The sequence below is a fragment of the Candidatus Acidiferrales bacterium genome, assembly GCA_035515795.1.
In the GTDB taxonomy this organism is placed as follows: Bacteria; Bacteroidota; Ignavibacteria; order Kryptoniales; family JAKASW01; genus JAKASW01.
On sequence record DATJAY010000033.1, the window covers coordinates 57672 to 102752 of the forward strand.

Sequence of the window (45081 nt, forward strand, 5' to 3'; positions counted from 1 at the left end):
ATGCACATATCAAACAGGCGATGCTGAAGAAAGAATCGATGCGTCTCGGCACGCTTCGAATGGTAAAAGCAAAATTGCTCGAGAAAGAAGTCGAGAAACGGCCGTCCGGCGGGATGACTCCGGCGGACGAGTTGCAGGTACTTACGAGCGCGGCAAAAATGAGGAAGGAATCGATTGAAGAGTTCGAAAAAGCGGGACGCAAGGATCTGGCAGACAAGGAACGTTCCGAGCTTGAGATCATTCAGGAGTATCTTCCGAAGCAACTGGGGAGGGAAGAAGTTGTGAAAATAGTAAGCGACCTCGCGGCGCAATTAGGTGCAACGACACAGGGTGATTTTGGGAAACTTATGGGTGCAGCGATGAAGGACCTGCGCGGGAAGGTTGACGGTAAAATTGTCCAAGAAGTAGTGAAGGAGAAATTGGGTTGATCAGCGGCATCGACATAATTCTGCTTGTCTCTCTCATAGCTTTCACTGTCCATGGTTTCTCAAAGGGATTGGTCAGCAAGCTTTTGTCCCTCGCGGCAATCTTGGGAGGGATTATCATCGCGGCGAAATATTCGAAGAAAATTGCTCTGTGGGTGCAAGGTATCATCGGCGGTTCCGAGATGGTATGCGGTATCATCGGAATTGTTTTGTTGTTTGCAATTCTTCTTCTTGTGTCTTCAATACTGACGAAGATGTTCAGGAAGGTTTCGATCTTTCGGGTGTGGGATAAATTCGGCGGCGCGATTTTTGGGCTCTTGGAAGGCGCTCTGATGATTAGCCTCCTCCTCCTTTTTCTGTCAATTTTCGACATCCCCGCCGCCGGTTCGTCGCGCGATAAATCGTGTATATACATGCCCTTAAGAAATTTTGCGGTCGTTGTTTACACTACATTTGTTGCCAAGGAATCAACAGAGAAAACCATAGACGATTTTTTCTCAAAGGGGTCCGTTGAACAGCCTCCAACAAAGTGATTCTATAAACGAAGATTCCATCGGGGTACACGATACTGAACTACTTCGTTCCTTTGAAAAAGTCGAATTCCTCAAGCTGATTTCATATTTAAAAAATCTCTGTCAAACGGAACTTGGTGCGAAATATTTCAATGATGTTCCGCTGTATTACGAGAAATATTCACTTGAGAGAGAATATCTTCTAGTAGATCAATCCCATTCTCTCCTGGTGAGAAATATTTTCCCGGAGCTGACAGGTGCAAAGGATGTACGTTTCTCCCTGGCCCGTGCCTCCAAAGAAGGGAGCTATCTTCAGGGCATGGAACTTCGTGACATTGCATCTCTTTTGCATGCCGTGGAGTCCACGCGGAAGAGTTTACTCAGACAAAAAAATGAATTCCGCGAGATTTCCGAGATCGGATTCCGTCTATACCAGGATTTAATCCTGGAATTCAATATCAACCGGGCGATTGATGAAGACGGAAATCTCAGTGACGATGCGAGCAAAGAACTCCACAGGATAAGAACGAATTTGAATCGAACCCGGGGCAATCTTCGTAAGAAAATTATTTCCATAGCCCGGTCTTTTTCGGAAATGGAGTATTCGGAGGACGACATTTTTACGCAGAGGGATGGCCGTTTGGTTTTGCCTTTGAAAGCCGAATTCAAAAAACAAATTCCAGGCCTGATTCACGGGGCCAGTGCGACGGGGCAGACCGTTTTCATCGAGCCGTCCGCTGCGGTTGATTTGAACAACGAAGTTATTTCGCTGCAATTTGAGGAACAGAGAGAGATTGAGAAAATACTCCGTGAGCTTACGGACAAAGTCCGTGAAGTTGTTCCGCAGCTTCTCCAGGATGTTGACGTAATTGCATACGTGGACAGCCTATACGCGAGAGCGGAATACGCCGTTCGATTCAATGCGATCATCCCTGCGGTGGAAGCTGTGGACGTTCCTCGACTGGTGAAGGCGCGCCACCCGCTGCTCGTCATAAAATTAGGACGCGAAAAGGTAACGCCGATCGATATGTTTTTGGAGGATAGTACCCGTGTCGTGGTCATAAGCGGTCCAAATTCCGGCGGCAAGACTGTGACTTTGAAAACCGTCGGCCTATTTGCTCTCTGCAATCTTGCGGCAATTCCTCTTACAGCCGATCCCGGTACAGAGCTCCCGATTTACAGAAATATCTTCACGGAGATCGGAGACGAGCAGTCGATTGAAAATGATCTCAGCACGTTCACTTCTCGCATAAAACATTTTGTTTCGATAATCGATAAAGCAGGCGCAAAATCCTTGGTGCTCGTAGACGAATTCGGGGAGGAGACCGAGCCGGCGGAAGGAGCGGCACTTGCGTCCGCGATGCTGGAAGAATTGCGCGACAAGAATTCCATGTCATTCGTTACCACGCATAATTCCGGATTGAAAGTTTTTGCAAGCGATGCAGCCGCCATGATCAATGCCGCCATGGAATTCGACCAGAACACGTTGGTGCCGACATATAAACTTATCATAGGCAGACCCGGCTCAAGCTACGCGTTTGAGATCGCGCAAAGAACGGGGATTGACAAGGACATCGTGGAACGGGCGAGGAAGTATATCGGCGAAGGAAGAAACAAGCTCGAAAATTTGCTTCTAAGAGTTGAGCAGCTCGAAAACGAGCTCCGTGACAGAGTGATGGAAATAAAGAAGGAGCAGGAGCTTGCCGAAACAATGAGACAGGAATACGAAAAGAAAGTCTTTTCCGCGAAGAAGGAAGCCTCCGAGATCAGAAGCAAGGCAGTTGAAGAATCGGAAAAAATTATCGCTGAACTGAACAAGAAAATTGAAAATATGGTACGCGAAATCCGCGAGTCGGGCGCGGACAGGGAGGCGCTGAAAAGGTCGCACGCATCGGTTGATGAGATGAAACAGCAGGTTGCAAAAATGCGGGATTCTCAGGGAGCCGAACAGCGACGGAGTTTCAGCGTCGGAGACATCGTCTCCATAAGCGGAACACTTCTTGCGGGGGAAGTGATAGAGAAGTCGAATGAAAAAGGCGAGCTTCTCGTTGAAGTAAGCGGATTGAAGATGCGCGTCCATGAAAGCGAGTTACGACAGACGACCAAAGGCAAGTTGAAAAAGAACGAGGCATTTGTTGCAGTCCACTCCGGCGTCTTGACTAGAGTTGATATTCGCGGAATGCGTCCTTACGAAATTCAAAGCACCGTCGAGAAATTCTTAGATGAAGCATACCTCGGCGGCTTGAAACAAGTGGAAATAATCCATGGCACTGGAACAGGCTCACTGAAACGTGCGGTTGAACAATTGCTCAAGATCCATCCGTTCGTGGTTTCATCTAGATCCGGTGATCTCGGCGAGGGGGGGCAGGGAGTCACGATAGTGGAATTGAAACCGGAATAACCTTTTTCAGAATGATGGGTCGTAGTTGAAAGACTTTGCACGTTTGATTCTGGATTGGAAGGACAGAGGATCCGCCGAAAACAATCCTATTCCGGCCGGTCTGCGCCATCTCCTTTGAAGCATCATGTCATGGCTCTTGTGCGGGGGCTAAATGTTGAAGCGAGAGAACTTTTTTTGGCGGAAGCAGGTTTTTGAGGAACTTTTTTCTGAATCTGGTATTGTATGTATCGTGATTCCCAATTATATTTTTTCTCGAGATTTTTAGAGAGGATGATAGTCCCGCTTACGTGATGCCCCTTCACCCGAATGGACCACAGAGAGTGAGCGGCGTTGCACAAATCGAAACTATCACAGCAATTTCCTGAAAAAGTAAAAAATATTTCTTTTGTTTAAACATTTGTGCCGTGGCAATGATATTTTCCTCCACGGCATAATATCATAATGAATAGTCCTATTTTTCGACATCTAGGAGCAATGCTGAAAATCCCGTACCACCTTGGCTCTTACTTTCTTTCAATCATATTTAACAAAGATCACTCTCCTAAGCTTTCAAGATTGGGAATTGCGATTCTAAGGACCATTTCAGTGAGTAAATCCCGATGAACAGAACCCTCCTGGAATACACACTGCGCGTTCGCGTTCCGATTCTTATTTTTGTCGCCTTAGCATCGATTACGGTTACTTATTTCGTGTCACGGCCAACGAGAGAGGGAATTGGTTACGCTCCGACGCAGCCGATCCCCTTTTCTCACAAACTTCATGCTGGCACAATGAAAATCGATTGCGCTTACTGTCACATCGGTGTTTACCGGTCCAGATTTGCCGTGGTTCCACCCGCCAGTACCTGCATGAACTGTCACACTATCGCACGAAAAACTCAGCCTGAAATTGTCAAACTGACAAAATATTACGATGAAGATAAGCCAATCCCGTGGAAGCGGGTTCACAAGCTTCCTGATTACGTTTACTTCAGTCATAGTTTTCATGTCAATACCGGAATACGTTGCCAGGATTGCCATGGCAACGTCCAGGATATGGACGTGATAAAACAAGTCTCGTCATTTACGATGTCGGCTTGCCTGGACTGTCACAGAAATGCTCCTACTCGGCTTTCTTACATTCAGAATATCAGGCAGGGACCGACCGAATGTTTCGCATGTCATAGATAAAATAATGGAATAGTGAAACAATGGAGTTGCGTATGAATGAACAATCGAGTTCCAAGACAAAGGTCGGTCAGCAGAGGAGAAAGATCCTAGGCTGGCTCGGACTTGGTGCTATTGGTACGATGATTTTCAGGATTGTGCCAATGAAGAAAGCAGTATCAAGAAGGCTCTTGCGAAAGAATGAGGAAAAGATATCAATAGCAATTAATAAATACTCGGTGAAAAGAAATAAAAAAGTGATGAAAAATGTCTGATCCGCAAGAGAAGAGTCAAAAAATCAAAAATAATCTTCCGGAGAAGGGACAATTCTATTGGAAAAGTCTGAAAGAGTTTTACAACGATCCGGCTTCGGTCGACGCAAAAGCGAATGAATTCATGGCCGGGGTGACGGATGATTTCAAATTATCAAGCCTGCCGGAAATGTCACGAAGGAAGTTCCTTGCACTTCTGACCGCATCGGCTTCGTTTGCCGCCGCGAGCTGCAGCAGCTATGAGGACAAAGGAAATGTAATTCCATACAACAAAGAACCTGTAGGCGTCATTCCAGGAGTCGCGAACTATTATGCCTCTACTTGCACCGGCTGCAAACATGCCTGCGGCATATTAGTCAAGACGAGAGAGGGGCGGCCGATAAAAATAAACGGAAATGATGAACATCCAGTAAATCGCGGAAAAATTTGCGCAAGAGGGCAAGCATCAATTTTAAATCTTTACGATCCTGAAAGATTCCGTCAACCGCAGAAGAGAAATGGCGGCAGCTTCTCGGATGTTTCGTGGAGTTCCGCAAACAGTGAAATCGTAAATGCATTGAGTGCCGCAGCGTCGAACGGGAAAGAAGTTGCCGTGGTCATGGGTACACTTCTCTCACCGACCACGAAAGCGGTGTTTGATGATTTTGCGACTAAATATCCGACGGTAAAGCTTTATTCATATGAACTTTTCACCGACACAAATAGAAATTCAGCCTGGCAAAAATCATATGGCGCCGGACAATTTCCACTGATAAACTGGGACAAAGCGAAGCTCATCCTGACGCTCGAAGCGGATATTCTCGGAGATGAAGGTAATACAATTGAACAAATGAGACTCTTCGCGTCGACACGAAACAATAAAGATCTTGATAATTTCAGCCGACTTGTAGTTGCGGAGTCCGGCATGACAATCTCGGGAATGAATGCCGATCTGCGGCTGAAGATCAGGCCGGAGCGGCAATATGATTTTGTAATGTCTCTACTGAATGAGTTGGTGGTTGCTCGCCAGATCTCGCGATTCGCGCTTGACAAGAACGTGGTCAATTCATTACAGGCGTATCCCTTGCAGAAGTTCGTTTTGCAGAATGGATTAGATCCAGAATCGGTCGAAAGCTTTGTCTCTTGCATGATTAAGTATAAAAATGCCTCGATTGTTTACGCCGGCGACAGGCTTCCCGAATCCGTGCATATTGCCGTAAACCTGCTCAATGAAGTCCTTGGCAGCACGGCGTTGTACAGAAACGATCAGTCGAGCGTATCTCTGCTTCCTTATTCCTCTACCCAGGATTGGGAAAATCTTGTCGCCGGAATGAATTCCGGAAAAGTAGGCGCTGTGATTCATTATGATGCCAATCCTGTGTTCCACCTGCCAGCAGATTATGGATATGCCGATGCACTCAAGAAAGTTGAAAATGTTGTCACGCTGTCGCAGTCCGAGAGCGAGACAGCTGCGGCGAGCAATTGGATACTTCCTTCCACGCACGACCTGGAATCATGGAACGATTTTAAGACACGAACAGGAATCTTGAGTCTTCAGCAGCCGGTTATCTATCCCTTGTATCAATCAAGACAGAAAGAAGCCGTTGTTCTCACCTGGATTGCTGGAAATGACGGCGTGTACCATGATACCCTGTACCATGATTATTTAATGAATCGGTGGCAGAAAGAAATATACCCGACGATGAAGACCGCGGTTGGTTTCAAGACTTTCTGGTTCAGTGCCCTCCATGATGGCGTTATTAAGTTTGAGGAAAAGCCGGGAGCGATTCAATCGTTTAAAATAGATGCCTTCACTTCTATCGTTTCGAAGCCAGCCTCGACCGGTTATTCCGTAATCCTGTCTGAAAGTTATGTTCTCGGCGACGGTCGGTTTGCGAACAATGGATGGCTTCAGGAGCTCCCTCATCCGGTGACCAAGATAACATGGGACAATTATGCAGCCATATCACCGGATACAGCAAAGGCGCTCAACGTGGATTACAACGATGTAGTAGAAGTTGATGCCGGCGGCAGGAAGCAAAAACTGCCGGCCTTTGTGCAGCCGGGAATGGCGGACGGTGTCGTGGCGGTCGAACTAGGTTATGGCAGATCAAATGCGGGGACGGTCGGGTCGTTGGTGGGAACAAATGCGAATGTACTCCTCGCCAAGGGAGGAGGACTGACCGAATGGATTTATTCTGGAGCGGCGGTAAACAAGGTTGATGGGAAATATGAGCTTGCTTCCCCTGTTGAACACAACTTTGTGAACGAGCCCATGACGAGGGAAATGCAATTCGCGAGAGGGATCATCCGCGAGGGGACTCTCGAAGAATATGAATCGCATCCTGATTTTGTCCGGAAGGAAAGGGAAGAATCGAAGCCTACAACGATATATAAAAATTTTGCATACAATGGTGTCAAGTGGGGAATGGCAATCGATCTTAACAAGTGCACCGGTTGCAGTGCCTGCGTAATCTCCTGCAATGTCGAGAACAACATTCCCGTTGTAGGAAAAGACCAGGTCGCTGTTGGCCGTGAAATGCAGTGGTTGAGGATCGACAGATACTACTCGGGCACACCCGTAGATGTCAAGATAAGTCTCCAGCCGATGTTGTGTCAGCAATGCGACGATGCACCTTGCGAGAACGTCTGTCCTGTTGCGGCAACGACGCACAGTCCAGATGGACTCAACATGATGGTTTACAACCGCTGCATCGGCACGAGATACTGTTCGAATAACTGTCCATACAAAGTCAGGCATTTCAACTTCTTCAATTTCAGAAAGCGCTACGAAGGTGGATACTATGAGCTTCAACCGGCTCCGATGGTGAGTAATCCTGAAGTCACCGTTCGCGACCGCGGAGTGATGGAGAAGTGCACTTTCTGCATTCAGCGGATCATCGAAGGACAGCAGGAGGCGACCCAGAATGGAACTGAATTTACAGGAAGAGGCGTAGTCACCGCCTGCCAGGAAGCATGTCCCGCAAACGCCATCGTTTTCGGAAATTTGAACGATCCAAAATCCGAAATAGCAGAACTGCGAGAACATCCGCTTGGATACTATTCGCTGGAACAACTCGATACCAAGCCGAATGTTACTTACCTGGCTAAACTAAGGAATATCTAATAGGAGAAAATAATTGTCGGCCAGTTCTATTGATGAAGTGATTGATTATACGAAAGCTCCTCCACTTGTGGAAGGGAATCCGACTCTCACACATTTGGATGATGACATCGCCAAGCCGATGGAGCACCGGCCGTCCGCGAAGTATTTCATCGCTCTGGCAATCACTCTGGCAATGCTCACATTCGGAATCATCGCAGTTGGTTACACATTTTATTATGGAATCGGGATGTGGGGAAACAATATTCCTGTTGGCTGGGCATTTGCAATTACGAACTTCGTGTTCTGGATCGGAATTGGACACGCTGGCACACTTATCTCGGCAATCCTCTTCCTCTTCCGCCAACGCTGGCGCACCGCGATAGCGAGAACCGCAGAGGCGATGACGATATTTGCCGTCATGTGCGCCGGGCTTTTTCCCGTTTTGCACCTAGGAAGACCGTGGTTCATGGCATTTATAATCCCTATTCCAAACCAGCATGGCCTCTGGATTAACTTCAACTCGCCGCTGGTGTGGGATGTCTTTGCCGTCTCGACATATTTTACAGTGTCGCTGATGTTCTGGTATATCGGATTGATCCCCGATCTTGCGACGATGCGAGACAGAACAACCAACAAAATCAAGAAGACAATCTACTCGATCCTCAGTCTCGGATGGAGATTCTCGAACAGGCACTGGCAGCATTACGAAAAAGTTTATGTGATATTAGCAGGTCTCGCGACCCCTTTAGTTTTTTCTGTTCACAGTATAGTCAGCTTCGACTTTGCAGTCTCGATCCTTCCGGGCTGGCACACGACAATATTCCCACCATACTTTGTTGCCGGAGCCATATTCTCCGGTTTCGGAATGGTGCTGACTGTTCTCATTATTGTAAGAAAAGTTTTCAATCTCGAATACATTATAACAAAAGATCATCTCGACAGGATGGCGAAGGTGACTTTGCTCGTCAGCATGATGGTCGCATATGCTTATTTGCTGGAGCCGTTCATCGCATGGTACAGTGGAGATCCGGTAGATTGGTACCTCGTCATCCAACGCGCCACGGGACACTACGCTCTTGGATTCTGGATAATGACGACGTGTAACGTATTCGTTCCGCAGCTGTTGTGGTTCAAGAAAATTAGAAGATGTGTACCCGTTCTTTTTGTGATCTCACTTCTGATAAATGTTGGAATGTGGCTGGAACGTTACATAATTATAGTCACTTCATTGGTCAGAGATTTCACACCGGCAGCATGGCACTTATATTCACCAACCTGGGTCGACTTCGGAATACTGACCGGCAGTTTCGGTCTCTTCTTCACTCTCGTTCTCCTTTTCTCGAGAACTCTTCCGGTTATATCAATGTCCGAAGTCAAGGGCGTCACAGAAAGTGCGCACCCCGCTCATCAGGCAGGAGTTAGCCATGAGTGAACGACTTTACGGAATAACTGCTTTGTTTGATTCGCCTGAGAAGGTTCTCGCCGCCGCAAAAGCCGCGACAAAGGAAGGGTATAAGGACTTCGACTCATACACGCCATATCCGATTCACGGACTCGACAATGCAATGAAGTTGAAGCGAACGTACATTGGGATCGTTACATTAATTATTGGAATGACAGGAGTGATCTCGCTTGTCACGTTCACATGGTGGGCTAACTCAGTTGATTTTCCGATGGTGACCGGTGGCAAACCGTTTTTTGCGTGGCCTTCATATGTGCCGCTGATGTTTGAAATGGGAGTTTTGTTCGGTGCCGTGTCAACTGTAATTGCTCTCCTTGCAATCTGGCTCGGTTTGCCTAGAAACAGTCATCCGCTTCATGACAGCGAGTTCATAAAAAAAATATCCGATGACAGGTTTGGAATTTGTATCGAGGCGAAGGATCCGAAGTTCGACCAAAAGCGAACCGAATCTTTCCTGAGGACTCTCGGAGCAGAGAAGGTGGAACCCGCTTATTACGAAGTCCAGAGCTTTACTCTGAAACAATTGGTGCTAGATCCCAAATTTATTATTTCTATCATTGTGGTCGCCGCCGTTTCTTCAGGAACGGTCTACTGGGGATTGAACAAAATGCTTCTTATTCGTCCGTGGAGCTCACTTAACGATCAGGAAAAAGTTCTCCCCGAAACACGAAGCGAATTTTATCCGGATGGATTCGCGATGCGGCCGCCCGTGGAAGGAACTGTCGCAAGAAGCCAGATGCCTTATGAGTTTACTGAAAACGATTTGGTATCAGCAGAAAAATATTTGAAAAATCCCCTGTTGCCAACGCCTCACGTCATGCAGCTTGGTCAAAGAGATTTCAATACCTATTGCAGTCCTTGTCACGGATATTTTGCAGATGGCGACAGCAGACTGCAGGGACAGTTCCCGAATCCGCCGAGCCTTCACACCGACAGCTTGCTTATCGCGCCCGACGGTTTGTACTACGGTGTCATCACGAACGGTTTCCAGGGAATAATGCCATCATACGCTAGACAGATCCCACGCGATGAACGGTGGGCGATTGTCTGGTACCTACGTGCGCTCCAAAAATCTGAACATCCGGAGGCATCAGTCGCAAAATGAACGTTTCAGAAATGATCGATACGCAAAAGTTAAAAAGCATTCCGGCCTCGTACTCGAGGCTCGGCTGGACTCTATTGATTCTTGGAGTGCTGCTTACAGTGATTTCTTTCGTCATCAATCCGAAGCACGCGTCGTTTGGACTCATAATGACACTGACGTTTGTTGCGACGGTCGGCATCGGCGCGCTGTTCTGGGTTGGGATCGAATATGTTAGTTCGGCCGTATGGAGCACCCCGATGAGGAGGCCGTTTGAATTTATCTCCGGGGTTATACCGTTCCTGATCATTCTTGCGGTTCCTCTTCTTTTCAACATGACGACCATCTTCGAATGGACACACAGAGCGCTTTTCAAAGACGATCCTGCATTGCTTGTGAAGGCTCCATATCTGAACATCCCATTCTTCATAGTTCGAACGATCGTTGTCTTTCTGGTGTGGTGGCTTTTTTATTATCTGATCATTCGCAATTCCAGGACGCAGGATTCAACCCGTGATCAGGGACTGACAACAAAGAACATAAAGCTATCCGCAGGATTCATACCGGTTTTCGGAATTACACTGACAATTTTCTCAATTGACTGGTTGATGAGCCTAACCCCGGACTGGTACTCGACGATATTTGGCGTTTACTTGTTTACGGGAGCTGCGGTTGCTTCAATGGCATTTGCTACCATAGTGATTGTGAAGCTTAATGAAAAGAATCTCTTCCCGGTGAAAATTACTCCCGATCATTATTACAACCTCGGGACTTTCCTTTTCGCGTTCTCAAATTTTTGGGCGTACATAGGTTTCAGCCAGTTCATGCTGCAGTGGTACGGGAACCTGAGGGACGAAACGGTGTGGTATATTCCGAGGATTCACGGAAGCTGGGCAGTGGTTTCCATCACTCTTGTCTTCATGCAGTTCGTGATTCCTTTCTTTTTTCTTATAACGAAACCGGCGAAGATGGACCCGCGTAGACTTGTTTTCATCTCGATCTGGCTCCTTGCCGCCCATGCTCTCGATATTTATTGGATGGTCATGCCGGTATATAATCCCGACCATGCAGTATTCGCGTTGAGCGAAGTGGCATTCATGATCCTGTCGGTTGGGATTCTGTTGTCGGTTTTTTCCTTCAAGGCCAAAGGGAACAACATGGTACCAATTGGAGATCCCAAACTGCAGCGCGGCCTGGAGTTTCATATTTAACCGGGATGGTTGTAAAAGAGTAGAGTAGACCAAAAAGTATTATGGAACAAAAAGATCAAACCGCGAATCAGCAAAAAGAATCCGTGCTCGTTAGAAAAGTGTGGTTGTCTCCCCTCTTCTATATCTATTTCCTGAGCGTGCTGACCGGACTGGGAATGCTGTATATCCACAGGGAGAATATGGTGAACAGGAATTCGATATCTCCTGATCTCGCGATCGATTCTACATTCTGGAATCCGGTCGGCGATGTTCCTCCCGGTCCGGCAAACACCGGTGAGAAGATCGATGTTGCAATGTTGCTGCAGCCGACGAAGGCGCAGATCGCCAGAGGTGAGCAGCTTTTCAAAGTCAATTGCTCCTCCTGTCATGGCACAGACGGAAAAGGCGATGGTCCCGCATCGGCAAACCTAAACCCGAAACCCCGCGATTTTCATTCGACCGCAGGCTGGAAGAACGGAAGGCTTCTTTCACAAATGTTCAAAACGGTGGCTGAAGGTATCCCCGGGAGTGCCATGGTATCATTCTCCGCGACGTTTCCTGCGAGCGACCGGCTTGCCATCATCGATTACATAAGAACATCGTTCGGAGATTTTCCCAAAGACACACCCGAACAGTTGGAGACGATGGGCAAGACTTATCATCTCGGGGAAGTTCAGACTGCTCCTACTCGAATTTCAGTCAGTGAGGCTATGAGTCGTATCGAGGAAGGTGCGATCCCGCTCGTCAGAACAACCGCCGCAATCTCGGCATATATTTCTCAGCATCCAACGGACGAGGGAAGTCGGATATTCGATAATGTTGTGATAGATCGCCAGCGGGCTCTAACCATGCTGGCCAGCTCAAATTTCTGGAGCAAAAACGAGTCGGATTTTGTTATGATAGTAACAGCAAATGCGGTGCAGAACGGTTTCGATCCGAAAGTTGCGCGACTCAGCACTCAGGATTGGGAAACCCTCTTTAATTATTTGAAAGGTTTGTTTTCTTCGAAGGACTTAGCTTCAAACAATGGTTGAACAACGCAAGACATATTTGTTGAAATTTCTGGGGCGAACGATGTCAGAAGCGGCGGCGTTGTTCGTTCTCGGCTTTATGACGTTGAGTGTCGCAATTCTCCCGCAAGCGGCGAATGGGGAGGAGGCGGCTTCCGGTCAGGTGAAAGTTGGCATCGAAGAAAAGCTCGGACAAAATATTCCTCTGGATTTGAAGTTCAGAGATGAAAACGGGAATGAGATTACTCTTCGTCAAATATCGGCGGGCAAGCCTCTCATTATCGATATGGCATACTATACTTGTCCGGGAATCTGCGATGAAGTTCTTGCGAGTTTGACAAGCACGCTCGATGAAGTAAGCGAAACGCCAGGAGAAGATTTCAATGTGGCAACTGTGAGTTTTGATCCTGCGGATAATTCAGCAATCGCATTGAAGAAGAAGGAACAATATTGGGGATTGTTGAGAAGACCTTTCCCAGCCGAAGATTGGAGATTCCTAACTGGAGACAGTACAGACATTTCCAGCCTTGTGCACTCCATCGGTTTCTATTACATGAGAGATAAGTACCAGAAGTTTACTCATCCGACTGCGCTGGTGATTGTCGACAAGAATGGGGAAATCATAAGATATATCAAAGGAAGTACTTTCACGCCGGTGGATTTGAAAATGGCGATCATGCAGGCAAAAGCAGGAACTCCGGAACAGATAATCAGTTCCGTGATTGCGGTATGTTTCAGCAGGGATCCTTCTGGACAGCATCTGGTTTTCAACATAATGCAGGTAATGGGAGTTGGAACGCTCGTGTTCATCGCAGGTTTCATAGTTTTTTTGAGATCTACAAAAAGAGGTAAGTGGTTCGCGAAGGAGAATTCTGCCTCGCGAAAGGAGATAAGTTAATGGCGGATGTAGCAATTTCTCCGCACGAAATAGCGGTACATAATTATTTAGAAAATACGGGAAAGAGAAAAGGAATCTTGGCTTGGATTCTCTCGACGGATCACAAGCGAATCGGAATACTCTATATGATTTCGATTTTTGTTTTTTTCAGCGTCGGCGTCGTCCTTGGCTTCCTGATGAGACTCGAAATGCTGGTGCCGGGTCCGGCAGGCAAGATATTCAATGCGCAGGAATACAATGCTTTGTTCACACTGCATGGCGTGATTATGGTTTTCCTCTTCGTCATCCCGGGAATACCAGCGACTCTCGGCAATTTTTTCCTCCCGATACAAATCGGCGCGAAAGACGTGGCTTTCCCGAGGTTGAACTTGTTGTCTTGGTATCTATACGTTACAGGCGGTATCGTGGTTCTGTTGTCGCTCTTCCAGAACGGGCTTCCCGATACGGGCTGGACGTTCTACGTTCCTTACAGCGTTCGCAGCGGAACGGATGTCACGATGGCGGTCTTCGGAGTCTTCATACTCGGATTCTCTTCGATTCTTACCGGCCTCAATTTCATTACAACAATCCACCGCATGAGGGCGCCGGGAATGGATTTCTTCAAGATGCCGTTGTTCGTCTGGGCATTATACGCGACGGCATGGGTTCAGGTGATCGCCACGCCTGTCCTTGCAATCACGCTTCTTCTCATCATCATCGAACGACTTTTCAGCGTCGGGATCTTCGATCCATCTAAAGGCGGTGACCCCGTCCTGTACCAGCATATGTTCTGGGTTTACTCTCACCCGGCGGTGTATATCATGATCCTGCCGCCGATGGGTGTCGTCTCAGAAATTGTGACGACATTTTCCCACCGGACTGTATTCGGTTACAAGATGGTGGCTATGTCGAGCCTTGCTATTGCATTCATCGGTTACCTTGTCTGGGGCCACCACATGTTCGTTGCCGGAGAAACGCAGCCTGCACAATTTGCATTTTCACTTCTGACTTTTTTGGTCGCCATCCCAAGCGGCATAAAAGTTTTCAACTGGGTAGCCACGATGTACAAAGGCTCGATAGATCCACAGCCTCCATTTCTTTATTTGATGGCGTTCATCATACTTTTCTCGATTGGCGGGTTGACCGGATTGGTCCTCGGCTCTCTGGCGACCGATGTCCATTTGACCGGAACGTATTTCGTCGTCGGACATTTTCATTACATAATTTTTGGCGGAGGCGTGTTCATTTTCTTCGGGGCGCTTCACTACTGGCTTCCGAAAATGTTCGGAAGAATGTACAACAAGAAGGTTGCCAACTGGGCGCTTGGAATTCTTTTCGTCGGATTTAATCTCCTCTATTTCCCGATGCTGCTTCTCGGGTACGAGGGAATGCCAAGAAGATATTTTTCTTACCTGCCGCAGTATGAAACTTTGCAGCATATCTCAATGGTCGGATCGTGGATACTTGTCATTGGTCTGATCATGATGCTATGGAACCTCTTGCACGGGATATTCAAAGGTGAAAAGTGCGGCGATAATCCGTGGGGAGGCACGACACTCGAGTGGAGGATTTCTTCACCGCCGCCTCCAGAGAATTTCGAGGAAATACCTATCGTGACACACGAACCGTATTATCATCCGGAGGCAGTCAATTGAGCGACATCGCAGGAACAATGGAAAAAACCGAAAGCCACGCGGAGCATCTTCATCGCGATGAAAAAAGCGCGAAGATGGGGATGTGGCTTTTCCTTCTGACTGAGTTGTTGCTGTTCACCGGGCTTTTCCTGATGTACTCGGTGTACCGCTATCTCAATACCGCCGACTTTCACAGGGCCGGTCTGGAGACGCATACTCTTTTCGGTACCGTGAACACAATGGTCCTTCTGACAAGCAGCCTGACAATGGTGCTGTCGATAGCGGCTATTCAGAGGGGAAGGAAATGGCTCTCTGTCGGATTCCTGAGTTCGACGATACTTCTCGGGCTGGCATTTCTCGTGATAAAGTTGTTCGAGTGGTCGCTTGAAATAAATGAAGGTTTGTTCCCTGGATCGCAGGTTCTCCTCAGCAAACCGAACGGTGAGATACTTTTCTTCGGGCTTTACTATACAATGACCGGTCTGCACGGGCTCCATGTCCTTGCGGGGATGATCGTATTAATATTCATGCTGGTCTTCATGTTGCGAGATAAGATCACAAAGGATGACTACATCAAGCTGGAGAACGCGGGTTTGTACTGGCACCTTGTCGATATCATCTGGATTTTCTTGTTCCCACTTTTCTATCTGATCAATTGAGGTTTGAATGAGCGAAATTACGAATCAAGTTCGCGTCGGGGAAACGAAAGCCCACGCCGAGCCGATCAGTTACGGCAAGTACGTATTGGTATGGCTCGGTTTAATTGCCCTGACCTGTACGACGGCGGCAGTTGCCGGAATAGACCTGGCGGCGTTCACGCTCGTGGCCGCACTCTTGATCGCAGTTACAAAAGCATCGATGGTCGTCAATATTTTCATGCACATAAAATTTGAAGACAAAATCTTCAAAGTATTTCTCGGCATAGCTGGATTTACGATATTCGTTATATTCACGCTTACTTTTATGGATGTATTCTTCAGGAGATGAATTAGAGATGTATCCTGGTGCACAAAATCACGCTCGAGCTGTCGATGACATAATGAGATTTATTGTCTGGGCAGACATCATTTTGTTTGTCATCGTCGTCGGGGCGATGTTCTGGTTTGTTTACAGATACCATAAGAAGCGTCATCCACGCGCGGTGAGCGTACACGGTAACGTGACTCTGGAAGTCATCTGGACCGTCGTTCCGGTAATACTTGTACTTTACATGTTCTATCTAGGATGGTCCACCTACATCAAGACCCGATTCGTCCCGGATGATTCGATGCCTGTGAAAGTAATTGGCAGACAGTGGAGCTGGAGCTTCCAGTATGCCAACGGGAAACAGTCAGACACCCTTTATGTTCCGGAAGGGCGCCCGATAAAATGTCTCCTGACCTCGGTCGACGTGATCCATGGATTTTATATTCCGGAGCTGCGCGAGAAGCTGGACGCAATTCCAGGAAGAGTAAGGTACATGATGCTTTATCCGGAGGAGCTCGGGACTTATGAGATAACCTGCAGCCAGTACTGCGGATTGAACCACGCACTTATGGAGACGCGCCTGGTAGTTATTCCGAAAGAACAGTTCGACAAATGGCTTGGCAACGCAGCTAAGAAAACTGAAGTTGCCGAAGCATCGACGGCTAATCCATGACACCATCGATTGAGAAGATGCAGCCAGATTATTTGATCGAGCCCGGAAAATCACCGCGACATGCAACTCCGGCTGATATTATCGGAGCGAATGTCGTATTAAGCGGTTCCGATCTATTAAGTGCTCTCCTAGAACTCGTTAAAATCAGGATCACATTCTTTGTCGGCATGTCGGCAATTTTCGGTTATGTCCTTGCTGCAAACGAGATCTCGACGGCAATGATACTTCCCATACTCGGGATATTTCTTCTCTCGTGCGGTTCGGCGGCATTTAATCACTACCAGGAGCGTGACACGGATCTGCTGATGCATCGCACCAGCAAGCGGCCTCTTCCATCGGGGACAATGTCTCCGCAAGCTGTCCTATGCATCGTATTCGGACTTTCACTTGCAGGGAGTGCGTTGATTCTTTTTACGGGAAACGCGACATCGCTGATCCTGTCTTTGCTGGCATTCGTTTCGTACAATGCAATTTATACTCCCCTCAAAAAGGTGACCCCGTTTGCGGTGATACCGGGTTCGTTTGTCGGATCTTTTCCCGTAATGGCGGGGTGGGCGGAGGCCGGTGGATACGTTTTCGATCCAAGACTTATTGTGATCACGGCTTTCTTTTTTATCTGGCAGATACCGCACTTCTGGCTGCTGATGGATATGTACAGCGCGGATTACGAGCGTGCAAACTTTCCGACTCTCCGAATGTATTTCAGTGCGAGGACTCTATCTGTCCTCACTTATCTGTGGATCGTAATTATGTTCCTGACTTCCGCCTTTTTTGTAATCACAGAAGTCGTAAACAATATTCCGACGCAAGTTGCCATTGCTGCACTCGGTTTGTGGCTTGTCATCGGCACACGGAAGATAATTTCGAACACCGACGATAAACGTGCGAACAAATCTGCCTTCATGAAAATAAATATTTATGTGCTGGCAATTACGCTGGTTGTCATGGTCGACAGAGTCCTCAGTCTTCCCTGGAGGATGTTTTGAAAATGATAAATCGCAAGGAATTTTGTAAATGAATTTTCTCGACAAGCTTGTCATTCCCGAATCGAACGAACACCTGACACTTCTGAGATATCTTCTCGTCGTTGTGACAATCTTCTTCGTGACATATGCGAGCATAGCTGTTATTGCTTCAACTTTCTCAACGATCTTCGACCGCAGCGGGAGAAAGAACGGCATCAAGCATCATTCGAAATTTGCACAGGACCTTGCCGATCTGGCCGCACCGGGCAAGGGTGCGATCTACGCGATGGCTGTAGTACCTCTTGTTACCGTGATCCTGACATACGCGCAACTTCTTTACGGGATGGATATCGGCATCACGTCTTATCTTTTCTACTCCGCGATTTTCTACTTCGTCGGATTTTACTTCCTCTACGGATACAAACGGTCTTTCCATCTTGATTCCATCTTCACCGCTTTTCAAAATCTTGCTTCCTCGCAAAAAGCCGAAGTCCAGCCCGACGTGGCGAAAGACGTCGAATCTTACGAGCACTCGGCTTCATCCTCCAGAAAAAATGGCGGTCGCCGGAGCGCGGTACTTCTCTGGATAGGAACATGGCTTTTTGTGGGAGCGACGCGACTTGCGTTCACTCCCGAGAGATGGTCGGATTCTTCGCTTGGCGCAATTCTTTTTTCAGGCGAAACTATATGGAGTCTTATCAACTATATCGTCACAGCGCTCGTCATAACAAGTGCCGCCGTGTTGTTTTTCTTCTTCAAATGGGAAAAGGGAATCGCTCTCTCGGCGGATGATTCATATAGGACATTCGTCGAGAGGCGTGTTCTTCCTGTGGGTCTTGTCGCGGTCGCACTCGAGCCTGTCCTGATTTTCTTCGAGATACAAAACCTTCCGCAATCTGGTATTTCCAATTTGACGTTCGCCATCGCGTGCATCGGAATATTCATTGCACTTCTCGTCCTTCTCCTTTTCTATTCGATGCTCAGAGATTCCCGGGTGAATCTCGGCAGCTACGCGTTCGTCAGCGTTGTAGTGTTAGTCTTCATGTGGGCGGCGAAAGACGAGATAGCCTTCCATTACGCGACACGCAATCAAAACCAGATGCTCGGGCAGAGATACGAAACAATGCTCGCCTCGCTCAACCCGAACGAAGCCCAACCCGTAATCAGCGGGGAGGACATTTACAACGGAAGATGCAGCGCCTGCCACAGGTTCGATATTAAGCTTGTCGGACCGCCATATAACCAGACGCTTCCGAACTTCGTGGGTAAGATGGATTCGCTGGAGGATTTCATCATGAACCCGCGGCAGGTTGTGCCGGGATATCCGCCGATGCCGGGCCAGGGATTGAAACCCGCCGAAGTGAAAGCCGTTGCGGAATATATCATGGGAGTTTATTTGAAGGCACATCCCCCAAAGGGGCAGGACACTTTGAAGGTAGAGAGCAAGAAGCCGGCATGAGTTCTTTACTTAATTATTAGTCACTCACCGTAGCCTGAACACTCAAATGTCAGCGCTCGATTTGTAAAAAGAAGTTTATTGTATGGAGATCGAAATGAAAGTTAAAGGAACCTACACGGTAAAAAAGTGGGAAGAGTCGGCTTATCGAGAAATGTCTCCGGAAAAAAAGATGACAAAGGCTTCCGTCGAGTACAGTTTCAGCGGAGAAATCGAGGGCAAGGGCCTGGTCGAATACCTGATGTTCTATTCTCATTTTGACGCGAAGGATCAACACAACGCCGCGGCTTCTTACGTAGGACTCATATATTTTGATGGAACACTATCGGGAAAGTCGGGGAGTTTTGTGCTCGAAGACAATGGTGCGTTCGAAGGCGGGGCCGCAAAATCGACTTTGAAGATCGCCAAAGGCTCAGGCACCGGTCTGCTCGATGGGATTCATGGAAACGGGAGGTATGTGGCTGATCAAGGAGGTTATCACATTGAGTTGGAATATAATTTGAGATGACGACAATTACTGATGATTTCATGCGAACGATGCTCCAGAAGACGAAGAACTATTGTATTGTCATTCTGAAACCGGGGCCTAACAGGAGCAAGCCTGAAGCTGATAAAATTATCTGGGAGCACGGCCGGCGTAATTTTATGCTCCGCGCAGGTGGAAAATTGTCCATCGTCTGTCCGGTCTCCGGAGGGACCGAGGTATCCGGCATCTGTATTTTCAATGCCGGTGTAGACGAGACGAGAAAGCTGATGGACGACGATCCGGCAGTGAAAGCAAATGTTCTCCTCTATGATACATATAGCTGTCGATCTTTTCCGGGTGACAGCCTGCCCGGATGATTTATTGCTATTAGATCGTGAATATTTAATTCAGCATTAATTTTGCCGGTAAGATATTCGGAGAAAATAACTGAGACCATAGCCGATTTAGGGGAGTCTTTGATCCGGCTTCTGAACTCAATCGGAACGTTCAGGACTGAAGAGAAGAGGAGTTCGATCCATGTTGTCCGGGGGCAGGCGTTTGTGGGCATCGATCCGAAGAAAAGTTAGCTCGGCGTGAATGTCGTTCTCAACCGTCCCATTTTTTCTCCTCCTGCGGACAAGGTGGAATAAGTCTCCGCTATTGGAATCATTGCTGGGGTGATCTTCGGAATCGTCGATATCATCCCGATGATGTTCATGAATCTGCCGAATCGAAATCTTGCGATGGCGGGAGCATTCGCAAATCGATTTGCGATAGGTTTTGTTGTGGAAGCAGGAAGGGGGAAGTTGTCGACGACTTAAGAAATTTGATATTCTCTGCTAAATTATTTCCACAAGTTTAAGCAGCAGTCGAGAAAATTTTTCATCAACATTTTCACCAATTCTTAGTACATCGTCATGTGAAAGTTTTTCCAAAGTGGTTCCAGCGCTGTAATTTGTGAGGCAACTTATCCCTATTACTTCCATATTTACTGACCGGGCAAACGTTGCTTCATGGATCGTCGACATTCCGACTGCATTTCCTCCAAGGCCTCTATAAAATTTTACTTCAGCCGGGGTTTCGTATGACGGTCCCGTCAAACCTAGATACGTTCCGGATTTGAGGTCTATGCAGGATTCTTGCGCTGCCAATAGGGCTGCGGCTGCAAGTCTCTCGCTATACATCGGATTCAGTTCCGCTTTAGGCATTCTCAAATCAGCCAGGACATTCCTAGAGGTTAGGTTGATTTGATCTTTTATCAGCATCAAATCGCCCGGAGAAAACTTTTCGTCCAAAATTCCCGCGGCGTTTGTCAGGACAATTTTCTTTATTCCCAGTTGATGGGAGACGATAGCGGTTACCGCAGCATCGATAGTGGATGCCGTCTCGTAAAAGTGGACTCGTCCGCTGAAAACTAGAACTCTCTTGCCGGCAACTTTTGCGCTGACGATTTCGCCGAGATGCCCGGGAACGGTCGAGCGCGGGTAGTCGGGAATCTCGGCCGACTCTAGAGCGATTTTGTCGGTGAGGTGCCTCGTGAAGCTGCCAAGTCCGCTTCCGAGAACTACAGCAATATCGTGGTGCACTCCTTTGAAGCGGGAGGAAACAAAATCTCCAGATTGTTGAAAGGGAAGAGAAGTCATCGATTCGTCTTCACCTCAGTCCTCTGCCAAAAGTTGAGGAGGTGCTTGAAAATTGTTCCTGCTCCATCATCGTTGATTATTTTTCTTTCTCGTACGGTATTCCATCTGCCGCCGGTGCGATGGACTTTCCAATGAATCCGGCAAGAACGACTATGGTTGCGACATAGGGAATCATCTGGATAAATTGAGTCGGCAATCCAGCGCCCTGCAGCTGGATTTCCAGACTCTCAGCGAGTCCGAACAACAGACACGCTGCCGCTGCACCGAGGGGGTTCCATTTCCCGACAATCATTGCGGCAAGCGCTATGAATCCGCGCCCAGCCGACATTCCGTCCGTGAATGAATGCTGATCGAATGCCAGCCACGCCCCGCTGAGTCCGGCGAGTACACCGCTGATCATGACTCCATAATATCTGTAGAGCGATACACTGATGCCAACCGTGTCCGCTGCTTCGGGGTTTTCACCTACCGCACGAAGTCGCAAGCCGAATCGTGTTTTGAATATGATGAGGTGACTCGCGAAAACAATGAAAAGTGTCAAGAGTACCAATGGATTGCCGAGGAGTCGGGCAATCTCAGGTGAACGATCGGCGAATGGTAATTTTAGATCAGGGAGCCCGATTATCCTGTCTGAATTGCTTGAACTGTGGAACAATATTTCGAGAACAAATTTGGTAATCCCGACTGCAAAAAGATTGATCGCTATTCCCGAGATTATCTGATCCGCTTTGATGTTTATCGACACCACCGCATGTATCAACGCCGTGAGGATGCCGAACACAATCCCGCAGACTGCGCCGATCAACGGGTTACCGGAGTAGTATGTCCCGACCGTCGCGCCGAACGCTCCGTTAAGCATGATCCCTTCGAGAGCGATGTTCGTTACGCCGCTTCGCTCACTGTAAACACCGCCTAACGATGCCAGCGCATAGGGAACAGTGATCCGGATTGTCTGCGCGATAAAAGCCAGTGAAAGAATTGAGCTTATCATTCTTCAGAAAGGCTCAACGTTCTCTTCTTCAGATAGTTCATGACAATTCCGCGGAATATTCTATTTGAAGATATGACAAAAATTATTACGATCGCCTGAAGTATGCTGACTAATTCTTTGGGCACCATGGTATTTATGACCAAGCCGCCATAGTCCAACATTCCAAAAAGCAAAGCGGCTAGAATAACTCCAAAAGGATTGTTCAACCCGAGGAGAGCAACGGCAATTCCCATGAATCCCGTTCCGCTTGAGAAGCCTTCCTCAAAATAATATTTGTATCCCATCACAAAATTTGTCCCGACGAGTCCGGCGATTGCTCCGCCGAGTGTCATGCTCAAGATGATGTTCCTTGAAACGCTTATCCCTCCGTACTCCGCTGCCTTTGGATTGAAGCCGACTGCCCGCAATTCATAACCAAAGCGTGTTCTCTCAACATAGTACCAAACGAGCACGGCGGTGACGAGCGCAATGAGGATCGAGAGATTTACCGGCGAGCCCTCGAAGCCGGGGAGAAACTTGTCGAAGCGAGGCAACGTGCCGGCGGGCGAAATCGAAGGAGTATGAACCGTTGCGGGGATGTTGTATACGTTTGTGACGAAATAACTTATGAGGGCAGCGGCAATGAAATTGAGCATGATCGTATTTATGACTTCGTGCGCTCCTACTTTCGCTTTCAAATATCCCGGAATAAACCCCCATATTCCGCCGCCCACCATGCCTGCAAGAATCAGGAGGGGGATTTCGATGTAAGATGGTACACCAAAGGTCTTCATGCCTACAAGGGCAGTGACAAAAGCGCCAATCTGTAATTGTCCTTCGGCCCCGATGTTGAATAAACCCGTTCGAAAACAAATCGCAACCGAGAGACCGGCAAAAATCAACGGCGTCGATTTGAATAGGAGCTGCCCGATTCCATACGAGCTTCCCAGTGTCTGCGAAAGAAGCACCGAATAGACTTCGAACGGATTCTGACCAACGATGACGATAAAAACAGCTCCTACAGTGAAGGACAATATCACCGCGAGGATCGGGATCAGGAAGTTCTGCGTTACAGGATGTTCAAGAAAGGGTCTGTTCATATGAATCCCTTAGGGATCGCTGCTCATCTTCTTTCGATCCTGTCATATAAAGTCCAAGTTCATTCTCGTCGACTTCATTATTTGGGAAAATCTTTGCAATCTTTCCGCCGTACATGACCGCTATCCTATCAGACAGGCTTACGATCTCATTCAGGTCGGCTGAGATAAGCAGGATTGCTTTGCCGGAGTCGCGTGCAGAGACAAGCGTACGATGGATGAATTCGATTCCTCCGATGTCTACTCCTCTTGTGGGCTGGCTCGCAATTATCACTTCTGCATTTCTGGAAAGTTCGCGTGCCATGATTATTTTCTGCTGGTTGCCTCCCGATAATCCTCGAGCGTGAATGAAAGGATCAGCGGGTCGGATATCAAATTTCTGAATCAGAAGTTCTGCGTTTTGAGTTACTTCAGTTCTCTTCATAAGAAATTTAGGACTAAACCTGGCGTGCATACCTAGAATCAAATTTTCCTCGACAGAGAAATCAATTACGAGACCTCTTCTTATTCTGTCTTCCGGAACGTGAGCAAAACCTTTCAGGAAAATTTCTTGCGCGCTCAGGCCGACAAGTTCAACGTCATCTATTTTTACAGAGCCTGACGACGGTTTCAAAAGGCCGGTCAAACATTCGACAAGCTGCGACTGTCCGTTTCCTTCAATGCCTGCGATTCCGAGAATTTCCCCGGATGCCACCTCGAACGACACGTCGCGCAACTTTGCCACCCCCCGTCGGTCAATGTAGTTCAGATTTCGTATGAAAAGTCTTGGTGCAGTGGTTTTCTTCTCTGATTTCTCGACTCGCAGAAGCACTGGCCGGCCGACCATCAGTTGTGCAATCTCCGGTGGACTGGTTTTCTTTGTTTCAAGGTCGCCGACGAGTTTTCCTTTCCGCATTACGGAAACGTGTTGGCTTATTGCCATCACCTCGTTCAGCTTGTGAGTGATGAGCACAATCGTCTTGCCCTGCCCATTCAACTGTGAAAGAATTTCGAAGAACTGCTTTGTTTCCTGGGGAGTCAGAACGGCGGTCGGTTCGTCGAGTACCAGGATATTGGCTTTTCTATAAATTGCCTTCAATATTTCGATACGCTGCTGAACTCCTACTCCGACATCCTCCACTCTTTCATCCAACGGAACATTCAGCGAAAACTTTTCAGCCAGAGCGGAGACTTCCGCAGTCATTCTCTTTAGATCGAGGAAAAGAGTTTTCGTTGTCTCAGCACCTAAAACTATGTTCTCGAGAACGCTCAATTTCGGGACAAGCATGAAATGTTGGTGTACCATTCCAATCCCGAGTTTTATCGAATCGTGGGGAGATCTTATGACAACATCTTTTTCATCGATTCGAATACGGCCGGAGTCGGGCTGGTAAAGACCATAGAGCGTCTCCATCAAAGTGGTTTTTCCGGCGCCGTTTTCACCGACGAGAGCGTGGATCGTTCCGGTTTCCACTTTTAGAGTTACGTTGTCATTGGCCACCGTTCTCGCGAAGCGCTTGGTGATGTTCAGGAGTTCTATTGCGTAGGACATTTTCATTAGAGGTAAGATGCAAGAGGCAAGAAGTCAGAAACACGATTTACTCCTTTCTTGCTTCTTGTCCCCGGCGTCCTGCTTCTATTCTCTATTCAGTTGGCACTTTTATCTGTCCGCTGATTATTTGCTGCTTCAAGGATTTGATTTTATCATAGGCATTTTGCGGAATCATCGATTTGTTGTTTTGATCGTAGACAAGGTCAACGCCGTCATCAGCAAGGCCGAAGACTTCGGCTCTGCCTCCTTCAAAATTTCCATCTTTCCATTTTTTTATTATGTCGTAGACTGCAACGTTGCCTTTCTTGACCATACTGGTCAACACATAGCCGGGAGCCTCCTTCCACTGATCCATGTCGACTCCGATCGCATATTTCTTCATCTCGCGGGCAGCCTCAAATACGCCGAGTCCTGTCACCCCGGAAGCATGATATATGATATCCGCACCTTGAGAGTATTGGCTTAATGCGAGTTCCTTTCCTTTTGCCGGATTCTTGAAAGCATCACCGGTAACTCCGGCATAAGCGATCAGAACTTTTGCTTTGGGATTGACATACTTGACACCTGCTTCATAACCTGCTTGAAATTTTTTGATTAGCGGCGATTCCATTCCACCGACGAAGCCGACGATGTTGGTTTTCGTGATCAACGCAGCCAATGCCCCGACAAGAAATGAACCCTCCTCTTCCCGGAATTCAATCGCGATGAGATTTGGCGGGAGCGGTTTGCCCGGGTCATACGAATAGTCTATGCACGCAAACTTTTTATCGGGAAAATCCTTCGCAACATTTGTAATGTCATCGGTGAAAATGAATCCAACTCCGAATATCAAGCCGATTCCTTTCTGACTTGCAAGCTGGCGCAGGGCAGATTCACGGTCCGAGCCGCCGCTCGGTTCGACATACTGAAAGTTGACCCCAAGACTGTCCTTGGCTGTTTGAATGCCCAGGTAGGCGGCATCATTAAAAGACTTGTCTCCGCGTCCACCTACGTCAAACACCAGACCCACTTCGCTATTTACCGGAACACCGGGTTGACCTTTTCCGCAGGAAATGAAAAGCAAGCACAAAGGGACTAACGTGAGCCACCGGGTGAAAATAATGGAATACCGGGATGATGGGACGATGGATCCGTAGGACGATGAAAAAAATTTCTCCTGCCGCTTTGTACCTTTGAGCCTCTGTGTCATTGTATCCTTAATCAGATGGTGGTACAAAGCATTTTCGGCATCGAGCCTCGTAAATGTCTTTTGCACCGACCAAAACCCGTTCACCCGACTGCGTTTTCCTTTGTGTGCGGTCGGCCGGATTCCCGCAAACGACGCAAATCGCAAGAGTCTTAGTGATATACTCCGCAACGGCGAGAAGCTGCGGCATCGGTTCGAACGGCTTTCCTCGGTAATCCTGATCGAGTCCCGCCACGATCACTCTTTTTCCTGCCGAGGCCATCGATTCGCAGATTTCTATTAAATCCATCTTGAAGAACTGGCCTTCATCTATTCCAACCACGTGTGCATCTTTTGAAAGAGAAGGTATTTCCAGTGCGGAATCGACGACGACGGATTTTAATCTGTCGTCACTGTGAGAGACAATGTGGTCGTCGCTATAACGTTTGTCTATCCGGGGCTTGAAGATCGCCACATTCTGGCGTGCAATCTCGGCGCGACGCAAACGTCGAATCAGCTCTTCCGTTTTTCCGCTGAACATACAACCGCATATTACCTCAATCCATCCCGTCTCGCGCGGGGCATAATGCAGACTAATCTCTTCCATTTGATAGTATTTTTGCCGTAAATGCTTGAGGGAGCAATGAGGAAAGCTTTTCCTTTTTCACATCGCCTTTTCTATTTGTCATGTAAATCTCAATATCGCCGGCAAGCTCGAGCATAACCTGTCTGCATGCGCCGCAGGGCGGGCAGAAATCCTCTGCGTCAGAAACGATAGCCATCCTTTTGAATTTTGATTCACCCGAAGCAATTGCCTTCCACAGCACTATTCTCTCCGCGCACATGGAAAGTCCGTAGCTGCTCGATTCTATGTTGAAGGCTGAATAAATTTTTCCGGCTTCTGTTTCGATTGCGGCCCCGACTCTGAAATGAGAAAATGCAGGTTCTGATTTTTTGTGCGCACTCTTTGCAGCTTCGATCAGTTCGGGAATTGATTTGTTGATTGGCATCTCGAAAAATATACCTGCGGGTGTCCTCAAAATCAAGGATTTCGTGAATTCATGCGACGCGTCAAAATGTTGGGAGATGAATTTTTAAATCTCGATTTGTCCTGATAGGGATATTCCCCGATGGCTTTGATTTCTTACTCGTGATTTTTGAAGGTCCATCTATAGATGGTGGGAAAGCTTAATCCCCTCTCAAAATCTGAAGAAAAGTAAAGAGTGTGGTCTGCAACATTTATGTCCATGATGTTCCCGTGGACTGAAAATAATTTTATTGGCTGATCGTCGCCGCGTTGAGACCATATGCTCGTCGAATCGCCATCTTCAGATGTTGCATAAAACTCCTCTCCGTCTGCGGATATCGCCGACGCATGTAGCACAGTCCGGTGTGTCTGCAAATTGCGAGTTGCTGGATTGTAAGTTGCGATCGAGTTTGCGCCGTTCAACGAATCTATAAGAAGGACGATTTCTTTCGTGGAACTGCCTGCGAATTTTTTCTCGACATTGAAAGTCTCCTGAGTAATCTTAAAAGGAAGGATATTCATACTGTCGACGACGGGAATTTGTCTTTCCCTCAGGTCGACAATGAACAATTTTCCTCCCGTTATGAAAGATCCTAAGTCTCCATCGCGGCTTACCGAACAATTCGTCCCGGCAAAAAACCTTGTGCCGTACTCCGTCCTGAAGCTGACGACAATTCGGTTTTCGTCCGTTGTTTCAATTCCTGAATTCTCTCCTTTTTCGTCGATGGATACGCGATAGCAATTTTCCGGTGGATCAAGGAAGTTCGGGTCCGAGCCTGACTTTATGACGTAGTTTTGCGATGTAGAATCTAAACCGACATATTCCAGCTTGTTTCCGAATACGGCAGGACTGAAGGCGACGCTTCTCAATTGGTCTCCGCTCAGTACCGGTACGGCGGGGACCGTAGATGTCATATCTGATGTGCCGGCGTAGAGCGTAATGGTAACTGCCGCTATGATTGCAGTCGTGATGCTCATTCGAACTGCCAGCAAATGTTTTGGCAGATGTCTCATCTGGAAGATGAGGTAAGCGGCATAAATAGATACAAGGAGGAAAAACCTTTCAAACAGTATGAAAGGTGTTTGGATATTTAGTGAATTCGACAGGAAGGAATGAATCGGCAAGCATGCCAGCACATAAAGTACGATAAAGAGCCTCGCAGTAGCCGTCTTCTGTTCTTCAAGCGCCGTCTGCCCGAGACAGATTATTGCGGGCGCCATGAGGACAAGTTGGTATGACGCCGCAGTGGGCGAGAGGAATAATACGGGAAAGGTTCCCGCCACCAGAGCCTCCCTCGCGTTTTTTTTCTCTATTCCACGATAAAAGAAGTACGCCGATGGCACCAGGACTAGAGCCTTGAACATAGAAATTGAAAACATGTATCCTCTCGCGGATGCGAAAAGAGGATGAGGATTGAGAGCAGGATCCAGCAGAAAAATAGTCCTGAGAAAAGACCATGCGGTCTGGTATGAAATCGAAAATGGATTAAGAACTCTGGCATTGAAGTAAAAAGGGAAAACCCGCTGCAAATAATAGACTATCGTAGATTCGCCGACTAACAGATAAGCGATGGAGAGAAGAATAAGCGACATAAGCAGGAAGTAAATGAATACTTTCCATCGCTTTGCCAACAGAAAAAGTAATGCGGGAGCTATTGCGAACACTTCAAACGGGAAGATGACCCCGAGGATTGTTCCGGATGCTCTCTCGGCACTTATGGAGAAGGCGAGAAATGCCAGCGCAAAAAAAAGAGAAACTATGATGAAAGGTTCTCCCGAACTGAAATTTGTCGCAAGGGCAAACGAGGAGCTCAAGAATACTACGTACGCCGTTCTGATAGACGAATTGGCAAGTTTTGCGGAAACGTGAACGAGAAGGACAAACGCGGCGATGTTGATTGCGGTCAAGATGAATTTTGAAAAGCCGGCAGGAGCGACGGCAAGAATAGTGTCAATCAAAAACGAAGCAGGAGTTGAGGAAGCAACGGAGAATATTCTTGTCGATAATCCGCTGGTATCCACGAGCTGTTGAAAATCTGGGAAGCGGTAAAACAGAACCGGATCCGTGCCGTGAAGAATGTTTCTGCCGGCGACATAAAACGCGATGAAATCCCCTTCGACTTTGAAAAAGCCTGGAAGAATGCCGTAAAGAATTATGAACAGTGAAGAAGCGAAAACAAAAATTCTCGCGAAGAGACGCATTAGTTTCTAAGTTCTAAATCTCAAAGAAATTCAAAATATTGAAGCTCAACGGAACTGGTTATCTCCTTCATGGATTTTTGCATTTTCAACAATAGTTAAAATCTAGGAATTTGGATTTAGAGCTTTATTCGTAAGGGTGAAAACAGTTATTTCTGGCGGGCAGTTGACGCGCACCGGCAGACCCACCGTTCCGATTCCCCGGCTGACATAGAGAAGGGAGTCGCCGCGGCGGTACTTCCCGGAAATGTATTGAGAAGCTAATGCCGCCGGCGTCAGTTTCACGCCGAGGAAATCGACGAGGACAATCTGTCCTCCATGCGTATGTCCGCTTAACATTATGTCAAACTTTCCGGCAACCGCTGTCTCGAAGTAATACGGCTTGTGGCAGAGCATGATCCTCGCTGTATCCAGCGAAGTCGCTTCGAAAGAGACTTTTCTGAAGTTTGCATGTTTGCCGTCGTCGACTCCCGAGAGCATCAGCTTTGCTCCGTTGATCTCTAGTTCCTCGGTCTCATTTCGCAGGACCTTCATTCCGATGTTGCGCACTTTTTCAGTGATTATGTCGGGGTCGCCGAAAAAGTCGTGATTGCCGAGGCAGGTGTAAATTCCGTATTTTGATTTCAGACCGGTGAACGCTCTGACGAACGGAAATATTTCTTCGGTCTTAGATGTAACGAAGTCGCCTGGAATGAAAATGATATCCGGGTTGAGATTATTGATTGCCTCGGTGTACTTTAACATGTCTTCTTCGAGCATATACATCCCGACGTGGACATCACTTATCATTGCAATTCGTAATCCGTCAAGCTGCTTGGGCAGATTGCTCGTCGGCAGTTTGATATTCTCTATTTTGTATTCTTCGCGGGTGTAAATACTATGGAGGGAGCCTGCAAACGTGTAGGCACCGACACCCATCGTCGCGGTTTTTATAAATGATCGTCGGGATTGTGTTCCAACGGGTTTCTTCTCTAAACTCGATATGTCCATGATGCGTAGTGCCTTATCCTTTCTTACTCGTCCAATAATCTTGATCACGAGTCTAATTGGAACTACGATCAGAGCTGCAAAAAGTATCGCGAGACTGAGGGTCTCGTACGCGTAGTACGGCCACATTATGAATTTCCGCATGAAACCGTGGTAGAAAAGCTGCGGAATGTAATATATGAATGCTATGGGCAGGTTCACCAGGATGAAAATGAGAGGAAGGTAAAGTCCTCGGAAATTTTTGTTTGTATTCCGGTCGAAGATGTACTTTACAGCAACGCTATAAAGGGCAATCTGGGAACAAATTATAAACAGAATCAGAATGAATCTGAAAATATGAAATGGTGCGTCGGGCATCTCTAGAGTTTTCCTTTCATATTTATAATTTAACACGTACGGGATATTAATGGTAGGCAGGAAAAGGTGTCAGGCTTCATCAATTGGATCTTAGCTGAAACGTAATCGCTGATCTTTAGTTTTGACTTTTGCAATTCCGCCTGGTTATATTGAGCTTTCGAGTCAACCAGCAAGAGAGGCAGTCTATGAGCGCTGAACCACAAATCCTGCGCACGAGATCTTCGGTGAAAAAATTCTTCGGCAGTTTCCATCCGTCATTCTGGGTTGCAAATTCACTCGAGCTCTTCGAGAGGCTGGCTTATTACGCCCAGGCCGCGGTTATGAGCATATTCCTCCGCGATTACCTGAACTTCAACGAAATCGACGCGACCACATTATCGTCTATCTTCGGGCTTCTCGTCTACCTTCTTCCCATTTTCGCGGGGACGTTCGCCGACAAATACGGATTCCGCAAGGCATTCTCATTCGCATTTCTCGTGATGGCGATAGGATATTTCCTGATCGGCGCAATCGGTTCTCCGTTTTTCAGACCGCTCATCCATGATATGTCGCTCTTCTGGCTTATAGTTGCCGTGCTGGTATTTACTTCCGTCGGCGAGTCGTTCATTAAGCCGTCTGTCCTCGGGACGGTTGCATTCTCCACAAATCGTGAGACGAAATCGCTCGGCTACGCGATCTACTATACTCTGGTGAACGTGGGCGGCGCGACCGGGCCGGTCATAGCATATTTCGTCAGAAGTATTGTCGGGATCCAGTGGGTATATATGGTTTCGGCACTGAGTTGTGCCATGATGCTTGCTGGAACTATATTGTTTTACCGCGTACCTGAATCTGCGACGGCTATCAAGCAGCCTTCGGTAAAGACGAAACTTGCGGACATGGCCAGGGTTTTGATCAACGCGCGCTTCATGGTGTTCCTCCTGATCTTTTCTTTGTACTGGGTGACGTTCTGGCAGATCTTTATTACGCTCCCTTATTACATAACCGACTTCATTGCCAGAAAAGCTCCGTTCGACTTGATCGAATCGATAGACGCATGGTCGATAATCTTTTTGCAGGTCGTCATCAATAGATTGACGAAAAAAATGCCGCCGATTACCGCTATCGTACTGGGATTTTTTGTTTCGTCACTGTGCTGGTTTGTAATAGCGGCACGGCCGAGTATTCCCGGCGTAATTGCTGCCATGGTTGTGTGGTCGCTCGGAGAGATGTCGATGGCGCCGCGTTACTACGAATACATTGCGGATCAAGCTCCGAGAGGGCAGGAGGCGCTCTTCCAGGGTTATGCATTTCTCCCGATTGCGCTCGGATATTTTGCGGGCGGTATTTTCGGAGGACGACTCTATGCATCGCTTGCAAAGCCTGCCATCGGCGAGCCTAACCCGGCGGAGTTTTGGATTGTGTTCGGCATTATCGGGATTATCGGTACTGTGTTGATGGTCGCGTATAATTGGTATCTCACGAGAAAAAAGCGTTCTGAGACTGCGCCGAGTAGTTGAACCATGATCGAGCAGTTTATGATTGGAGCGGGGAAACAAGAAGGCGCATCGGCAAGCTTGCCTTTTGTACGTCGTCACTTTATATTCTGTGAGGTCATTGTCCGCAAGCTGGCTATGGTAAACGCGTCGTAAATTTGTAGCAGAGAATCGGTGAGGTTATTCGCAATCTCACGTGCCACCCGGGTTGTTGTGAGCATCGACGGACGGACCAGGGAGCTCCACTTATATTTGTAGTTTGCTTTAACTTACATATAAGGAGGGAACATGGTACAAGTCAAAGGGTCTGCAGTTAGCGACGCGGTCAAAGCCGTCAAGAATAATTTCGGAGAGCAGGCATATAACACCATCCTCGGAATGTTGAAGGACGAAACGAGGGCAATATTCGAAAAAGGATCCATCATGCAGGTGAGTTGGTATTCTTTGGATGCTTTTGTCGAGTTTCTCGAAATGGATTTGAAAGTGACTGCGCACGGCGACGAGAAAGAGTTAATCAAGCGATCGGAGGCGGTGATCGAGCGGGAGCTAAGCGGGATTTATAAATTGTTCGTGAGATTGGGATCGCCCGGGTTTGTGCTCAATCGAATCATGACTGTCCACCAGACGTATTTTCAAGGAGTGAACGTCGAGGTCTCTGAGCAGACTGCGGGTAGGGCTGTATTAAGGTATACTGGATTTGAAAAACGTCACCGCATAATAGGCTACAGCATCATCGGGTTCTTCCGCAAAGCTTTGGAGATTTCCGGAGCCCAGGATGTCAGGGCCGAATTTACAACCGCAATCGAGGAAGGTAAAGGATTTTGCGAGCTGGTTCTCTGGTGGAGCGGCAAATAGCGGGAAGGCAACTTTGTATTGCCGGTGAATGTTAGTCCATTGTAACGAAGACTTGACTGAGTTGAGAATTGGTGCTGTTTATGGATAAAGAGGATCTATGATTGAAATAAAAGGATCGGTAGTGAACGACACGATCAATTCAGTTAAGAAGCACTACGGACAGGAAGCATACAATACCGTTGTGGGTCTTCTGAAGGGGGTAGCTCGGGAGGTATTTGAAAAAGGACCAATTGCGCCGACAAGTTGGTATCCTCTCGATGCGTTCGTTGAGTTTCTGGAATTGGATCTGAAGGTAACGGCAAATGGGAACGAAGAGGAGTTGATCAAGCGGTCGGAGGTACTGTTCGAGCAGGAGCTGACCGGAATTTATAGAGCGTTTCTGAAATTGGGGACACCTGAATTCGTGTTACGAGTTATCTCCACTGTCAACCGAACATATTTTCGGGGACTGGCTATTGAGGCAAGTCTGCCCGCCGCGGGGAAAGCAGTCCTGAAGTACATAGGATTTGAAAGACGTCATCGGCTCGTCGGCCTCAGCATCATCGGGTTTTACCGCAAGGCTCTGTCGATCTCCGGAGCAAAAGATATAAAAGCGGAGTTCACGACTCCGATCGAAGACGACAAAGGATATTGCGAGTTAGTTCTCAGCTGGACTGCGAAGTAGCAGGAGGTCGTTGGGGGGCAGGTGTTTCTTTGATAGTGCTATGTTATGTGTGATTCGCCCTGGAGCATCATCTTGATTTTCTTGGGGTTGGGATTTAGTATTTTATGAGGAAAATATTAGGAAGATGGGCTCGTGACGCATGGAGGGTGTGACAACCAAGGTGGTAATCCCCAGCGCGGAATAACGGCGAGAGGCAAGGTGCCTTGGAGAACCCATGTATCTCTCAGCGCACTTAAAAATAAGGAGCTACTTTAGTCCATGAAAATCCTCAGGAACATTATCTCGGTGCTGTTAGGGTACCTTGTATATGCGCTGAGTGCGGTCCTTTTATATCAACTCCCGCATATCGATCCTCATGCAAACCCAGCTACCAGATTCTTGATATTTTCTATTTTGTACGGGCTTCTCTTTTCATTCATAGGCGGATTCCTGACCCAGCTCCTGTCAAAATCATCCAACCTGAAAATAAATTACGTACTAGCTTTGATCCTGGCGGGATTTGCTGCAATATCTTATGTCATGACGACGGGAAATCATTATTCACAAATTGCCTCGATATTATTATTTGCACCGAGCTCTCTAATCGGAGGCTGGTACTTTTTGAAAAGAAAACAAGAAAGAAATTGAACTGATGGTCGTTGCAGTTGCGGCCGGGGTTTATATATTTGCATTTTACGAAGCGGGGGAATAAATTCTGCAAAAATTTGGATAGGTAAGAAGAAGCACGAAGCGGAATAATCAAGAGATTCAGAAGCACCAGAAAATATTTGCAGGGAGAGTCGAAATGAAAACAAAGCTATTATTTCTTTTCCTTCTATTATACACGTACTCGTTCGTCGATGCATTAGCTCAGCCGATGCCGCTCGTCTACGATGTTGAGAACACCGGCGCAGACGTTCCGGCACCTTTCATGCCTGCATTCAACCAGCTTCCTATTGTTCAGTCATTGCCGAACCCGTTCGAGTGGGCCGACGGTAGAGGCACCATTTCGTACTACTCCGATTGGCGGGTTCGTCGCGCTGAAATCGGCGACCAGATCCAAAATTATGAGATCGGTGTAAAGCCGCCCCGTCCTGACACCATCACCGCCAGCTACTCGGCCGACACACTCACGGTGAATGTTACTGTGAACGGCCAAACGCTCACGCTGACTTCGCAAGTTGTCCTCCCGTCCGGAACCGGACCTTTCCCGGCAGTGATCGGCATGAATAGTCTCACCGGCAGTCTCCCCGATAGCATATTCGGCAATCGCAATATTGCAGAAATCACATTCAACCATGATCAGGTAACGTCTTACGGCAATCCGAGTAATACGGATCCGTACTTCAGGCTTTACCCAAATCTCAACCTCAGCAATATCGGACAGTACAGCGCGTGGGCATGGGGAGTGAGCCGAATAATTGACGGACTGGAGTTGGTTCAAGATTCACTCCCAATAGATCTGAAACACATAGCAGTCACCGGCTGCTCCTACGCTGGTAAGATGGCACTCTTTGCCGGGGCTTTTGACGAGCGTATTGCGCTTACAATTGCACAGGAGTCTGGTGGTGGCGGCGCTACTTCGTGGCGATATTCTCATACACAGCCTGCCGGCAGCGTGGAAGATATAGATAATACAGATTACAATTGGTTTATGGATTCGATGCACCAATTTGCCGGCAACAATGTTTCATACCTTCCTGAGGACCATCATGAGCTAATGGCAATGTGTGCGCTGCGTGCGTTGTACGTCACGGCAAACCCGGGTTATACATGGCTCTCGAATCCGTCATGCGACGTCTGCAGCAGGGCATGTCAGCAGGTCTATGATGCTTTAGGCATACCGGACAGGTTCGGCTTTTCCATTGTCGGTGGACATGTGCACTGCGACGTTCCACAAAGCCAGATACCGGAGATTGAAGCCTTCGTGGACAAGTTTCTGCTTGGCCGGGATACTGTAAACACGAATATATCTGACAGTCCATATAGTATCGATCTTGTGCCATGGATCACGTGGACTAATCCGACGCTTACTAACGGCACATCTTATTTTGGAAGGACGACTTTAGTCTCGCCTCCTAATCTTCAAACAGGTATGGACACAGCCATTACCTTTCAGTGGAACAAGTCAAGCGACGCTGAAGAGTATTTTATCCAATTATCCAACGGCCTCACATTTGCAAATAATGCCATAATCGATTCGACGGCAGATACAATAGAAACAATCACCGGCATGTCGAAAAGCAAACTATACTATTGGCGTGTGCGGATAAAGAGTGCTCTCGGCCCCGGTCCATGGAGCGATGTCCGGCAGATCACCACGACAGGCCCTTCGCCTGCTAAGCCGGAATTACTTGCAGCCACTCTGGATTCCTCACAATCCGGATACCTCGGATACAGATTCAATTGGAACAAAGTAGGGTGATTATATACTTAATGCACCTGTTTAGGTTTTTTATTTTGAGAATCTTTTTTCTGAACGACTTCAGAAGGTTTAACTGTGAGTAACTTTTTCAACAGCGTTTGGAACTTTTTAAATTCGGATTTGATTTGTGCCATGGATTTCTTTCAAAAAAGTGTGAGTTGTTTAGGTGTATGATGAGCAATCAATTGTCTATACATGATGCGTTTGTTTTGGATGCCGTTAAGCGCAAGGGCAAAACGGTTAGAGTCAGTCGTCTTGCGATTGTTGAAGCGAAAAGTTTGCTCATCAAGGTATCGAAAAAGATGCGAAGGATTACAATATATATAAGTTCCTCTCATCGTTCGCTTGAAAAGGCTCCAGAAATTTTCGATTCCATTTGTGTGAACGTTTCCGTTTACATACGCCGTGGCATGGTCGATAATGCTGTGGATGTATTCTGTTTCCAATCCATTATACGATGCAAAAGCGTCTGTAAATATCTCGGAACCCTTTTCAACTTCTGCGCGGATAATTTTTTGAAGCGTCTTTTTCTTCGCATTACGAGGAGTGGTTATTCGGGCATTCCCGTTTCGTTCAAGCAATCCAACGACAATAGTTTTTCCGACCGAACCGCGCCCGCTAACTTCTCGTTTACCATAGTGCATGTTCCGTGCTTCGCCGCCGAAATATGTCTCGTCTATTTCCACTTCACCGGACAATTTTTCAAACGAACCGGATTTCATTGCTTGGCGGATGCGGTGCAGCATGAACCACGCTGTCTTTTGAGTAACGCCGATTGCTCTGCTAATTTCGCAAGAGCTAATTCCATTTTTAGAATTTGCGATCATCCAAACTACAGAGAACCATTTGTCCAATCCAACGGGAGAAGCCTCAAAAATAGTTCCGGCTTTTACCGAAAATTGTTTTTTGCAGGATTTACATTTCCAAATTTTCCGAGTAGAAATATATGAGTGCTCTTTGCCTTTGCAATGCGGACAAACTATCCCGTTTCCCCACCGAACGGAAACGAGGTAATCGTGTGCAACGGTTTTGTTTGCAAAATAAACGATTGCTTCTTGGAGCGTTTCAGGCTGATTCATGTTTTCACTTTTTAGAAAAATTAATATCAAGGTACATACCAGATGCGTTTGCAATGGCGATGAGTGACGAGAGGGTTAGGTTGTATTTTCCTGACTCTATCTTAGACTCACGTCCACGATCCCAGCCGCATTTGTCGGCAAATGCTTCCTGCGACAGTCCGAGCGACTCGCGGAGCTTTGTGATTTGTTTTCCAAGAATTTCCTGCACTTCGGTTAGTTGTTTTTCTGTTTTAGACATTCAACGCCTCCGCAATTTCGGTGGGCAATTCATCGCGATCAATCTCAATCCATTTTCCCATCAATTCATGTCCGTTGTTCAGTTGCCCCACATAATACACGGTTCGACCGTGGTTCTGATATGCGCCTGGCAGGTATATGGCATGATAGGCGGTGTTTCCAACAATATATGCCGCACCGTCATTCTCGCAGTCATGTTTGAGTTCGGTTTGATCGTCTGTGTCTGGGATAACCCACGTACCGTTACGACTGCCGAACACGGTTGCTGTTATTGGTTTCATCAATTTTTTCATTGCATTTCTCCTGTTTTTGTGATTAGTGATTTACGCCTCGCAGTCATCGCAATGACCACGGCGCGTCGTGTCTCTGTGTTCACCACATTTCGGACAGGTAAATCGAGGCTGATGAATCGCCTGTGGGGCAACAGCAATCACGCGTATCTGTCCAATGCTGTGGTCGTAATAATGGTTCGGGGATTTTTCGCCAGTTTCGACTCCACGTCCGGCGTGGGCTACCAAAAATTGATTCAGTTCCTCAACAGATATTTTGTGATGTTGCGCCGTTTTGATCAACACAGCATCCAATTCCGCACCACTAATTGGATTCCACGTCAGGCCGAGCGATCCGATGAATCCGCTGGTGATTTCATACTGTCTCTCCGTCATTCTCTCATCTCCTGGATCTGTTATGTTGTTGTTAATCATGTATGCAATATAACATACGGTGTATTATAATGCAAGCTTTAGATGAAAAAGTCGGGGTTGTAAGTGGTTGTATTATAATATACTTACAGACAAAATGAAAAATATTTTTATGTGCGAATTTGAACGAAAATCGAAGGTGAGGCAAGTATATAATCACCCAAAGTAGAATACGCCGATCAATATTTATTTCAGATATCTAACGATTCGACATTTGTTCAAGTCAACTCTTCGATTTCAACGTCGGATACGGTCAAGGATTTATTCGGGTTTCTCGAAGGAAAAGAGTACTACTGGGAGGTTCAGGCGAGCAATGTTATAGGTTCAGGCCCGTGGAGCGATGTATCGAGTTTCCATGCAACGGCAGCGGATGTCAGGGAAGAAGGTGGAACACCAAAAGAGTTTTCATTGACTCAGAACTATCCCAACCCATTCAACCCGACTACTAGAATAGAATTTGCGCTGCCTAAATCGGAACTTACAAAATTGACAATCTACGATCTGCTCGGCAGGGAAGTGCAGACACTGATTGACAGAGAATTACAAGCCGGGTATTACGATGTCAATTTTGACGCGAGCAGATTTACGAGTGGAGTTTACCTTTACAGAATCCAGTCGGGAAATTTTACTGAGACAAAGAAACTGCTGTTGTTGAAGTAGAGCTCGGAACATCTACATCGGGATGGTCGTGCATTGCACCGGTAATCTTGCCGGTTCGATAGGCATGCTTATCATGATTCTTGGACGTCCATGATGCAAATTGCATTTTATAAATTGCGAGATGGCGTTTAGGCCATTGCTCGAGAATGAATTTAATAGCGATTTAGGTTGAGGAAGCTATGAAGAAATATTGGATCGAGCTTTTTCTGATTGCGCTGTTATATCCTGGATGCTTAAAATCGACGCAGCCTTCGCAGGATCAATCGGGGAAAACCATTAATGCCACGTATCATCCGAACCAGAAATTTGCGTTTGAGTTGAATCTAAATGCGGATGCAGGATACCAATGGTATTATGTGATCAGCGATTCAGATGTAGCTAAGATTGACAGCGTACATTTCAGACCGTACAGCGGTCGAGCCGATCAAATCGGCGGGCTGACGATAGAGACATTCTATTGCACCGCAATTCGCACCGGAGTTTGCACTTTTGCTTTGAGGGAACTTCGAGGTTGGGAGATCAACATTCCTCCGATTGATTCGATGAGATACGTACTGTTGGTAAGATAATTAATCGCTTGAGGAGTATTTCCTCATCAACACCAAATGAATTATCTTGTTCCTCGTTATAAGGAGGAGTTAGATATGCATTTATCTGAAAAGAAAATACACCTTGCTTTCGAGCGGATGGTGTTTTTCAGCGATGCGGTTTTTGCCATCGCCATCACACTTCTTGTTATTGAAATCAGGATACCGATTCTTCAGCAACCAGCCACCGAGGCGAGATTATGGAATGCTTTTCTTCAGGTTTTCCCTATGATAGTCGGCTTCTTCATATCATTTCTCCTTATAGGGCAGACATGGATCGAACATCATCGGCTGTGCCTTTTTATTGAAGGATACAATTCCGGCCTCTTGTGGAAGAATCTCATTCTGCTGCTGTTCGTTGCATTTCTTCCTCTTGCCACGGCAATTCTGAGCGAATATTATTATCTGAGATTTGCTGCTTGTGTCTACACCGTGGCTTTCGCCGGAATCAGCGTCGCAAAAGCTTTCTTCTGGCGTCACGCAGTGAGGAACAAGCTGATTGGTCCCGGAGTAGATCCAATTCAGGTCACTCGCGCCAGCCGTCGTGTTTGGGCAGCGCCAATTGTATGTTTGTCGTGATCGGCTGTGTAATATCCGCTGTCCCGTTTGCCTATTTTGGTTTTATGTTGATCCCATTGGTTGCATATTTTTTAGATCGAAGCGCCTCGCCCAGATCGGTAAGAGCTTGAGTTTGTGGAAGAACAATAAAACAAAAGAAAGGAAGTCGATGTCATGAAAAATTTTACTGCACGGTGGCAACGCCTGGAGCCATACCTGAAGAGCCTTCTCCGGATCATGGCCGCATTCACGTTTGTGCTTCATGGTACGATGAAGCTGTTTGCCTTTCCCGCGGGGATGGGAAACGGCATTCATCTTTTTTCTCAAGTGGGGCTCGCCGGAGTACTTGAAGCATTCGGCGGCGGCTTGATGTTGATCGGATTATTTACACGCCCCGTGGCGTTTATACTTTCAGGCGAGATGGCAGTGGCATTCTTTCAGGTCCACTTCCCGCGAAGCTTCTGGCCAATAATAAGCGGAGGTGAGCTCGCTATGGTCTATTGTTTCATCTGGCTTTATTTCTCCGCAGCCGGTGCAGGACCATGGAGTGTCGACGCAATATTTAGACGCCCTCGCGACCGGCGGTGACTGCGTTAATCTCGTATGGATCATTGAGAAATACGGAGGTTCAACATGAAAAGCAGTGACATCCAAGCACGCAAACATGCGGCAGCGGAATTTCTCCAACTGGTAATAGCCGGCAAATTCGATGAAGCATACGGAAAGTACGTCGATATGGATGGCAGACACCACAATGTCTTTTTCCAGGCGGGTTTCACAACCCTCAAAAAGGCAATGGCGGAGAATCATGTACAATTTCCCGACAAGAAATTGACAATCAAGAATATTATCGGCGATGATGATCTTGTGGCGGTTCACTCACACCTTATGTTCAAATCCGGAGAGAAGGGAATGGTGGTGGTACACATGTTTCGGTTCAAAGACGATAAGATTGTGGAGATGTGGGATTACGGTCAGGTCATCCCCGACGATTCCCCGAACAAGGACGGGGCATTTTGAACTAACTTCTTTAGTTCCGTGTTCTGATAATATATTGAAGTACTCTTCTATTTTCTTAATTAATCATGGCACGGAATTCATCTGACAACATTCGCAAGTTAATAGACGATCTTTACCGCACGGAATCGCGGAGAGTACTCGCTACGCTGATCCGCCTGCTCGGCGATTTCGAGCTTGCTGAGGATGCAATGCACGAGGCATTCAGCGCGGCCATGGAGCAATGGCAGAAAGATGGCATTCCGAAGAGTCCGCGGGCCTGGCTCGTCTCAGCGGGACGTTTCAAAGCGATTGATCAAATCCGTCGACGGGCAAAATTTGAGACCCCATTCGAACCTTTGGCGGAGCAGCTTGCCGACAGTCTTGGCGTTGACGAGGAATTCGACGACGACAAAATCGAAGACGATCGCTTGAGACTGGTTTTCACGTGCTGCCATCCGGCGCTGTCGCCAGAGGCGAGAGTCGCGCTCACGCTGCGTGAGGTTTGCGGACTTACAACCGAGGAAATCGCGGGTGCCTTCCTCACGACTCCGTCTACAATGGCACAACGAATCGTTCGTGCCAAGTCAAAGATCCGCGAAGCTCGCATTCCGTACAAAGTACCTTCAAGGGATGAACTTCCTGAGAGGCTGGATACAGTTTTGCAGGTCGTTTATTTAATCTTCAATGAAGGATATTCAGCTTCGTCAGGCGACTCGGCCACCCGGGCAGATCTCTCGGATGAAGCAATACGGTTAGCACGGCTTCTACTCACACTTCTCCCTGAAACCGAAGTAAAAGGACTCCTCGCGTTGATGTTGCTCCATGAATCGCGAAGAACCGCGAGAACTTCGCCCTCAGGTGACATTGTTCTTCTGGATGAGCAGGACCGTTCACTCTGGAACCGGGACACGATCAGGGAAGGAGTCGCACTTGTTGAGCAGGCTCTGTCTTCTCCGCCGGTGGGCCCGTATGCCGTTCAGGCTGCGATCGCTGCCGTCCACGCCGAAGCTCAAGATGCATCTTCAACCGACTGGACGGAAATTGTCGAGCTATATGGAATTCTAATGCGGTTAATCCCTTCGCCGGTGGTCGAGCTTAATCGTGCGGTTGCAGTGGCGATGCGCGACGGACCCGAAGCTGGTCTGCGGATTATCGACGACATCCTTATCCGCGGCGAGTTGAAAGATTACCATCTTGCGCATTCAGCACGCGCCGAGCTTTGCAGGAGATTGGGAAAAACGGAGGAAGCTAAGACGTCTTACGAAAGGGCGTTGTCTCTTGCACGACAGGAACCCGAGAAAAGATTTCTTGAAAGACGGCTGAACGAGCTTGACCAATCGGAAGCCCATCATTTCTAATTTCAAAATCGTTCGACATGAAGAGGAGACTGTCATGGAACCAAGATTTGCAGTACTGACGCTAGGCGTTGACGATCTGGAGAGGGCATATAGATTCTATCACGACGGATTGGGATTTCCCTCCAAAGGGATCGTCGGAAAAGAATTTGAACATGGCGAAGTGGCATTCTTCGATATGAAGAACGGAACGATACTCGCAATCTATTCCAGGAGAGATCTTGCCTGGGACGCGGACGTTCCGGTTGGCCATAGATCTTCCACCGAATTCTCGATCGGCTACAATGTGAGAGATACAGCCGAGGTCGAGTCGGTGCTGGATCTGGCAAAAAGGGCCGGAGCGAAGATTGTCAAACCTGCTGAGAAAGCATTTTGGGGTGGTTACCATGGATACTTCGAAGATCCAGACGGACACCTGTGGGAAATATTGTGGAGCCAGCAATTGATTCCGGAGAATTAAAATTATAGAGAACAGAGCTACATTCACTACGTGTAAACTTGTAAGGAGAATAACATGAAGTATATTTGTCTTGTTTACGGAGAAGAAGCAAAGATCGCCGCCATGAACGACGATGAATGCATGGAATATGATGCGGCGATAAGGAGAAGCGGACAGTGCTTCTCATCTGAGGCGCTACAACGGATAAGCACCGCAAAAACTGTAAGAGTTCGGGATGGCAGGGTTTCTATTGTGGACGGACCTTTTGCGGAAACAAAGGAGGCACTTGCAGGCTTCTATCTCATCGATGCATCCAGCATGGATGAAGCGATTGAAGTTGCATCTAAGATTCCGCCGGCACAGGTCGGTTGCATTGAGGTACGGCCGGTGAGAGAGCTGGTTAATACACGCGGTGAGCGAAGGCAAATCGAACAACCGCGAGACTTGTTTGACTGAATTAGTCTGTTCGCAGTAGATTTCGCACAACGATAGAAAAAATGTCTATCTGCAGCAATTCACCGTGGGAAGAGGATCTTCAAACCCAGAAATCACGAAAATCCTGAGAGCGAGTGCTTGATCGCGTCTGTCCATTTTCTTTTGCTCGCCCAAAAGATAAGGAATCGTATAAATACAGGTATGAAGATGAGGAAACTCCAATCTTTCTGCACTACAACAATTAAGCGAACCGAAAGTGAGCGCCTTGCGCCATCCCGCATCAATAAAAAGACTATTATGTCGGAGCGGGAAAAAGGGCGCCCCGCGAAAATGGTCCCGATATTTAATCGGGAACATTCCGTCCCCCGTACTGGAGGCGATTTTGATATACTGCGGTTCACTTCTCACTGAGGAGACTCCAAAAATCGCCTCTTCAGGTAACCTGAGAGTTTCTATATGAGGGGGACGAAACTCCATTTTCGCAGGGGATGGCTGTTATCGAGTCGTTTTATTGTTAATTCCTGTTTGATTTCACTCCTGCCGAGTTAGGAGGTTGAAGCATTAATTTATCCGATATCGCCGGTCTTCGTCTTTTTAACCAACAAATTACTGCCTCGAAATTAATGACTGCGAAAGAAATCGTGAGCTGGATGGGTGCAATTCAGGCCCAGGATTATTCGATGGCAAAGTGGGCTATCGGGATTCGACTCCCGGACTCGACAGACGAGCTGATCGCAGCGGCTATCAATGAAGGCGAAATCCTCCGCACACATTTGATGCGCCCGACATGGCACTTTGTTTCCTCGGATGATATTTACTGGATGCTTGAACTCACTGCTCCTCATATCATAGCATCGATGAAATTCAGAGAGAAGTGGCTGGGACTTACCGGAGCTATTATTGCGAAAAGTAATCGCGTGATAGAAAAAGCGCTGAGCCCCGATGAACATTTAACTCGTGAGGAACTTATCGCGGAACTCAACAAGGCAAGGATCGTGACCGGCGGATTTAGAGGATCTCATCTTATAATGCGAGCGGAGTGGGAAGGGCTGATTTGCTCCGGGAGGATGAAAGGGATTAAACAGACCTACGCGCTTCTGGAGAAAAGAGTCGCAAAGCGCAAACACGTGAGCCGGGAAGATTCCCTGAAAGAACTCGCCCGGAAATATTTTTCGAGCCATGGTCCGGCGACTCTTCATGATTTCGCCCGCTGGTCCGGGCTGTCGATGAACGACTCAAAGAATGCGCTGGAAATGATCAAATCGAAATTCGTTTCAGAGGTCGCAGATGGAAACACGTACTGGTTGCCAGATTCTCTCGCAGTGCCGAATCACGAATCGATACCGAACGCACCTTCCCGCATAGGAGCACTGCGGGACATGCCTTTGTCCCCCTCTCTTTTCGGAAAGAGAGGGGGAAAACCCGCTTTGCGGGATGGGGGTGAGTCAGAATATTGCTGGCAACATCTGCGTAAACAAAACTCCGTTTTTCTCCTCCCTGCTTTCGATGAATTCCTCGTCGGCTACAAGGACAGGAGCGCATCTCTCTATCGCAGCATCGAGAAGAAATTGATTTCAGAGAATCGTTTGTTCAGACCGGCAATTGTGATCAACGGACAGGTGACAGGATTATGGAAGCGAAAGATCGCTGACGGTGAGCTCATCATCGAGACAGGATTATTTCGCGCGCACACTAAAAAAGAAAAAGATGTAATTCGACAGGCAAGCATGCAATTCGGGAAGTTTTTGGATGCGAAAAACGTCGTCTGCAGGATTTGAGCAGTGTATAATGCAGAGTATTTGATAGACAAGTTGCCGGAGCGAAGAGGTAAGAAATAGAACGTCATAAATCAAAAATCATGAGAGGTCTGCTCCCCTAGATTTACTTTTGATTTTTACTTGACATTTACTCCATGGCTTATTAAAATTTAGACGAAGATATTGCCAGAGGGCAGAAAAAAGCAGGGAGCCCAAAGCACGAAGATTCACCTTACGATTGTTTCAGCTTGAAGCTGAGTAGTTTTGAAAGCTTGTCCCC

The 45081-nt window shown here is 47.4% G+C and carries 47 protein-coding genes (1 of these 47 cut by a window edge); 34 read left to right on the forward strand and 13 right to left on the reverse strand.

Annotation, left to right across the window (positions count from 1 at the left end):
- From VLX91_13110 to VLX91_13205, 20 genes are all read left to right on the forward strand, one after another.
- A protein-coding gene (locus VLX91_13110; protein HUI31144.1) for a GatB/YqeY domain-containing protein crosses the window boundary here: on the forward strand, positions 1–428 show its 3' portion. 22 nt of this gene lie to the left of the window's left edge; the window shows 428 of its 450 coding nt (coding positions 23–450); its start codon lies beyond the left edge, outside the window; the stop codon is at positions 426–428.
- Positions 425–958, forward strand: coding sequence for a CvpA family protein (locus VLX91_13115; GenBank protein HUI31145.1), 534 nt, complete (start codon positions 425–427; stop codon positions 956–958). Before VLX91_13110 ends, VLX91_13115 begins: the two co-directional genes overlap by 4 nt.
- On the forward strand, positions 936–3338 hold the full coding sequence (locus VLX91_13120) for an endonuclease MutS2 (protein HUI31146.1): 2403 nt from the start codon (positions 936–938) through the stop codon (positions 3336–3338). Before VLX91_13115 ends, VLX91_13120 begins: the two co-directional genes overlap by 23 nt.
- A gap of 599 nt (positions 3339–3937) precedes the next feature.
- On the forward strand, positions 3938–4507 hold the full coding sequence (locus VLX91_13125) for a cytochrome c3 family protein (GenBank protein ID HUI31147.1): 570 nt from the start codon (positions 3938–3940) through the stop codon (positions 4505–4507).
- A 32-nt stretch (positions 4508–4539) separates the two neighbouring features.
- Positions 4540–4758 (forward strand): hypothetical protein, encoded by a 219-nt coding sequence (locus VLX91_13130; GenBank protein HUI31148.1) that lies wholly within the window; start codon positions 4540–4542, stop codon positions 4756–4758.
- Entirely contained in the window at positions 4751–7861 is a 3111-nt protein-coding gene (locus VLX91_13135; GenBank protein HUI31149.1) for a TAT-variant-translocated molybdopterin oxidoreductase, read from the forward strand. The genes VLX91_13130 and VLX91_13135 overlap by 8 nt, the downstream gene beginning before the upstream one ends.
- Before the next feature lie 13 nt (positions 7862–7874).
- Positions 7875–9272 carry an NrfD/PsrC family molybdoenzyme membrane anchor subunit gene (gene nrfD / locus VLX91_13140; protein ID HUI31150.1) on the forward strand — a complete coding sequence of 466 codons (1398 nt, stop codon included), beginning with the start codon at positions 7875–7877 and terminating at the stop codon, positions 9270–9272.
- Positions 9265–10407 (forward strand): quinol:electron acceptor oxidoreductase subunit ActD, encoded by a 1143-nt coding sequence (locus VLX91_13145; protein HUI31151.1) that lies wholly within the window; start codon positions 9265–9267, stop codon positions 10405–10407. Before nrfD ends, VLX91_13145 begins: the two co-directional genes overlap by 8 nt.
- Entirely contained in the window at positions 10404–11594 is a 1191-nt protein-coding gene (locus tag VLX91_13150) for a hypothetical protein (protein ID HUI31152.1), read from the forward strand. The genes VLX91_13145 and VLX91_13150 overlap by 4 nt, the downstream gene beginning before the upstream one ends.
- A gap of 41 nt (positions 11595–11635) precedes the next feature.
- Positions 11636–12607, forward strand: a complete 972-nt coding sequence (locus VLX91_13155; protein ID HUI31153.1) for a cytochrome c — start codon at positions 11636–11638, stop codon at positions 12605–12607.
- Between the two features lie 40 nt (positions 12608–12647).
- Positions 12648–13481, forward strand: a complete 834-nt coding sequence (locus VLX91_13160) for an SCO family protein (GenBank protein ID HUI31154.1) — start codon at positions 12648–12650, stop codon at positions 13479–13481.
- Positions 13481–15115, forward strand: a complete 1635-nt coding sequence (locus VLX91_13165) for a cbb3-type cytochrome c oxidase subunit I (protein HUI31155.1) — start codon at positions 13481–13483, stop codon at positions 15113–15115. The genes VLX91_13160 and VLX91_13165 overlap by 1 nt, the downstream gene beginning before the upstream one ends.
- Positions 15112–15753, forward strand: a complete 642-nt coding sequence (locus tag VLX91_13170) for a cytochrome c oxidase subunit 3 (protein ID HUI31156.1) — start codon at positions 15112–15114, stop codon at positions 15751–15753. Before VLX91_13165 ends, VLX91_13170 begins: the two co-directional genes overlap by 4 nt.
- A 7-nt stretch (positions 15754–15760) precedes the next feature.
- On the forward strand, positions 15761–16081 hold the full coding sequence (locus VLX91_13175) for a cytochrome C oxidase subunit IV family protein (protein HUI31157.1): 321 nt from the start codon (positions 15761–15763) through the stop codon (positions 16079–16081).
- 7 nt (positions 16082–16088) lie between these two features.
- Positions 16089–16733 carry a cytochrome c oxidase subunit II gene (gene coxB, locus VLX91_13180; GenBank protein ID HUI31158.1) on the forward strand — a complete coding sequence of 215 codons (645 nt, stop codon included), beginning with the start codon at positions 16089–16091 and terminating at the stop codon, positions 16731–16733.
- Positions 16730–17719, forward strand: a complete 990-nt coding sequence (locus VLX91_13185; GenBank protein ID HUI31159.1) for a protoheme IX farnesyltransferase — start codon at positions 16730–16732, stop codon at positions 17717–17719. The genes coxB and VLX91_13185 overlap by 4 nt, the downstream gene beginning before the upstream one ends.
- 28 nt (positions 17720–17747) lie before the next feature.
- Positions 17748–19157, forward strand: a complete 1410-nt coding sequence (locus tag VLX91_13190; GenBank protein ID HUI31160.1) for a cytochrome c — start codon at positions 17748–17750, stop codon at positions 19155–19157.
- Positions 19158–19251: 94 nt separating this feature from the next.
- Positions 19252–19662: a DUF3224 domain-containing protein gene (locus tag VLX91_13195; protein ID HUI31161.1), complete on the forward strand. Its 411-nt coding sequence runs from the start codon at positions 19252–19254 to the stop codon at positions 19660–19662.
- A complete protein-coding gene (locus VLX91_13200) occupies positions 19659–19997 on the forward strand; it encodes a hypothetical protein (GenBank protein ID HUI31162.1) in 339 nt (112 codons plus the stop codon). The genes VLX91_13195 and VLX91_13200 overlap by 4 nt, the downstream gene beginning before the upstream one ends.
- Before the next feature lie 300 nt (positions 19998–20297).
- Positions 20298–20441, forward strand: coding sequence for a hypothetical protein (locus VLX91_13205; protein ID HUI31163.1), 144 nt, complete (start codon positions 20298–20300; stop codon positions 20439–20441).
- Between the two features lie 18 nt (positions 20442–20459).
- On the opposite strand, the gene VLX91_13210 is transcribed toward VLX91_13205, so the two are convergent.
- From VLX91_13210 to VLX91_13250, 9 genes are all read right to left on the reverse strand, one after another.
- On the reverse strand, positions 20460–21263 hold the full coding sequence (locus VLX91_13210; GenBank protein ID HUI31164.1) for a purine-nucleoside phosphorylase: 804 nt from the start codon (positions 21261–21263) through the stop codon (positions 20460–20462).
- A 76-nt stretch (positions 21264–21339) separates the two neighbouring features.
- On the reverse strand, positions 21340–22254 hold the full coding sequence (locus VLX91_13215; protein ID HUI31165.1) for an ABC transporter permease: 915 nt from the start codon (positions 22252–22254) through the stop codon (positions 21340–21342).
- Positions 22251–23333 (reverse strand): ABC transporter permease, encoded by a 1083-nt coding sequence (locus VLX91_13220; protein ID HUI31166.1) that lies wholly within the window; start codon positions 23331–23333, stop codon positions 22251–22253. The genes VLX91_13215 and VLX91_13220 overlap by 4 nt, the downstream gene beginning before the upstream one ends.
- Positions 23314–24867, reverse strand: a complete 1554-nt coding sequence (locus VLX91_13225) for an ABC transporter ATP-binding protein (protein HUI31167.1) — start codon at positions 24865–24867, stop codon at positions 23314–23316. Before VLX91_13225 ends, VLX91_13220 begins: the two co-directional genes overlap by 20 nt.
- A gap of 85 nt (positions 24868–24952) precedes the next feature.
- The gene (locus VLX91_13230; GenBank protein HUI31168.1) at positions 24953–26134 is read right to left on the reverse strand and encodes a BMP family ABC transporter substrate-binding protein; all 1182 of its coding nucleotides are present in this window, start codon (positions 26132–26134) and stop codon (positions 24953–24955) included.
- A complete protein-coding gene (locus VLX91_13235; protein HUI31169.1) occupies positions 26058–26633 on the reverse strand; it encodes a thymidine kinase in 576 nt (191 codons plus the stop codon). Before VLX91_13235 ends, VLX91_13230 begins: the two co-directional genes overlap by 77 nt.
- Complete coding sequence (cdd, locus tag VLX91_13240) at positions 26620–27036, reverse strand: cytidine deaminase (GenBank protein ID HUI31170.1); 417 nt, start codon at positions 27034–27036, stop codon at positions 26620–26622. The genes VLX91_13235 and cdd overlap by 14 nt, the downstream gene beginning before the upstream one ends.
- Positions 27037–27170: 134 nt before the next feature.
- Complete coding sequence (locus VLX91_13245) at positions 27171–29255, reverse strand: glycosyltransferase 87 family protein (protein HUI31171.1); 2085 nt, start codon at positions 29253–29255, stop codon at positions 27171–27173.
- Between the two features lie 102 nt (positions 29256–29357).
- On the reverse strand, positions 29358–30596 hold the full coding sequence (locus tag VLX91_13250) for a metallophosphoesterase (GenBank protein HUI31172.1): 1239 nt from the start codon (positions 30594–30596) through the stop codon (positions 29358–29360).
- A gap of 224 nt (positions 30597–30820) precedes the next feature.
- On the opposite strand from VLX91_13250, the gene VLX91_13255 reads away from it, so the two are divergent.
- From VLX91_13255 to VLX91_13275, 5 genes are all read left to right on the forward strand, one after another.
- A complete protein-coding gene (locus VLX91_13255) occupies positions 30821–32095 on the forward strand; it encodes an MFS transporter (protein HUI31173.1) in 1275 nt (424 codons plus the stop codon).
- Between the two features lie 264 nt (positions 32096–32359).
- Positions 32360–32926 (forward strand): hypothetical protein, encoded by a 567-nt coding sequence (locus VLX91_13260; protein ID HUI31174.1) that lies wholly within the window; start codon positions 32360–32362, stop codon positions 32924–32926.
- A 97-nt stretch (positions 32927–33023) separates the two neighbouring features.
- Positions 33024–33590 carry a hypothetical protein gene (locus VLX91_13265; GenBank protein ID HUI31175.1) on the forward strand — a complete coding sequence of 189 codons (567 nt, stop codon included), beginning with the start codon at positions 33024–33026 and terminating at the stop codon, positions 33588–33590.
- Between the two features lie 258 nt (positions 33591–33848).
- Entirely contained in the window at positions 33849–34217 is a 369-nt protein-coding gene (locus VLX91_13270; GenBank protein ID HUI31176.1) for a hypothetical protein, read from the forward strand.
- A gap of 157 nt (positions 34218–34374) precedes the next feature.
- The gene (locus VLX91_13275) at positions 34375–35994 is read left to right on the forward strand and encodes a hypothetical protein (GenBank protein HUI31177.1); all 1620 of its coding nucleotides are present in this window, start codon (positions 34375–34377) and stop codon (positions 35992–35994) included.
- A gap of 143 nt (positions 35995–36137) precedes the next feature.
- On the opposite strand, the gene VLX91_13280 is transcribed toward VLX91_13275, so the two are convergent.
- The 4 genes from VLX91_13280 to VLX91_13295 are packed head-to-tail and all read right to left on the reverse strand — an operon-like array spanning position 36138 to position 37975.
- Complete coding sequence (locus VLX91_13280; protein ID HUI31178.1) at positions 36138–37073, reverse strand: IS1595 family transposase; 936 nt, start codon at positions 37071–37073, stop codon at positions 36138–36140.
- Positions 37074–37077: 4 nt separating this feature from the next.
- Positions 37078–37311, reverse strand: coding sequence for a helix-turn-helix transcriptional regulator (locus tag VLX91_13285; GenBank protein HUI31179.1), 234 nt, complete (start codon positions 37309–37311; stop codon positions 37078–37080).
- Positions 37304–37603, reverse strand: coding sequence for a hypothetical protein (locus VLX91_13290; GenBank protein HUI31180.1), 300 nt, complete (start codon positions 37601–37603; stop codon positions 37304–37306). The genes VLX91_13285 and VLX91_13290 overlap by 8 nt, the downstream gene beginning before the upstream one ends.
- A 30-nt stretch (positions 37604–37633) precedes the next feature.
- Positions 37634–37975, reverse strand: coding sequence for a hypothetical protein (locus tag VLX91_13295; GenBank protein HUI31181.1), 342 nt, complete (start codon positions 37973–37975; stop codon positions 37634–37636).
- 444 nt (positions 37976–38419) lie between these two features.
- Between VLX91_13295 and VLX91_13300 the strand changes: the two genes are divergently transcribed.
- From VLX91_13300 to VLX91_13340, 9 genes are all read left to right on the forward strand, one after another.
- The gene (locus VLX91_13300) at positions 38420–38671 is read left to right on the forward strand and encodes a T9SS type A sorting domain-containing protein (protein ID HUI31182.1); all 252 of its coding nucleotides are present in this window, start codon (positions 38420–38422) and stop codon (positions 38669–38671) included.
- Between the two features lie 179 nt (positions 38672–38850).
- Complete coding sequence (locus VLX91_13305) at positions 38851–39240, forward strand: protease inhibitor I42 family protein (GenBank protein ID HUI31183.1); 390 nt, start codon at positions 38851–38853, stop codon at positions 39238–39240.
- A 75-nt stretch (positions 39241–39315) separates the two neighbouring features.
- Positions 39316–39837: a TMEM175 family protein gene (locus VLX91_13310; protein HUI31184.1), complete on the forward strand. Its 522-nt coding sequence runs from the start codon at positions 39316–39318 to the stop codon at positions 39835–39837.
- Positions 39838–39990: 153 nt separating this feature from the next.
- Positions 39991–40404, forward strand: a complete 414-nt coding sequence (locus VLX91_13315) for a DoxX family protein (protein HUI31185.1) — start codon at positions 39991–39993, stop codon at positions 40402–40404.
- A 45-nt stretch (positions 40405–40449) separates the two neighbouring features.
- The gene (locus VLX91_13320; GenBank protein HUI31186.1) at positions 40450–40836 is read left to right on the forward strand and encodes a nuclear transport factor 2 family protein; all 387 of its coding nucleotides are present in this window, start codon (positions 40450–40452) and stop codon (positions 40834–40836) included.
- A gap of 65 nt (positions 40837–40901) precedes the next feature.
- A complete protein-coding gene (locus tag VLX91_13325; GenBank protein HUI31187.1) occupies positions 40902–42173 on the forward strand; it encodes an RNA polymerase sigma factor in 1272 nt (423 codons plus the stop codon).
- A 34-nt stretch (positions 42174–42207) separates the two neighbouring features.
- Complete coding sequence (locus VLX91_13330; protein HUI31188.1) at positions 42208–42630, forward strand: VOC family protein; 423 nt, start codon at positions 42208–42210, stop codon at positions 42628–42630.
- 54 nt (positions 42631–42684) lie between these two features.
- Entirely contained in the window at positions 42685–43065 is a 381-nt protein-coding gene (locus tag VLX91_13335; GenBank protein ID HUI31189.1) for a YciI family protein, read from the forward strand.
- A 602-nt stretch (positions 43066–43667) separates the two neighbouring features.
- A complete protein-coding gene (locus tag VLX91_13340) occupies positions 43668–44822 on the forward strand; it encodes a winged helix DNA-binding domain-containing protein (GenBank protein HUI31190.1) in 1155 nt (384 codons plus the stop codon).
- Positions 44823–45081: the final 259 nt, after the last annotated feature.

What these genes read in the sequence shown, in the direction of transcription:
- VLX91_13125 (HUI31147.1), top strand. Translation starts at nt 3,938, where the DNA reads ATGAACAGAACCCTCCTGGAATACACACTGCGCGTTCGCGTTCCGATT.
- VLX91_13130 (HUI31148.1), top strand. Translation starts at nt 4,540, where the DNA reads ATGAATGAACAATCGAGTTCCAAGACAAAGGTCGGTCAGCAGAGGAGA.
- VLX91_13135 (HUI31149.1), top strand. Translation starts at nt 4,751, where the DNA reads ATGTCTGATCCGCAAGAGAAGAGTCAAAAAATCAAAAATAATCTTCCG.
- VLX91_13145 (HUI31151.1), top strand. Translation starts at nt 9,265, where the DNA reads ATGAGTGAACGACTTTACGGAATAACTGCTTTGTTTGATTCGCCTGAG.
- VLX91_13150 (HUI31152.1), top strand. Translation starts at nt 10,404, where the DNA reads ATGAACGTTTCAGAAATGATCGATACGCAAAAGTTAAAAAGCATTCCG.
- VLX91_13155 (HUI31153.1), top strand. Translation starts at nt 11,636, where the DNA reads ATGGAACAAAAAGATCAAACCGCGAATCAGCAAAAAGAATCCGTGCTC.
- VLX91_13160 (HUI31154.1), top strand. Translation starts at nt 12,648, where the DNA reads ATGTCAGAAGCGGCGGCGTTGTTCGTTCTCGGCTTTATGACGTTGAGT.
- VLX91_13165 (HUI31155.1), top strand. Translation starts at nt 13,481, where the DNA reads ATGGCGGATGTAGCAATTTCTCCGCACGAAATAGCGGTACATAATTAT.
- VLX91_13175 (HUI31157.1), top strand. Translation starts at nt 15,761, where the DNA reads ATGAGCGAAATTACGAATCAAGTTCGCGTCGGGGAAACGAAAGCCCAC.
- coxB (HUI31158.1), top strand. Translation starts at nt 16,089, where the DNA reads ATGTATCCTGGTGCACAAAATCACGCTCGAGCTGTCGATGACATAATG.
- VLX91_13185 (HUI31159.1), top strand. Translation starts at nt 16,730, where the DNA reads ATGACACCATCGATTGAGAAGATGCAGCCAGATTATTTGATCGAGCCC.
- VLX91_13190 (HUI31160.1), top strand. Translation starts at nt 17,748, where the DNA reads ATGAATTTTCTCGACAAGCTTGTCATTCCCGAATCGAACGAACACCTG.
- VLX91_13195 (HUI31161.1), top strand. Translation starts at nt 19,252, where the DNA reads ATGAAAGTTAAAGGAACCTACACGGTAAAAAAGTGGGAAGAGTCGGCT.
- VLX91_13200 (HUI31162.1), top strand. Translation starts at nt 19,659, where the DNA reads ATGACGACAATTACTGATGATTTCATGCGAACGATGCTCCAGAAGACG.
- VLX91_13210 (HUI31164.1), bottom strand. Translation starts at nt 21,263, where the DNA reads ATGACTTCTCTTCCCTTTCAACAATCTGGAGATTTTGTTTCCTCCCGC.
- VLX91_13215 (HUI31165.1), bottom strand. Translation starts at nt 22,254, where the DNA reads ATGATAAGCTCAATTCTTTCACTGGCTTTTATCGCGCAGACAATCCGG.
- VLX91_13220 (HUI31166.1), bottom strand. Translation starts at nt 23,333, where the DNA reads ATGAACAGACCCTTTCTTGAACATCCTGTAACGCAGAACTTCCTGATC.
- VLX91_13225 (HUI31167.1), bottom strand. Translation starts at nt 24,867, where the DNA reads ATGAAAATGTCCTACGCAATAGAACTCCTGAACATCACCAAGCGCTTC.
- VLX91_13235 (HUI31169.1), bottom strand. Translation starts at nt 26,633, where the DNA reads ATGGAAGAGATTAGTCTGCATTATGCCCCGCGCGAGACGGGATGGATT.
- cdd (HUI31170.1), bottom strand. Translation starts at nt 27,036, where the DNA reads ATGCCAATCAACAAATCAATTCCCGAACTGATCGAAGCTGCAAAGAGT.
- VLX91_13245 (HUI31171.1), bottom strand. Translation starts at nt 29,255, where the DNA reads ATGCGTCTCTTCGCGAGAATTTTTGTTTTCGCTTCTTCACTGTTCATA.
- VLX91_13250 (HUI31172.1), bottom strand. Translation starts at nt 30,596, where the DNA reads ATGCCCGACGCACCATTTCATATTTTCAGATTCATTCTGATTCTGTTT.
- VLX91_13260 (HUI31174.1), top strand. Translation starts at nt 32,360, where the DNA reads ATGGTACAAGTCAAAGGGTCTGCAGTTAGCGACGCGGTCAAAGCCGTC.
- VLX91_13265 (HUI31175.1), top strand. Translation starts at nt 33,024, where the DNA reads ATGATTGAAATAAAAGGATCGGTAGTGAACGACACGATCAATTCAGTT.
- VLX91_13270 (HUI31176.1), top strand. Translation starts at nt 33,849, where the DNA reads ATGAAAATCCTCAGGAACATTATCTCGGTGCTGTTAGGGTACCTTGTA.
- VLX91_13275 (HUI31177.1), top strand. Translation starts at nt 34,375, where the DNA reads ATGAAAACAAAGCTATTATTTCTTTTCCTTCTATTATACACGTACTCG.
- VLX91_13280 (HUI31178.1), bottom strand. Translation starts at nt 37,073, where the DNA reads ATGAATCAGCCTGAAACGCTCCAAGAAGCAATCGTTTATTTTGCAAAC.
- VLX91_13285 (HUI31179.1), bottom strand. Translation starts at nt 37,311, where the DNA reads ATGTCTAAAACAGAAAAACAACTAACCGAAGTGCAGGAAATTCTTGGA.
- VLX91_13290 (HUI31180.1), bottom strand. Translation starts at nt 37,603, where the DNA reads ATGAAAAAATTGATGAAACCAATAACAGCAACCGTGTTCGGCAGTCGT.
- VLX91_13295 (HUI31181.1), bottom strand. Translation starts at nt 37,975, where the DNA reads ATGACGGAGAGACAGTATGAAATCACCAGCGGATTCATCGGATCGCTC.
- VLX91_13305 (HUI31183.1), top strand. Translation starts at nt 38,851, where the DNA reads ATGAAGAAATATTGGATCGAGCTTTTTCTGATTGCGCTGTTATATCCT.
- VLX91_13310 (HUI31184.1), top strand. Translation starts at nt 39,316, where the DNA reads ATGCATTTATCTGAAAAGAAAATACACCTTGCTTTCGAGCGGATGGTG.
- VLX91_13315 (HUI31185.1), top strand. Translation starts at nt 39,991, where the DNA reads ATGAAAAATTTTACTGCACGGTGGCAACGCCTGGAGCCATACCTGAAG.
- VLX91_13320 (HUI31186.1), top strand. Translation starts at nt 40,450, where the DNA reads ATGAAAAGCAGTGACATCCAAGCACGCAAACATGCGGCAGCGGAATTT.
- VLX91_13325 (HUI31187.1), top strand. Translation starts at nt 40,902, where the DNA reads ATGGCACGGAATTCATCTGACAACATTCGCAAGTTAATAGACGATCTT.
- VLX91_13330 (HUI31188.1), top strand. Translation starts at nt 42,208, where the DNA reads ATGGAACCAAGATTTGCAGTACTGACGCTAGGCGTTGACGATCTGGAG.
- VLX91_13335 (HUI31189.1), top strand. Translation starts at nt 42,685, where the DNA reads ATGAAGTATATTTGTCTTGTTTACGGAGAAGAAGCAAAGATCGCCGCC.
- VLX91_13340 (HUI31190.1), top strand. Translation starts at nt 43,668, where the DNA reads ATGACTGCGAAAGAAATCGTGAGCTGGATGGGTGCAATTCAGGCCCAG.